At 71.3% G+C, this 57,483-nt stretch carries 44 protein-coding genes and 5 tRNA genes (1 of these 49 only partly in view); 22 read left to right on the top strand and 27 right to left on the bottom strand.

The window, feature by feature from the left end; all coding sequences use genetic code 11:
• Positions 1-183, bottom strand: the 5' portion of a protein-coding gene (locus ACH4OW_RS05930; RefSeq protein WP_398025972.1) for an MFS transporter. 1,272 nt of this gene lie to the left of the window's left edge; 183 of the gene's 1,455 nt are visible here — the first part of the coding sequence; it begins with the start codon at positions 181-183; the stop codon falls past the left edge of the window.
• A gap of 186 nt (positions 184-369) precedes the next feature.
• Here ACH4OW_RS05930 and ACH4OW_RS05925 point away from each other — a divergent pair, with 186 nt between their 5' ends.
• Together ACH4OW_RS05925 and ACH4OW_RS05920 are read left to right on the top strand one after the other, a co-directional pair.
• A complete protein-coding gene (locus ACH4OW_RS05925; protein ID WP_398025310.1) occupies positions 370-1,017 on the top strand; it encodes a TetR/AcrR family transcriptional regulator in 648 nt (215 codons plus the stop codon).
• Positions 1,018-1,061: 44 nt separating this feature from the next.
• Positions 1,062-1,868 carry a sterol carrier family protein gene (locus ACH4OW_RS05920; protein ID WP_398025308.1) on the top strand — a complete coding sequence of 269 codons (807 nt, stop codon included), beginning with the start codon at positions 1,062-1,064 and terminating at the stop codon, positions 1,866-1,868.
• A gap of 78 nt (positions 1,869-1,946) precedes the next feature.
• On the opposite strand, the gene ACH4OW_RS05915 is transcribed toward ACH4OW_RS05920, so the two are convergent.
• Both ACH4OW_RS05915 and ACH4OW_RS05910 read right to left on the bottom strand, forming a co-directional pair.
• Positions 1,947-3,362 carry a sulfatase gene (locus ACH4OW_RS05915; protein ID WP_398025970.1) on the bottom strand — a complete coding sequence of 472 codons (1,416 nt, stop codon included), beginning with the start codon at positions 3,360-3,362 and terminating at the stop codon, positions 1,947-1,949.
• A gap of 332 nt (positions 3,363-3,694) precedes the next feature.
• Positions 3,695-3,784 (bottom strand): putative leader peptide, encoded by a 90-nt coding sequence (locus ACH4OW_RS05910; protein WP_398025306.1) that lies wholly within the window; start codon positions 3,782-3,784, stop codon positions 3,695-3,697.
• Between the two features lie 129 nt (positions 3,785-3,913).
• On the opposite strand from ACH4OW_RS05910, the gene purF reads away from it, so the two are divergent.
• A complete protein-coding gene (gene purF, locus ACH4OW_RS05905; protein ID WP_360135974.1) occupies positions 3,914-5,473 on the top strand; it encodes an amidophosphoribosyltransferase in 1,560 nt (519 codons plus the stop codon).
• 35 nt (positions 5,474-5,508) lie between these two features.
• Positions 5,509-6,603, top strand: a complete 1,095-nt coding sequence (purM, locus tag ACH4OW_RS05900; protein WP_398025303.1) for a phosphoribosylformylglycinamidine cyclo-ligase — start codon at positions 5,509-5,511, stop codon at positions 6,601-6,603.
• Between the two features lie 107 nt (positions 6,604-6,710).
• Here the strand turns inward: purM and ACH4OW_RS05895 are convergent, their stop codons facing one another.
• Together ACH4OW_RS05895 and ACH4OW_RS05890 are read right to left on the bottom strand one after the other, a co-directional pair.
• A complete protein-coding gene (locus tag ACH4OW_RS05895) occupies positions 6,711-6,971 on the bottom strand; it encodes a DUF3073 domain-containing protein (RefSeq protein WP_030372983.1) in 261 nt (86 codons plus the stop codon).
• A gap of 523 nt (positions 6,972-7,494) precedes the next feature.
• Positions 7,495-8,613, bottom strand: a complete 1,119-nt coding sequence (locus ACH4OW_RS05890; protein ID WP_398025300.1) for a Leu/Phe/Val dehydrogenase — start codon at positions 8,611-8,613, stop codon at positions 7,495-7,497.
• A 262-nt stretch (positions 8,614-8,875) separates the two neighbouring features.
• On the opposite strand from ACH4OW_RS05890, the gene ACH4OW_RS05885 reads away from it, so the two are divergent.
• Together ACH4OW_RS05885 and bldC are read left to right on the top strand one after the other, a co-directional pair.
• Positions 8,876-9,712 carry a hypothetical protein gene (locus tag ACH4OW_RS05885; protein ID WP_360135980.1) on the top strand — a complete coding sequence of 279 codons (837 nt, stop codon included), beginning with the start codon at positions 8,876-8,878 and terminating at the stop codon, positions 9,710-9,712.
• 630 nt (positions 9,713-10,342) lie between these two features.
• Positions 10,343-10,549 (top strand): developmental transcriptional regulator BldC, encoded by a 207-nt coding sequence (gene bldC / locus ACH4OW_RS05880; RefSeq protein WP_003980577.1) that lies wholly within the window; start codon positions 10,343-10,345, stop codon positions 10,547-10,549.
• Between the two features lie 503 nt (positions 10,550-11,052).
• Here bldC and ACH4OW_RS05875 read toward each other — a convergent pair.
• The 3 genes from ACH4OW_RS05875 to hrpA all read right to left on the bottom strand — a co-directional run bounded on the left by ACH4OW_RS05875 (position 11,053) and on the right by hrpA (position 15,740).
• Complete coding sequence (locus ACH4OW_RS05875) at positions 11,053-11,325, bottom strand: DUF6274 family protein (protein WP_398025297.1); 273 nt, start codon at positions 11,323-11,325, stop codon at positions 11,053-11,055.
• A 168-nt stretch (positions 11,326-11,493) separates the two neighbouring features.
• Positions 11,494-11,568, bottom strand: a tRNA-Asp gene (locus ACH4OW_RS05870).
• A gap of 110 nt (positions 11,569-11,678) precedes the next feature.
• Positions 11,679-15,740 (bottom strand): ATP-dependent RNA helicase HrpA, encoded by a 4,062-nt coding sequence (gene hrpA / locus ACH4OW_RS05865; RefSeq protein WP_398025295.1) that lies wholly within the window; start codon positions 15,738-15,740, stop codon positions 11,679-11,681.
• Positions 15,741-15,892: 152 nt separating this feature from the next.
• On the opposite strand from hrpA, the gene ACH4OW_RS05860 reads away from it, so the two are divergent.
• Positions 15,893-16,981, top strand: coding sequence for an ABC transporter permease (locus tag ACH4OW_RS05860; RefSeq protein ID WP_398025293.1), 1,089 nt, complete (start codon positions 15,893-15,895; stop codon positions 16,979-16,981).
• Between the two features lie 113 nt (positions 16,982-17,094).
• Here ACH4OW_RS05860 and ACH4OW_RS05855 read toward each other — a convergent pair.
• The 4 genes from ACH4OW_RS05855 to ACH4OW_RS05840 form a co-directional block, all read right to left on the bottom strand.
• Positions 17,095-17,171 (bottom strand) — tRNA-Phe (locus ACH4OW_RS05855).
• 4 nt (positions 17,172-17,175) lie between these two features.
• Positions 17,176-17,250, bottom strand: a tRNA-Asp gene (locus ACH4OW_RS05850).
• Positions 17,251-17,298: 48 nt separating this feature from the next.
• Positions 17,299-17,371 (bottom strand) — tRNA-Glu (locus ACH4OW_RS05845).
• Between the two features lie 174 nt (positions 17,372-17,545).
• The gene (locus ACH4OW_RS05840) at positions 17,546-19,195 is read right to left on the bottom strand and encodes a metallophosphoesterase (RefSeq protein ID WP_398025290.1); all 1,650 of its coding nucleotides are present in this window, start codon (positions 19,193-19,195) and stop codon (positions 17,546-17,548) included.
• Positions 19,196-19,302: 107 nt separating this feature from the next.
• On the opposite strand from ACH4OW_RS05840, the gene ACH4OW_RS05835 reads away from it, so the two are divergent.
• From ACH4OW_RS05835 to ACH4OW_RS05820, 4 genes are all read left to right on the top strand, one after another.
• Complete coding sequence (locus ACH4OW_RS05835) at positions 19,303-19,653, top strand: metallopeptidase family protein (protein WP_360135990.1); 351 nt, start codon at positions 19,303-19,305, stop codon at positions 19,651-19,653.
• Between the two features lie 182 nt (positions 19,654-19,835).
• Positions 19,836-20,387, top strand: coding sequence for a hypothetical protein (locus ACH4OW_RS05830; protein ID WP_398025288.1), 552 nt, complete (start codon positions 19,836-19,838; stop codon positions 20,385-20,387).
• Between the two features lie 292 nt (positions 20,388-20,679).
• Complete coding sequence (locus tag ACH4OW_RS05825; protein ID WP_398025286.1) at positions 20,680-22,980, top strand: DEAD/DEAH box helicase; 2,301 nt, start codon at positions 20,680-20,682, stop codon at positions 22,978-22,980.
• A gap of 252 nt (positions 22,981-23,232) precedes the next feature.
• Positions 23,233-23,308 (top strand) — tRNA-Lys (locus tag ACH4OW_RS05820).
• A 197-nt stretch (positions 23,309-23,505) separates the two neighbouring features.
• Here the strand turns inward: ACH4OW_RS05820 and ACH4OW_RS05815 are convergent.
• From ACH4OW_RS05815 to ACH4OW_RS05805, 3 genes are all read right to left on the bottom strand, one after another.
• A complete protein-coding gene (locus ACH4OW_RS05815; RefSeq protein ID WP_398025284.1) occupies positions 23,506-24,066 on the bottom strand; it encodes a hypothetical protein in 561 nt (186 codons plus the stop codon).
• Positions 24,067-24,069: 3 nt separating this feature from the next.
• Positions 24,070-25,689 carry a DEAD/DEAH box helicase gene (locus ACH4OW_RS05810; RefSeq protein ID WP_398025281.1) on the bottom strand — a complete coding sequence of 540 codons (1,620 nt, stop codon included), beginning with the start codon at positions 25,687-25,689 and terminating at the stop codon, positions 24,070-24,072.
• A 183-nt stretch (positions 25,690-25,872) separates the two neighbouring features.
• Positions 25,873-27,507 (bottom strand): MFS transporter, encoded by a 1,635-nt coding sequence (locus ACH4OW_RS05805; RefSeq protein WP_398025279.1) that lies wholly within the window; start codon positions 27,505-27,507, stop codon positions 25,873-25,875.
• Positions 27,508-28,045: 538 nt separating this feature from the next.
• Between ACH4OW_RS05805 and ACH4OW_RS05800 the strand changes: the two genes are divergently transcribed.
• On the top strand, positions 28,046-29,140 hold the full coding sequence (locus tag ACH4OW_RS05800; protein WP_398025968.1) for a PP2C family protein-serine/threonine phosphatase: 1,095 nt from the start codon (positions 28,046-28,048) through the stop codon (positions 29,138-29,140).
• Between the two features lie 98 nt (positions 29,141-29,238).
• On the opposite strand, the gene ACH4OW_RS05795 is transcribed toward ACH4OW_RS05800, so the two are convergent.
• Positions 29,239-30,267 carry a DUF2332 family protein gene (locus tag ACH4OW_RS05795; RefSeq protein WP_398025277.1) on the bottom strand — a complete coding sequence of 343 codons (1,029 nt, stop codon included), beginning with the start codon at positions 30,265-30,267 and terminating at the stop codon, positions 29,239-29,241.
• Between the two features lie 762 nt (positions 30,268-31,029).
• Here ACH4OW_RS05795 and ACH4OW_RS05790 point away from each other — a divergent pair.
• The 3 genes from ACH4OW_RS05790 to ACH4OW_RS05780 all read left to right on the top strand — a co-directional run bounded on the left by ACH4OW_RS05790 (position 31,030) and on the right by ACH4OW_RS05780 (position 34,852).
• Positions 31,030-32,139 carry a M23 family metallopeptidase gene (locus ACH4OW_RS05790; protein ID WP_398025275.1) on the top strand — a complete coding sequence of 370 codons (1,110 nt, stop codon included), beginning with the start codon at positions 31,030-31,032 and terminating at the stop codon, positions 32,137-32,139.
• Positions 32,140-32,253: 114 nt separating this feature from the next.
• A complete protein-coding gene (locus tag ACH4OW_RS05785) occupies positions 32,254-33,828 on the top strand; it encodes an MFS transporter (protein ID WP_398025273.1) in 1,575 nt (524 codons plus the stop codon).
• 82 nt (positions 33,829-33,910) lie between these two features.
• Positions 33,911-34,852 (top strand): aldo/keto reductase, encoded by a 942-nt coding sequence (locus ACH4OW_RS05780; RefSeq protein ID WP_398025271.1) that lies wholly within the window; start codon positions 33,911-33,913, stop codon positions 34,850-34,852.
• A gap of 95 nt (positions 34,853-34,947) precedes the next feature.
• Here the strand turns inward: ACH4OW_RS05780 and ACH4OW_RS05775 are convergent, their stop codons facing one another.
• The 3 genes from ACH4OW_RS05775 to ACH4OW_RS05765 all read right to left on the bottom strand — a co-directional run bounded on the left by ACH4OW_RS05775 (position 34,948) and on the right by ACH4OW_RS05765 (position 36,399).
• Entirely contained in the window at positions 34,948-35,250 is a 303-nt protein-coding gene (locus tag ACH4OW_RS05775; RefSeq protein WP_398025269.1) for a hypothetical protein, read from the bottom strand.
• A 61-nt stretch (positions 35,251-35,311) separates the two neighbouring features.
• On the bottom strand, positions 35,312-35,554 hold the full coding sequence (locus ACH4OW_RS05770) for a DUF397 domain-containing protein (RefSeq protein WP_398025267.1): 243 nt from the start codon (positions 35,552-35,554) through the stop codon (positions 35,312-35,314).
• Positions 35,551-36,399, bottom strand: a complete 849-nt coding sequence (locus ACH4OW_RS05765; protein WP_360136019.1) for a helix-turn-helix transcriptional regulator — start codon at positions 36,397-36,399, stop codon at positions 35,551-35,553. Before ACH4OW_RS05765 ends, ACH4OW_RS05770 begins: the two co-directional genes overlap by 4 nt.
• A gap of 201 nt (positions 36,400-36,600) precedes the next feature.
• Here ACH4OW_RS05765 and ACH4OW_RS05760 point away from each other — a divergent pair, with 201 nt between their 5' ends.
• The 3 genes from ACH4OW_RS05760 to ACH4OW_RS05750 all read left to right on the top strand — a co-directional run bounded on the left by ACH4OW_RS05760 (position 36,601) and on the right by ACH4OW_RS05750 (position 38,689).
• Entirely contained in the window at positions 36,601-37,263 is a 663-nt protein-coding gene (locus ACH4OW_RS05760) for an ATP-binding protein (RefSeq protein WP_398025265.1), read from the top strand.
• Positions 37,254-37,622 (top strand): hypothetical protein, encoded by a 369-nt coding sequence (locus tag ACH4OW_RS05755; protein ID WP_398025263.1) that lies wholly within the window; start codon positions 37,254-37,256, stop codon positions 37,620-37,622. Before ACH4OW_RS05760 ends, ACH4OW_RS05755 begins: the two co-directional genes overlap by 10 nt.
• A gap of 80 nt (positions 37,623-37,702) precedes the next feature.
• A complete protein-coding gene (locus ACH4OW_RS05750; RefSeq protein ID WP_398025260.1) occupies positions 37,703-38,689 on the top strand; it encodes a YDG/SRA domain-containing protein in 987 nt (328 codons plus the stop codon).
• Positions 38,690-38,752: 63 nt separating this feature from the next.
• Here ACH4OW_RS05750 and ACH4OW_RS05745 read toward each other — a convergent pair whose 3' ends face one another.
• The 4 genes from ACH4OW_RS05745 to ACH4OW_RS05730 form a co-directional block, all read right to left on the bottom strand.
• Entirely contained in the window at positions 38,753-40,162 is a 1,410-nt protein-coding gene (locus tag ACH4OW_RS05745) for a PrsW family intramembrane metalloprotease (protein WP_398025258.1), read from the bottom strand.
• Positions 40,163-40,190: 28 nt separating this feature from the next.
• The gene (gene trmB / locus ACH4OW_RS05740) at positions 40,191-40,910 is read right to left on the bottom strand and encodes a tRNA (guanosine(46)-N7)-methyltransferase TrmB (RefSeq protein WP_398025966.1); all 720 of its coding nucleotides are present in this window, start codon (positions 40,908-40,910) and stop codon (positions 40,191-40,193) included.
• Between the two features lie 531 nt (positions 40,911-41,441).
• A complete protein-coding gene (lhgO, locus tag ACH4OW_RS05735; protein ID WP_360136031.1) occupies positions 41,442-42,659 on the bottom strand; it encodes an L-2-hydroxyglutarate oxidase in 1,218 nt (405 codons plus the stop codon).
• Positions 42,660-42,813: 154 nt separating this feature from the next.
• Positions 42,814-44,277 (bottom strand): MFS transporter, encoded by a 1,464-nt coding sequence (locus ACH4OW_RS05730; protein WP_360136033.1) that lies wholly within the window; start codon positions 44,275-44,277, stop codon positions 42,814-42,816.
• 991 nt (positions 44,278-45,268) lie between these two features.
• Between ACH4OW_RS05730 and ACH4OW_RS05725 the strand changes: the two genes are divergently transcribed.
• On the top strand, positions 45,269-47,353 hold the full coding sequence (locus ACH4OW_RS05725; RefSeq protein ID WP_398025256.1) for an asparagine synthase-related protein: 2,085 nt from the start codon (positions 45,269-45,271) through the stop codon (positions 47,351-47,353).
• Positions 47,354-47,379: 26 nt separating this feature from the next.
• Here ACH4OW_RS05725 and ACH4OW_RS05720 read toward each other — a convergent pair whose 3' ends face one another.
• Together ACH4OW_RS05720 and ACH4OW_RS05715 are read right to left on the bottom strand one after the other, a co-directional pair.
• The gene (locus ACH4OW_RS05720) at positions 47,380-49,446 is read right to left on the bottom strand and encodes a sigma-70 family RNA polymerase sigma factor (protein WP_398025254.1); all 2,067 of its coding nucleotides are present in this window, start codon (positions 49,444-49,446) and stop codon (positions 47,380-47,382) included.
• Between the two features lie 251 nt (positions 49,447-49,697).
• Positions 49,698-50,618 (bottom strand): helix-turn-helix domain-containing protein, encoded by a 921-nt coding sequence (locus ACH4OW_RS05715; protein WP_360136039.1) that lies wholly within the window; start codon positions 50,616-50,618, stop codon positions 49,698-49,700.
• Positions 50,619-51,114: 496 nt separating this feature from the next.
• Here ACH4OW_RS05715 and ACH4OW_RS05710 point away from each other — a divergent pair, with 496 nt between their 5' ends.
• Both ACH4OW_RS05710 and ACH4OW_RS05705 read left to right on the top strand, forming a co-directional pair.
• Positions 51,115-52,488: an NAD(P)/FAD-dependent oxidoreductase gene (locus ACH4OW_RS05710; RefSeq protein WP_360136041.1), complete on the top strand. Its 1,374-nt coding sequence runs from the start codon at positions 51,115-51,117 to the stop codon at positions 52,486-52,488.
• A 446-nt stretch (positions 52,489-52,934) separates the two neighbouring features.
• Positions 52,935-54,701 (top strand): SpoIIE family protein phosphatase, encoded by a 1,767-nt coding sequence (locus ACH4OW_RS05705; protein WP_360136043.1) that lies wholly within the window; start codon positions 52,935-52,937, stop codon positions 54,699-54,701.
• A 129-nt stretch (positions 54,702-54,830) separates the two neighbouring features.
• Here the strand turns inward: ACH4OW_RS05705 and ACH4OW_RS05700 are convergent, their stop codons facing one another.
• A complete protein-coding gene (locus tag ACH4OW_RS05700; RefSeq protein ID WP_398025964.1) occupies positions 54,831-56,156 on the bottom strand; it encodes an MFS transporter in 1,326 nt (441 codons plus the stop codon).
• A 132-nt stretch (positions 56,157-56,288) separates the two neighbouring features.
• On the opposite strand from ACH4OW_RS05700, the gene ACH4OW_RS05695 reads away from it, so the two are divergent.
• Positions 56,289-56,849: a MarR family transcriptional regulator gene (locus ACH4OW_RS05695; protein WP_360136045.1), complete on the top strand. Its 561-nt coding sequence runs from the start codon at positions 56,289-56,291 to the stop codon at positions 56,847-56,849.
• Between the two features lie 325 nt (positions 56,850-57,174).
• Here ACH4OW_RS05695 and ACH4OW_RS05690 read toward each other — a convergent pair.
• Positions 57,175-57,483, bottom strand: a 309-nt coding sequence (locus ACH4OW_RS05690) for a hypothetical protein (RefSeq protein ID WP_398025250.1), incomplete at its 5' end; no start/stop codon positions are given.

The raw sequence follows: 57,483 nt of genomic DNA, 5'->3' as shown, positions 1-57,483 counted from the left end.
CGCGGCGGTGGCGGCCAGCGAGAAGGTGCTGATGAGCCAGGGGATGCGGTCCACGCCGTACAGCGGGTCGAGTTCGCGGGCGATCGGGACCGTGACGGCCGAGACGATGTTCTGGTCGAGGACGGCGAGCAGCACGGTCGTGAGGCAGACGGCGAGGCCGATCTTCCGCCGGGCCGGCGTCATGCCGCCCGGTCCGGCGGCGGGCGGGGCAGGTGGGCCGGGCGGCCGGGGCGGAGCGGTACCTGCCGCACCGCCCGGTGAGGTGCGCGGGGAAACGGTGGAAACGGTCATGGCTGCACCATGCCCGCCGATCGTGTACCGAGTCAATATTTTATCCGGTATTATTTTTTGCCCTGGTACAGTGGTGGCATGGCTGAGGAGATGGGACTGCGCGAGCGCAAGAAGCTGCAGACGGGGCGGCGGGTGCTGCGCACCGCCGTCGAACTGTTTCTGGAGCGGGGCTTCGAGAAGGTCTCCGTGCAGGAGATCGCCGACGCCGCCGACGTTTCCAAGATGACCGTCTTCAACTACTACGGTTCCAAGGAGGACCTGGTCCTCAAGCCGCTGGAGCACCACGCGGCAGACGCGGCCCGCGCCGTCCGCGAGCGCGCCCCGGGGGAGTCGGCGGTCGCCGCGCTCCGACGCCAGTTCGTGGAGATGCTGGACGCCCGCGACCCGTCCGTCGGCCTGTGCGACGCGAAAGAGGTGCTCCGCATCCGCCAGTTGATCGTGGACACGCCGGCTCTCCTGCTCCGTGCCCACGCCAGCGTCCGGCACGGCGAAGAGCTGCTGGCCGAGGCCCTGGCGGAGGGGACCGACGGCGACCGGCTGACGGCCCGGGTCGCCGCGGGCCAGCTGACGGGCGTCCGTAGCGCGCTCATTGCCGAGAACCACCGCAGGCTGCTCGCCGGCGAGGCCGCCGACGCCGTGTATCCGGACGCGGTCGCCGCCGCCCACCGCGCCTTCGACCTGGTGGAGCGCGGCCTCGGCGCCTATGCGACGCGCCCCGCGCAGTAGCCTCGACGCTCACATCTGACGCGCCGCACAGTAGCCTCGACGCCATGCCCAGTGCCCGTAAGTCGGCCGGCAGGTCCCGCGCCCGCAGTTACGATCCCGCCCGGACCCGCGCCGCCGTCACCGCGCAGTTCGGACACGTACGCGACGCCGTACGGCAGTTGTCCCCCGAGCAGTTCGCGCTGCCGACCCGCCTCGGGGACTGGACGGTGCGCGAGCTGGTCGCGCACCTCTCCATGGCGCTCGAACAGGTTCCCGCGGCCCTGGCGCAGCCCGCGCCGCCCGCCCAGGAGGTCACTCTCGCCACCTGGCCGTCCGCGACCCGCGCGCTGGCCGGGAAGGTGGACGAGATCGCCCGCGAGACGGCGGCCGCGGCGGCGCCGGCCGACCTCCTGGACCGTGCCGCCGCCCGCTACACCGAAGCCGTTGCGGGCGCCCCCGGCGACCGGCTGCTGGCGGCCCGTATCGGCGCCATGCGGCTGGACGACTTCCTGGTGGTCCGCTGCGTCGAACTGGTGGTGCACACCGACGACCTGGCTGCCGCCACCGGCCTGGACATCCCGTACGACCGCCAGGCCCTGGCCGCCGCCACCCGGCTGCTCGCCGACGCGCTTGCCACGAAGGCGCCCGGCGGCTCGGTGGAGGTCCGGGTGCCGCCGTTCGCCGTCGTCCAGTGCGTCGAGGGCCCCAGGCACACCCGCGGCACGCCGCCGAACGTCGTCGAGACCGACCCGCTGACCTGGCTCCGCCTGGCCACCGGCCGTACGGCCTGGCCCGCGGCGGTCGAGGCGGCCGACGTGAGCGCCAGCGGCGAACGCGCCGACCTCGCACCGTACTTGCCCCTTATGGGCTGATTACCGGGCCAAGCCCCGACCCGGCCCCGCTCCGCCTCCAGGACAGCCGCCTCACTCCTTCGGGTCGGGGCTGCTGCCTCACCCCTTCGGATACGGCAGCAACGTGGCGTCCACCGCCTCCCACGCCGCCCGCAGCTCCGCCAGCCGCCGTCCCTCCGCCCCCGCACGGTCCGCCTGCTCGCGGGGGTCCCCGGTCACGTGGAAGAGCTGGTCCCGCCCGCTCTTGCCCCGGTAGTACTTCCAGTCGCCGCGGCGCAGCGCCCGTTCGCCCCGTATGCGCCAGAACAGGTCGCGCTCGGGGAGCCGCTCGCCGCGCAGCAGGTAGCCCGCCAGGCTCGTACCGTCCAGTGGGTAAGCGGGGTGCGGGCGGGCGCCCGCGAGTTCCAGAAGGGTCGCCGTCCAGTCGGGGCTGTAGTGCGGTGTGTGGCTGACCTGGCCGCCGTCGATCCGGGCCGGCCAGCGCACGATTGCCGGTACGCGGATGCCGCCCTCCTGGAGGGTGAACTTGTTGCCGCTCAGCGGCCAGTTGTAGGACCAGCGCTCGCCGCCGTTGTCGCTCCCGAAGAAGACCAGGGTGTCCTCCTCCTGTCCGGAGCGTTTCAGGGCGGCCAGCACCGCGCCCACGGACCGGTCCAGGTCCTCGACCATCTCCGCGTACTTCTCCAGCGAGCCGCCGTCCCGGTGTTGCAGCGCGCCCTTCTCACCTGCCCTGACGCGGCGGACGATCTCCGCGCTCGCCGCCTCGTCGCCGTCCGCGATCCACGGCCAGTGCGGGGTGGTGAAGTTCAGGTTCAGCAGCCAGGGCTTCGAGTGCCGCCGGCTCACGTGGTCGACGGCCCGTTCGGTGAGGACGCGCGTGTAATAGCGCAGGTCCTTGTACTCGGCGTCGCCCTCGGTGACGTTGCCCTCGTAGAGGTCGTACTCCCCGCCCAAACCCAGTTTCGAGTAGTACTCCAGCGCCCCGCCGAAGTTGCCGAAGAAGGTGTCCCAACCCGACTTGGTGGGGCTGTGGTCGGGCAGGTAGCCGCAGTGCCACTTGCCGATCAGGGCGGTCGAGTAGCCCGCGTCGCGCAGCAGCGAGGCGAGGGTGGGGTGGCCGGGGTCGAGGCCGACGGTGCGGTCCGCGATGGGTTCCGCCAAGCCGCCTTCGGTACGGCCCGGATACCGGCCGGTGTAGAGCGAGAAGCGGGTGGGCGAGCAGGTCGCCGACCCCGAGTAGGACTGGGTGAAGCGCACGCCCTGGCGGGCCAGCCGGTCCAGGTGGGGCGTACGGATGTGCGGTGATCCGTACGAGGACAGGTCGGCCCAGCCGAGGTCGTCGCCGAGGATGAACAGCACGTTGGGACGACGGGCGGCCCGGCGGCCGGTCGCCGCACGGAACGGCCGTTCCCGGTAGGCGGATCCGGTGGCCGCGGCCGGGCCCGCGCCGCCCACGGTCAGGGTGCCGGCGGCGGCGGTGGCGCCGATCAGGCCGCCGAAGGCGCGGCGGGACAGCGCGCCTTTACGGGAATCCCGGCCTTCGCGGGAGGAATCGGGCTGCGGGGCGGGCGTGGAGGCAGGGGCGGAACGCGTCACGGAATACGACCTTCCGAATGTGGGGCAGCGGTGGGGGACCGCCACGGAAATGCGCGGGAGGGCAGTGCGGGAAGCCGGGCCGAAAAGCCCGGAATTCACCGGATACGCGCGCCGGCGAGCTACCCCCGAATGGCGGAGTGGCGCATTTCACCCCACGTCGCGACGGTGGCGAGGGGGATGGTGCGGCGCACGTCGGCCCCGCGCCGGAACGGGGCGGGCCTCGCGTGAAGGGAATGTGAAAAGAAGGGCGCTCAGACGCGCCGTGCGCAGCGACAGATGGCGCTCGCGACGCGACCGAGGTCGACGTGGCGGCGCTGCACCAAGGGCTGCGAGGTGTGCATGGTGCGTGATCCTGTCCGTGAGCGGGTGCTCACGTCAAGCATTCACCGGGCCCCGAATGCGGCTGCGGCTACCGTCCCGGTTCGATCCCCGGTTCGGATGAATCGCGGACCTGCCCTAGACTCGGTGCTGTGCCACGTGGTGACGGACGACTCAGCCACGACCTGCTCCCCGGCGAGAAGGGCCCCCAGGACGCATGCGGCGTCTTCGGTGTCTGGGCTCCGGGTGAAGAGGTCGCCAAACTCACCTATTTCGGGCTGTATGCCCTGCAACACCGCGGACAGGAGTCCGCGGGCATCGCAGTGAGCAACGGCTCCCAAATCCTCGTATTCAAGGACATGGGCCTGGTTTCCCAGGTCTTCGACGAGACATCCCTCGGTTCCCTCCAGGGCCACATCGCCGTGGGCCACGCCCGCTACTCCACCACCGGTGCCTCGGTGTGGGAGAACGCGCAGCCGACGTTCCGTGCCACCGCGCACGGCTCGATCGCGCTCGGCCACAACGGCAACCTGGTCAACACCGCCGAACTCGCCGAGATGGTCGCCGCGCTGCCCCGCGAGGGCGGCCGCGCGACCCAGGTCGCGGCGACCAACGACACCGACCTCGTGACGGCCCTGCTGGCCGGCCAGGTCGACGAGGACGGCAAGCCGCTGACCGTCGAGGAGGCCGCGCCGCGCGTCCTTCCCAAGGTCATGGGCGCCTTCTCGCTGTGCTTCATGGACGAGCACACGCTGTACGCGGCCCGCGACCCGCAGGGCATCCGCCCGCTGGTCCTCGGCCGCCTGGAGCGCGGCTGGGTGGTGGCCTCCGAGACGGCCGCCCTGGACATCTGCGGCGCCAGCTTCATCCGGGAGATCGAGCCCGGCGAGCTGGTCGCCATCGACGAGAACGGCCTGCGCAGCTCCCGCTTCGCCGAGGCGAAGCCCAAGGGCTGTGTGTTCGAGTACGTCTACCTGGCGCGTCCCGACACCGACATCGCGGGCCGCAACGTGTACCTCTCCCGGGTGGAGATGGGCCGCAGGCTGGCCGCCGAGGCCCCCGCCGACGCCGACCTCGTCATAGCGACCCCGGAGTCCGGCACGCCGGCCGCGGTCGGCTACGCCGAGGCCAGCGGCATCCCGTACGGCGTCGGCCTGGTGAAGAACTCCTACGTCGGCCGGACCTTCATCCAGCCCTCGCAGACCATCCGCCAGTTGGGCATCCGGCTCAAGCTCAACCCCCTCAAGGAAGTCATCCGCGGCAAGCGCCTGGTGGTCGTCGACGACTCGATCGTCCGCGGCAACACCCAGCGCGCCCTGGTCCGCATGCTTCGCGAGGCCGGCGCCGCCGAGGTCCACATCCGGATCTCCTCGCCGCCGATCAAGTGGCCGTGCTTCTACGGCATCGACTTCGCCACCCGCGCCGAACTGATCGCCAACGGTCTGACCGTCGACGAGATCGGCAAGTCGCTGGGCGCCGACTCGCTGTCGTACATCTCGATCGACGGCATGATCGAGTCGACGACGATCGCCAAGCCGGACCTGTGCCGCGCGTGCTTCGACGGCCAGTACCCGGTCGATCTCCCCGACCCGGAGCTGCTGGGCAAGCACCTCCTGGAGTCGGAGACCGCGGGCCAGGCCAAGCCGGACCTGGACGGCGTCGAGACGCTGACGGCCGGGGTCGGCGGCGCCGACGCGCTGCGCCGCCCGTAGAGCTCGTACACACCGACAGGAAAGATCTCAACGCCATGTCTGCCGAGTCTTTTGAGCATGCCCAGCACGCGGGCACCAGCGCCAGCTACGCAGCAGCGGGCGTGGACATCGAAGCGGGCGACCTCGCCGTCGACCTGATGAAGAAGTGGGTCAAGAAGGCCACCCGCCCCGAGGTCGTCGGCGGCCTCGGCGGGTTCGCCGGCCTCTTCGACGCCTCGGCCCTCAAGAGGTACGAGCGTCCGCTGCTCGCCTCGGCCACCGACGGGGTCGGCACGAAGGTCGACATCGCCCGCCGGATGGGCGTGTACGACACGATCGGCCACGACCTCGTCGGCATGGTCGTGGACGACCTGGTCGTCTGCGGTGCCGAGCCGCTGTTCATGACCGACTACATCTGCGTCGGCAAGGTCGTCCCCGAGCGGGTCGCGGCGATCGTCAAGGGCATCGCCGAGGGTTGTGTGCTGGCCGGCTGCGCGCTGGTCGGCGGCGAGACCGCCGAGCACCCCGGGCTGCTGGGGGCCGACGACTTCGACGTCGCGGGCGCCGGCACGGGTGTCGTCGAGGCGGACCGGGTGCTGGGCGCGGATCTTATCCGTACGGGTGACGCCGTCATCGCGATGGCGTCCTCCGGACTTCACTCCAACGGGTACTCGCTCGTCCGGCACGTGCTGTTCGACCGCGCCGGGATGTCCCTGGACCAGCGGATCGAGGAGCTCGGCCGGACCCTCGGCGAGGAGCTGCTGGAGCCCACCAAGATCTACTCGCTGGACTGCCTGGCGCTGACCCGCACGGCCGAGGTGCACGCCTTCTCGCACATCACCGGCGGCGGCCTGGCCAACAACCTGGCCCGGGTGATCCCGGATGGCCTGCACGCCACGGTCGACCGGTCCACCTGGACCCCGGACCCGATCTTCGACCTGGTCGGCAAGGCCGGCGACGTGGAGCGGCCGGAGCTGGAGAAGACCCTGAACATGGGCGTCGGCATGATCGCCGTCGTGCCGCAGGAGTCGGTGGACGTGGCCCTGGCCACCCTCGCGGACCGCGGCGTGGACGCCTGGGTCGGCGGCGAGATCACCGAGCGCGGTGGGCACACCGAGGCAGTGACCCTGACCGGTGACTACTCCGCCTGATCCGCTCGTCAGGGCAGCACAGAACCCGGTCCGAGGTGACTACCCCGGACCGGGTCCGTGGAACTGCTGTGCACACCGTGCACGCACGACAGAAAAGACGTCGTGCGTCAGGCGCGACGACGCTGCTGGGACGAGTTGCCCTCGTCCTCGTCATCGTCGTCTCGGTTGTAAAGGTCGGCGTACCGCGCGTACGGGTCGTCGTCCTCGTCATCCTCGAACGGCTCGCCGTTCGGCGGCTGCTGCTGTGCCGGCTGTTGCGGCGATGCACCCAGCTCTTCGGCCAGGCGTGAGAGATCAGTCCCACCGCTGTTGTACTTCAGCTGGCGGGCGACCTTCGTCTGCTTGGCCTTGGCCCGGCCGCGCCCCATGGCTCGACCCCCTCAACGACGGGGCTCGACGGCCCCAGAGTCTTGACACGCGTTCATGATTCAGAGCGGACTCTCGACGGAGAGACCGGCCCGTAGGGCTTTAACGGTACCTGCTTCCGCGGCCATACGGTACGTCGCCCGCATCACCGACCGCTCGGCACGACCGGCGAGACGCCCCGTCCCCGCTGGTCAGCTGCGATTTTAACCTGTCCGCCACGGCGACCCGCCGACGGGTGGTGAGGGATGTCTCCTTCACTGCCCGTGATCCCTTACGCATTGCTCTGTGATCACTACGGAGGGGGTAGGGGTCGCTGATCTGTACTGCCTGTAATGCTCGCCGGTACGGTCCGTGACCGGCGAGGCGTTTCCGGGGCTGTTCGGGTGAGCTGCGGGTCGTTCGGAGCTTGATCGGATCGCGATCAGCTTCGGTCGAACCCGAGCAATACCGGGCAGTGTTGAGCGAAACCGGTCGCGGCGAGCGCCACGACCGGCCAAAAAATGGCGTGAACCCTTCGGTCGGGCGTCAGACCCGCCGGGCGTCCGCCATCCGCTGCTCGGCCAGCCGGTCCGCCGCCGCAGCGGGCGGAATGCCGTCCTCCTTCGCACGAGCGAATATCGACAGCGTGGTGTCGAAGATCTTCGCCGCCTTCTTCTTGCAGCGGTCGAAGTCGAAGCCGTGCAGCTCGTCGGCCACCTGGATCACGCCGCCGGCGTTCACCACGTAGTCCGGCGCGTAGAGGACGCCGCGGTCGGCGAGGTCCTTCTCGACGCCGGGGTGCGCCAGCTGGTTGTTGGCCGCGCCGCAGACCACCCGCGCGGTCAGCGCCGGCACCGTGTTGTCGTCCAGGGCGCCGCCGAGGGCGCAGGGCGCGTACACGTCCAGGCCCGGCGTACGGATCAGCGACCCGGTGTCCGGCGCCACCCGGACCTGCGGGTGCCGGCTGCGGACGCGCTCGATCGACTCGGCGCGCACATCCGTGATCACGACCTCGGCGCCGTCCTCCAGGAGGTGTTCGACGAGGTGGTGGCCCACCTTGCCGACGCCGGCGACGCCGACCGTGCGGCCGCGCAGCGTCGGGTCGCCCCACAGGTGCTGCGCCGAGGCGCGCATGCCCTGGAAGACGCCGAAGGCGGTCAGTACGGAGGAGTCGCCCGCGCCGCCGTTCTCGGGGGAGCGGCCGGTGGTCCACCGGTTCGTGCGGGCGACGACGTCCATGTCCGCCACGTACGTGCCGACGTCGCACGCGGTCACGTAACGGCCGCCGAGGGAAGCCACGAACCGGCCGTACGCGAGCAGGAGTTCTTCGGTCTTGATCAGATCGGGGTCACCGATGATCACCGCCTTGCCGCCGCCGTGGTCGAGCCCGGCGAGGGCGTTCTTGTACGACATGCCGCGGGAGAGGTTCAGGGCGTCCAGCACGGCCTCCTCCTCGGAGGCGTACGCGTGGAAGCGGGTGCCGCCGAGGGCCGGGCCCAGGCGGGTGTCGTGGACGGCGATGACGGCCCGCAGGCCGCTGGCGCGGTCCTGGCAGAGGACGACCTGCTCGTGGCCGCCCTGTTCGGAGCGGAACAGGGTGTGCAGGACGCCCCCGTCGGCGCTGACGGGGGAAGGACGTACGTCGGTCACGGTGGTGACTCCCATAGTCGCGGAGGACGCCCTCCGATGGCTCCCTGTTGCTTGTGGCAGGGGGAGGGCGGGAGGGCCGGTCGGGAAGAGAGTAAGACCTGAACGGCGCGCTGATCGGTCCAGTGCGGAGGATCACCCACTCCCGGGGGACGGCCGTGGGACGATTTGCCGTACCCCTGGCCGGGCGGGAACGACCAACTCCCGGCACTTTGCACCTCTTTGCCATTCTTTGCGGTTGTTCGACGGACATCACTCTGAGGGAATCGAAGGAGCGGGCGTGGCCTTGGCGTCGTCGGTGACGGTCCCGTACGCGGCATATCTGCGGGTCTACGAACCGCTGGCAGCGTTCCCCGAGCCGGAGCGCTCCTACTGGGCGCGCTATGCCAAGCGCCCGAAGACCCCCACGGTTCAGGACGAACTTCGGCGGTCCCTGGCCGATTTGCTGCCCACCCCGCCGGTGCCGGTCCCGGTCCACGAGAGCAGCGACGCCTTCGTCGCGGTCGTGGACGGCGTCACGTGCGTCTGCCCCTGGCGGACGCGGCTGCGCGGCTGGCAGGCCCTGGAAGGGCTCTCCGAGCTGCTCCCGGCGCCCGTGCTGGACGCGGCGCTGCCGCCGGTGGTGCGGCGGCAGGCGGCCGCCGACTACGAGGAGTGGCTGGAGCGCAATCCGGACGCCCGCCCGTGGATCCGCACCGCCACCTGGCACGTGCCTGTGCGCTGGTTCGCGCTCTTCGGCGACTGCGAGCGGGAGTACACCAAGGGCGAGGACGGCCTGGTCCTGCGGTACCGGACGCCGATGGTGCAGGCGCGGCGCCGGGTGGCCAGGGGGCTGCGGACGCTGCGCGACTCCCTGGAAGAGGGGCCGCTGATCGACGGCCTGGTGGACGTGGGCCGCTGGCTGGAGGAGTTCCATCCGCGGGCGCTGGTGGAGCTGGACTACGGCGGGCTGGTGCACGCGGTGCCCGAAGGGCAGCTGGCCGAGGACCGCTCGGCCGCGGAGGTGGCGGAGGGGCTGGCGGCGCTGCGGGAAGGGGACGGCGACCGGGCCGGCGAGGCGTACGAGCGGCTGTCGGACCGGTGGCGTGAGGTGCGCGAGCGCCAGTTCGCCAGCTGAGGCGGAAGTTTCGTACGGGTTCGGGAACCACGGGCGTTGCCGAGGAGTCCCGGTACATGTCCCGGGGTGTTTGCGCGGCCCTCGGAAGTCGTCGTGCGGGCCGCGCGTGGTCTTCGCCGCGGCGCCGGGCAGACAAAATGATCTCCGGCATACGGGGTTCGTGCACACTACTGAGGCGGAGTCGTGGGACGTAGGTCCCGATCCGGGCGATTGCCTCAAGCGTGACCTAAAGCACTGACTTCGGGCCTTGCGGCCAAGCCATACCCTCGTGCCAAAATAGGACAAGGAGCCTGACAAGGGCCCCTTCCGCCCCACTAAGGGCGGATAGTTCGGTATTGCGCTCCTTGGTGGGTCTGATGGCGGCTGATCACCTTGTGACTGATCGTCACGGTGGTGTGACTGTCCGCTATGGCATAGTCCATCGGCTTCCGCCGAGGTTGAACACCTGAGAGGGCAATTCCATCGGTTTGGCCGACGTGGCTGGACAGATGGTGTAGTTGTAGTGCCGAGGACAAGCCGTTCGTCCTATAACCGACTCGGCCCGCGTCCGCCATTTCGGGCAACGCGGGTCAAGGTGCAGAATTTAGAGGAAAGAACCGTGATGGTTCGGTTCTCCCGAGGAAGCCGCTCATGACCGCTCGCACCCCTGACGCCGAGCCGCTGCTTACCCCCGCCGAGGTCGCCACGATGTTCCGCGTGGACCCGAAGACGGTGACCCGCTGGGCCAAGGCAGGCAAGCTCACGTCCATCCGCACGCTCGGAGGACACCGGCGCTACCGCGAGGCCGAGGTTCGCGCCCTGCTGGCGGGCATTCCGCAGCAGCGCAGCGAATCCTGAACAACCGCATAACCGCGCTGTTTTCGGGCCCCCCAACCCGGACTCGGCGAGTGGAGCCCCACCCGGCTCCGCGCAGCTCCACCTAGCACCACACAGCTCCATACGACGCGGAGCCTGCCCCAACAGGCCCCACACCCGAAGCACCTGGGTACGTCATCGATCGCGCTGGACTCCGCCGGGTCCAGCGCGATCTTTTTTGTGCGCGCGCGCCCGCTCGGCGGGCCCTTCCGGCCGGCTGGACACCGCCCGCGGGGGCCGCTGGGAGTGGGCCCCCGCAGTTCTCCGGTGCAGTCGGCGGACTGCCGGGCGGGCGGTGCAATTGCACATATTAAATTGACTGCGTGTAGGGCGGCCGTAAGGTCGATGCTTCCCGAAACTCGTCCGGTGACACCCGTCACAGGCCCCGGCGCTTGTGACGTAAGCGCCCCTGCGATAGAGGGCCGGCGTGCCGCGCTTCTGCCAACAGCCTCCCACCGCTGGGCCGGTGGGAAAGGCGCCGTTGGTCACCGAGCCGGGGGACTTTCGTCCTCTGGTGTCTCCGGGGGCGGTGCGTACGCCGTGCCAGACGCCCCGGAGGGCTCCGTGGCGGGCCGGGCGGGCGGTCGATCGGCCGAGTCGCCTCCCGGGGCGCCGGCAGCCCGGCCACGGGGCTCCATGGCGAGCCGCAGCAGGCGGGCGCAGACGGGGCAGTGGCGGGTGAAGTGGCGGTAGCCGGTGGCGGCCGACAGATGGGCTCGCAGGAGCGCCCTGATCTCGTGCCTGGCAGCTGTCGGCATCGCGCGCCCCCTCCGGCCTCACACCCTTCCTCGTGACTACCGGCGGCGCGCGCACCAGTCAATACGCGAAAGGGCCCGGAGCCGTACGGGCCGGAGCTCCGGTGGGGGAAGCCCGCGCGGGAAACGCGAACGGCCCGCGTCCTCAAGGGAACACGGGCCGTTCTGCTGCGGTCCTGACGGGATTTGAACCCGCGGCCTCCACCTTGACAGGGTGGCGAGCACTCCAAACTGCTCCACAGGACCTTGGTGCCGCTCCCGCTTTCGCGGTGCTGCGAAGCAAGACTCTACAGCAGGTCAGGGGGTGCGGTCGAACTCGGTACCGGGGGCCCCGGGCGGCGGGCCCCCGGAGCCGGTCACGCCTTGGGCACCGCCGCGTCCACGGCCTTCACGATCCGCTTGTCGGAGACCGGGTACGCGGTGCCGAGCGCGTGCGCGAAGTAGCTCACCCGCAGCTCCTCGATCATCCAGCGGATCTCCCTGGCCTCGGCCGGCACCGGGCGGCCCTTGGGGAACTGCTCCAGCAGCCAGGCGTATTCGTCCTGCATCTCCTTGACCTTCGCCATGCGGGAGCGGTCCCGCTCGGCGTTGTTGGGGAGCTGCTGGAGGCGGCGGTCCACGGCTACCAGGTAGCGCAGGAGGTCGGGCAGCCGTCTGGCGCCGTGTGCGGTCACGAACCCCGGCCGGACGAGGGCGGCCAGCTGCTCCTTGACGTCCGTGAGGGACGGGAGCAGGGAGGGGAAGGTGGTGGCCTTGAGCCGGCGCTCGCACGCCTGCCAGGCCGCCAGCACCTCCCGGGTCTGCTGGATCGTCTTCATCGTCGCGTCGACCAGGTCGGCGCGCACCGCGTCGAAGAGCTTGCGGAAGGACTCCTCGTCCCAGGCCGGGCCGCCGTGTGCGCCGATCAGCCGGTCGGCGGCGGCGGTCACACAGTCCTCGAAGAGGGCCTGTATGGAGCCGTGCGGGTTCGCGGACAGCGCCAGCTTCTGTTGGTTGGTGAGTTTTCCCTGCGCGAACTTGGCTGGGTTGCTCGGAATATTCAACAAGATCAAACGGCGGGTGCCGGCCCACATCGCCGTCTGCTGCTCCGCCTCGGTGTCGAAGAGGCGTACGGAGACGCTCGTGCCGTCGTCCACCAGGGCGGGGTACGCCTTGAGCGGCTGGCCGCCGCGCCGGGTCTCGAACGTGCGGGGCAGCGTGCCCAGCGTCCAGGACGTCAGGCCGGTGCGCTGTTCCAGGCCGGCGGGCGCTCCCGCGTCCCGGTCGCCGTCCTTGCCGCCCTTGGCGGGCCGTTCGGCGGCCTGCGCGAAGGCCCTGCTGAGGGCCGCCTGCGTCTTCGGCTTGAGCTTGAGGCGCAGCGCTTCGAGGTCCTTGGCCTCGGCCAGCTTGCGGCGCCGTTCGTCGACCACCCGGAACGTGATTTTCAGATGGTCGGGGACCCGGTCCGTGTCGAAGTCGGCCGGGTCGACCGGGACGCCGACCATCCGCTGGAGGCCGGCCGCCAGGGAGGTGGTCAGGGAGCCCTGGAGGGGCACGGTCGAGTCCAGGAAGCGGGCGGCGAAGTTCGGCGCGGGGACGTAGTTGCGGCGGATCGGCTTGGGCAGCGAACGGATCAGTTCGGTCACCAGTTGTTCGCGCAGGCCCGGAATCTGCCAGTCGAAGCCTTCGGAGGTGACCTGGTTGAGGACCTGGAGGGGGATGTGGACGGTCACGCCGTCCGCGTCGGCGCCCGGCTCGAACTGGTACGTGACGCGGAACTTCAGCTTCCCCTGCCGCCAGGAGTCCGGGTAGTCGTCCTTGGTGACGGCTTCGGCGGATTCGTTGATGAGCATGGAATGCTCGAAATTGAGCAGCTCCGGCTCGTCGTGACGCTTCTTCTTCCACCACGAGTCGAAATGCGCGCCCGATACGACGTGTTCGGGCAGCCGCTGATCGTAGAAATCAAAGAGCGTCTCGTCGTCCACGAGGATGTCGCGCCGGCGGGCCCGGTGCTCCAACTCCTCGACCTCGCCGAGCAGTTTGCGGTTGTCGTGGAAGAACTGGTGATGGGTGCGCCAGTCGCCCTCGACCAGGGCGTTGCGGATGAACAGGTCCCGGGAGGTCTCCGGGTCGATCCGCCCGTAATTGACCTTCCGCTGCGCGACGACCGGCACGCCGTACAGCGTCACTCGCTCGTACGCCATCACCGCGGCCATCTTCTGTTCCCAGTGCGGCTCGCTGTACGTCCGCTTGACCAGGTGCTGCGCCAGCGGCTCGATCCACTCGGGCTCGATCCTGGCGTTCACCCGCGCCCACAGGCGGGACGTTTCGACCAGCTCCGCCGACATGATCCAGCGCGGTGGCTTCTTGAAGAGGGCCGAGCCGGGAAAGACCGCGAATTTCGCGCTGCGGGCGCCGAGGTATTCGTTCTTGGCGTCCGTGTCCTTCAATCCGATGTGCGAAAGCAAACCGGAGAGGAGGGAGGTGTGAATGTGCTCGGGCGCCGCGTCCTGCTCGGAGAGATGGACGCCCATCGTCTTGGCGACCGTACGCAGCTGCGAGTAGATGTCCTGCCACTCGCGTATCCGCAGGTAATTCAGGAACTCGCTGCGGCACATGCGGCGGAACGCCGACGACGACAGCGCTTTCTGCTGCTCGCGCACATACCGCCACAGGTTCAGATAGGCCAGGAAGTCGCTGGTCTCGTCCTTGAAGCGGGCGTGCTGCTGGTCGGCCTGCTGCTGCTTGTCGGAGGGCCGCTCGCGCGGGTCCTGGATGGACAGCGCCGCCGCGATGACCATGACCTCGCGTACGCAGCCGTTGCGGTCGGCCTCCAGCACCATCCGGGCCAGCCGCGGGTCCACCGGCAGCTGGGAGAGCTTCCGCCCCAGCTGGGTGAGCCGCTTCTTCGGGTCCTTCTGCTTCGGGTCGATCGCGCCCAGCTCGTGCAGCAGGTCCACGCCGTCCTTGATGTTGCGGCGGTCCGGCGGGTCGATGAAGGGGAACTTCTCGATGTCGCCGAGGCCGGCCGCGGTCATCTGGAGGATGACGGAGGCCAGGTTCGTCCGCAGGATCTCGGCGTCGGTGAACTCCGGGCGGGCGAGGAAGTCGTCCTCGGAGTACAGCCGGATGCAGATGCCGTCGCTGGTACGGCCGCAGCGGCCCTTGCGCTGGTTGGCGCTGGCCTGCGAGACCGGCTCGATGGGCAGCCGCTGGACCTTGGTGCGGTAGCTGTAGCGGGAGATCCGGGCCATGCCGGGGTCGATGACGTACCGGATGCCGGGGACGGTCAGCGAGGTCTCCGCGACGTTGGTCGCGAGAACGATCCTGCGCCCGGTGTGGCGCTGGAAGACGCGGTGCTGCTCGGCGTGCGAGAGGCGCGCGTACAGCGGCAGCACCTCGGTGGCGGGCAGGTTCTTCTTGTTGAGCGCGTCCGCCGTGTCGCGGATCTCGCGCTCGCCGGAGAGGAACACCAGGACGTCCCCCGGCCCCTCGGCCTGGAGCTCGTCCACGGCGTCGCAGATCGCGGTGATCTGGTCCCGGTCGCTGTCGGTGCCGCCCTCCTCCAGGAGCGGGCGGTAGCGGACCTCGACCGGGTACGTACGCCCCGAGACCTCGACGATCGGCGCGCTGGGCGCCGCGTCCCCGCCGTCGCCCCCGCCCCCTTCGGCCGGTACGGAGGCGAAGGAGCCGAAGTGCCGGGCGAACCGTTCCGGGTCGATGGTCGCGGAGGTGATGACGACCTTCAGGTCGGGGCGCCTGGGCAGCAGCTGGGCCAGGTACCCGAGGATGAAGTCGATGTTGAGGCTGCGCTCGTGGGCCTCGTCGATGATGATCGTGTCGTACTGGCGCAGCTCGCGGTCGGTCTGGATCTCCGCGAGCAGGATGCCGTCGGTCATCAGCTTCACGAGGGTGTCGGAGCCGACCTGGTCGGTGAAGCGGACCTTCCAGCCGACCGCCTCGCCCAGCGGGGTCCGCAGCTCCTCGGCGACCCGCTCGGCGACCGTGCGGGCCGCGATCCGGCGCGGCTGCGTGTGCCCGATCAGGCCGCGTACGCCGCGGCCCAGCTCCAGGCAGATCTTGGGAATCTGGGTCGTCTTGCCGGAGCCCGTCTCGCCGGCGACGATCACGACCTGGTTGTCGCGTATCGCCTCCAGGATCTCGTCCTTCTTCTGGCTGACCGGCAGCTGCTCGGGATACGTGATCGCGGGCACCGCGGCGCGGCGCTGCCCGACGCGCAGCTCCGCCTCCTCGATCCCGGCGGCGATCTCGGCGAGCACGGCCGCGCGGGCCTCGGGCTTACGGATCCGGCGCGCGCCGTCGAGCCGGCGCCCCAGCCGCTGCTGGTCGCGCAGCATCAGCTCGGGCAGCCGCTCCAGGAGAGCGGGCAGAGTGGGGGCGGCACCGTCGGGCCGGGCGGAGGCAGGCTGACTGGACATACGGGTCCCAGGATCTCACCTCCGTGAATACCGTGGCGAACGAATTGCGGCGGGCCGGCCGCGGGGCCGGGCCGGGCCGGGTGCGCCGGGCCCTTCGCACAGTGGGCCGACCAGCAGGGGAATGTCCGGGATAGGTGTTTTAGCGTGGCCTTATGGATGATCGGCACGGTGACCAGGCCCAACCGCACGGAGCTCACGGACGGCCGCTGACCCAGACCGAGAAATGGGCCGCGTTCAAGAGATCGCCGTTCTTCCCCGCCCTCGTGCTGGTCTTCATCCTCGCCGTCGCCGCGGGTCTCTTCGCCGGCTCGTACACGTACACGATGGCCAATCCGACCCCGCGCCACATCCCGACCGCCGTGGTGGGGCCGCCGGACTCGCCGCACGGCAAGGCTTTCGCCGGCGGCATGGAGAAGGCCCTGAACGCCTCGCTCCAGTTGCACGAGTACGACACGTACGCCGCGGCCAAGGAGGGCGTCGAGGAGCAGGAGGTCTTCGCGATCCTCCGGGTGCGGGACAAGGGTGTCGAGCTGGACGTGGCCTCGGCGGCGGGCGCCCAGGTCGCACAGGTGCTCGAACAGGCGGGGCCGAAGGTGGGGCAGGCGGTCGGCGTGCCGGTGGAGGTCAAGGACCTCAAGCCGCTCCAGGAGGGCGACCCGCGGGGCCTCGCCCTCTTCTACATCTCGCTCGCCGCGGTGATCATCGGCTTCGTCGGCGCGATCCAGCTGAGCGTGCACGCCCGCGGCCTCAACCCGCTGGAGCGGATCGCCTTCACCGCGCTGTACGCGCTGCTCGGCGCCTTCGCGATCGCCGCGGTCGTGGACTGGCTGCTGGGCGCCCTGCACCTGCCCTTCGTGGAGTCCTGGCTGATCCTGGCGCTGACGATGTTCACGTCCGGCATGGTCTTCACGATGTTCAACACCCTGATCGGGCGCTGGGCGATGATCCCGACGTGGGGCCTGATGGTGCTGCTGGGCAACCCGTCCTCGGGCGGTGCGGTCTCCTGGCCCCTGCTGCCGTCCGTGCTCGGCCACATCGGCCGCTGGCTGCCGCCGGGCGCCTCGGTGAACGCGCAGCACACGGCGGTCTACTTCGGCGCCTCGCAGCACGCCTTCCCGTTCCTGGTGCTGGCCGGCTGGGCGCTGGTCTCGTGCACCGTCTTCTGGGTGTGGCGGCACCGGCACCCGGGCGGGCGCGAGGTGCCGCCGCGCGGTTCGGGGGCGCACGCGGCGGGCGCCTGACGCACGCGGGGCCGGCCGCCTCCCGGGCGGCGGCCGGCCCGTACACGGAACGCGGCGGGGCGCCGGACGACGAAAAAGGCCCCGATCCGAAGATCGGGGCCTTTTCCCACTGCTGGTGGCTGGGGCCGGGGTCGAACCGGCGACCTATCGCTTTTCAGGCGATCGCTCGTACCAACTGAGCTACCCAGCCACAGCGGTCCTGACGGGATTTGAACCCGCGGCCTCCACCTTGACAGGGTGGCGAGCACTCCAAACTGCTCCACAGGACCTTGCACGGTGCGAGTTTCGGTGAACCTATTCTCGCACACGGTAATGCGTGCCCCCAACGGGATTCGAACCCGTGCTACCGCCTTGAAAGGGCGGCGTCCTGGGCCACTAGACGATGAGGGCTGATGGCCCGCCTTGGTGCCTTGTGGGGCGCCGTCGGGGACGTGAGAAGCATATGGGATGCAGGGACCGTTCGCCAAAACGGTTTGCGGGGGACCGGCGGCGGGGGACCGCGGCGGAGTGTTCGGCGGTGCGTTCGGTGGCCCGTTCGAGCGGGCCCCGCCGCGGTCCCCGGCCCTACGGGCGACCGGGTGACGGTGTGCCGGTCCGGGCCGCCGAGCCGCCCGGGGACGGTGTGCCGGGCGACCCCGTGCCGGGCGACGGTGTGGCCCCCGGCAGGTTCTCCTTCGGCAGATGGCGGCTGACCTCGGCACTCGACAGCCCCAGCCCGCCGAGCGTGATCTCGTCCCACGCCTGGAGGTGCCGGGTCCCGCGGTCCAGGTAGAGGACGGACGCCTGTACCGGCGCCGGCTTCTTGCCCTGTACGGCGCGCAGCCCGCCGCCGCCCGTGGAGCCCTCCACCATCAGCCGGGTGCCCCGAGGGAGCACGCTGTTCTCGCGGTGGTGGATGTGGCCGGCCAGCGCCAGCGGTGCCAGGCCGTCCGCCTCGGCCGCCGCGACCGGGTTGTGTGCCAGCGCGAGGTCCACGGGCGTGCCCGCGAGCCGCTGCGTACGGAGCGAGTCGGCCAGCTTGCCGCCCGCCGTGCGTTCGGAGAAGTCCCCCTCCGCGACGACCGAGCGGTCCGGCGTGAACTGCGGGTCGCCGACGCCCGCGATCCGCAGCCCGCCGACGCTCACGGCCCGCCCGTCGTCGAGGACCGTGGCGTTCTTGCGGGTCGCGAGGTACTTCTGCGTCGCGGCGGAGTCGTGGTTGCCGCGGACCCACACGTACGGGGCGCCGAGCGTGGCGACGGGGTCCAGGAAGGCGTTCTCGGCCGCCGAGCCGTGGTCCATGGTGTCGCCGGTGTCCACGATCACGTCGATCTTGTACTGCTTGACCAGCGACTTGACGATCTGCCAGGCCGCCGGGTTGAGGTGGATGTCGGAGACGTGCAGCACGCGGATCGTGGTGGGGTCGGGCTCGTAGGCGGGCAGGGTGGAGGCGGCTTCGTAGAGCTTCGTCACGTTCGTCACCAGGCGCGCCAACTCCTTCTGGTAGACGTCGAAGTCGCTGACGATGCTGCGGGCGCTGCCGACCACCGAGGGCGCCGAGGAGAGCAGCCCGGAGAACTTCGGCTCCAGGACGGACTTGGGGTTCCAGGTGGCGTAGGCGGCGGCCCCCGACGACGCCAGCAGCGCGAGCGCCAGGCCGCCGGCGGCCAGCGCGCGGCGCGGCCTGCGGTAGACGGCCAGGCCCAGCGCGGTGGCGCCGGAGACCACCGCGACGCAGGAGCGGAAGGCGAGGGTGCCGGTGCCGCTGACGACGTCGCGGGTGACCTGGTCCTGGAGGCCGGCGAACCGCTCCGGGTGGTCGACCAGGGCCTGGGCCCGTACGGGGTCGAGCCGGTCGACGTCGACGTCCAGGCGTATCGGCGCGTAGTGGCTGCGCAGTTCCAGGGCGCCCAGCGGCGAGACGTTGATCTTCGTGCCGCCGGAGAGCGACGGGCGCAGTGTCATGTTCGTGTCCACCGGGCCCACCGGCGCGTGGATGCTGCCGACGATCAGCAGGCCCAGCCAGGCGCCCAGCAGGGTGACGGCGATCAGGCCGACGGCGCGGGCGTACGGGTGCGGGGTGTGGGTGAGGGTGCTGGTGGGGGCGGTGTGATGGGAGCGGTAGTCGCGGAGGAAGGCGGCGGGCAGGCCCCGCACCCGGGCCAGCGAGGCACGGAGCAGCCGGAGCACGGGGGAGCCGGGGGGTGTGTCCCCGGGCGGCGCGACACGGGCCATTGGGCGCGTATGCCCGTGCGCCGCGCCCGGTATGCCGGGAAGTGGCCCCGGCTGTCCGCTTCCCGGGATCCCGCTGCCGCGCGGTGGCGTGGCGGACAATGGGTGGTGTGCTGGAGATGACGCGCGAGGAGTTCGAGGAACTGGTGGCCGAGGCGCTGGACCGGATCCCGCCGGAGCTGACGCGGCTGATGGACAACGTGGCGGTGTTCGTCGAGGACGAACCACCGGCCGAGGACCCCGACCTCCTCGGGCTCTACGAGGGGACGCCGCTGACCGACCGCGGCGAGTGGTACGCGGGCGTACTGCCCGACCGGATCACGATCTACCGGGGCCCGACGCTGCGGATGTGCGACTCCCGGGAGGACGTGGTGGCCGAGACGGAGGTCACCGTCGTCCACGAGATCGCGCACCACTTCGGGATCGACGACGAGCGGCTGCACGCGCTGGGCTACGGCTGAGGTCCGGGCCCGGGTCAGGGGCGTGCGCGGCGCGCCGGGCGCCGCCGACGGGCGCCGGGGCGGCGATCCGGGCACGCGCAGGGGATCTCGTGCGCGCGGCGCGTGTCCTCCGGTGGGCGGCGGGAGTTGGGCAGGGCGTTCATCTCCGCAGTCTCCGCGCTCCGGATCCGGAGGTCCCGCCCGTGCGCCCGATCGCTTCCCCCCTTCCCGGCCCGGCCCGCAACCGCCTCGCCGCCGCCGTGGCCGTCGCCTCCGCCCTGGCCGCGTCGCTGAGCGGCTGCATGAGCGTGAGCGATCCGCAGACGCCCCGGCCCTCGGGCTCGCCCGCGCGGCTCGACGGCGGGCCCCAGCCGGACGGCGGAACGGTCGACGGGCGCGGCGGCGCGGGGCCGCGGCGGATGGGGCGCGCGGAGGGCGGGCACGGCGCGGAGGGGCACGCGGGCGCCCCCGCGACCGGCCGCGCGCCGACGGCGGACAGGGCGGAGCCGCACCCCGAGCCCGCATCGGGCGCCGCGCCCGGCGCCGCACAGCCCGGAGCGCCGGGTTCCGGGCCCGCCGCCCCCGTCCCGTCGCGGCCCATCGGCGGCCGGCCCTCCTCGACGGCCCAGCCGCCCCGTACGACGCCGACCGCGAAGCCGACGCCGAGCGCGAGCCCGGACCCGGCGCCGAGCACCCCGCCGTCGGCTCCGTCGTCCGAGCCGCCCGCCCCTTCGAAGCCGGAGAGCGCGGGATGAGAGGCGGCTCCGCGGGGCCCTGAGGGGGCTGTGACCAGGGGGAACACGGGGCGGGCAGGGGTGGCGGGGGCGTCGGCGGGTGCGGGGGCCGACGAAGGCATTTGCCTTCCGGGGGCCGAGGTGAGTATGGTGGTAGATCGTTTGATCCCATTTGCCCGGCGCCTACAGAAGCGCGCCGCGTGGCGCGTTCTCTCCCTTGCCGTGGCTGACCGCATTGAGGCGGTCGTTTGTGAAGTCTCACGGAGTTTGGGCGCGTGCCTGTGCCGAGACTCCGGAAGGTTTCGCATTTCGCATGTCCATTTCCACTGATCAGTCCGTTCTGCCCGCGACCGACGAGCAGACGGCCCCCCAGCAGGACCAGCCGCAGGACCAGGCCGTCGCCGAGGCGCCGGCCGAGGTGACCGAAGCGGCCGTCCAGGCCGACGCCCCCACGGAGCCCGTGGCCGAGGCGGACGCCGACACCGAGGACGACACCCCGCAGATCACCTTCGCGGACCTCGGCCTCGACGAGAAGGTCGTCCGCAAGCTGGCCCAGAACGGTGTCACCACCCCGTTCCCCATCCAGGCCGCGACCATCCCCGACGCGCTCGCGGGCCGCGACATCCTCGGCCGCGGCCGTACCGGCTCCGGCAAGACGCTGTCCTTCGGCCTGCCGCTGCTGAGCCAGCTGGCCGGCGGCTTCACGGAGAAGAAGCGCCCCCGCGGCGTCATCCTCACCCCGACCCGTGAGCTGGCCATGCAGGTCAGCGACGCGCTGCAGCCGTACGGCGACGTCCTGGGCCTCAAGCTCAAGGTCGTCTGCGGCGGTACGTCCATGGGCAACCAGATCTACGCGCTGGAGCGCGGCGTCGACGTCCTCGTCGCCACCCCCGGCCGCCTGCGCGACATCATCAACCGCGGCGCCTGCTCGCTGGACAAGGTGCAGACCGCGGTCCTGGACGAGGCCGACCAGATGGCCGACCTGGGCTTCCTGCCCGAGGTCACCGAACTGCTCGACCTCATCCCGGCCGGCGGCCAGCGCATGCTGTTCTCCGCCACCATGGAGAACGAGATCGGCACCCTGGTCAAGCGTTACCTGACCAACCCGGCGACCCACGAGGTCGACAGCGCCCAGGGCAACGTCACCACCATGACCCACCACGTCCTGGTCGTGAAGCCGAAGGACAAGGCGCCGGTCACCGCCGCCATCGCCGCCCGCAAGGGCCGCACCATCATCTTCGTGCGCACCCAGCTCGGCGCCGACCGCGTCGCCGAGCAGCTGTGCGACGCCGGCGTCCGCGCCGACGCGCTGCACGGCGGCATGACGCAGGGCGCGCGCACCCGCACGCTGGCCGACTTCAAGGACGGCTACGTCAACGTCCTCGTCGCCACCGACGTCGCCGCCCGCGGCATCCACGTCGACGGCATCGACCTGGTCCTGAACGTGGACCCGGCCGGCGACCACAAGGACTACCTGCACCGCTCCGGCCGTACCGCCCGCGCGGGCCAGTCCGGCACGGTCGTCTCGCTGGCCCTGCCGCACCAGCGCCGTCAGATCTTCCGCCTGATGGAGGACGCGGGCGTGGACGCCTCGCGCCACATCGTCGGCGGTGCCGGCGCCTTCGACGAGGACGTCGCCAAGATCACCGGCGCCCGGTCGCTCACCGAGGTGCAGGCCGACTCGGCGAACAACTCCGCCAAGCAGGCCGAGCGCGAGGCGCAGGAGCTCGCCCGCGAGCTGGAGCGCGCGCAGCGCCGGGCGACCGAGCTGCGCGAGGAGGCCAACCGCCTGACGGCCCGCGCCGCGCGTGAGCGGGGCGAGGACCCGGCGGAGGCCCTGGCCGCCGCCGAGGCCGCCGTGACGGCCGCCGCCGAGGAGGCCGCCGAGGCAGCCGTACCGGCCCAGGCCGCCGCCGAGGCCGACGAGGCGCCGCGCCGCTCCTCGTACCGCGACGAGCGGGGCAACTACGAGCGCCGGGACCGCCGCGACAACGACCGCGGTGACCGTGGCGACCGTGGCGGCTTCAACCGTGACCGTCGTGACAACGACCGTGGCGACCGTGGTGGGTTCCGTCGTGACGAGCGTTCCGGTGGCGGGTTCAACCGTGACCGCCGTGACGACCGCTCGGGCGGTGGCTTCCGCCGCGACGACCGCTCCGGCGGCGGCTTCAACCGTGACAGCCGGGACAGCCGCGACAACCGTGACCGTCGTGACAACGACCGTGGCGACCGTGGTGGCGACCGTGGTGGGTTCCGTCGTGACGAGCGTTCCGGTGGCGGGTTCAACCGTGACCGCCGTGACGACCGCTCGGGTGGCGGCTTCCGCCGTGACGACCGCTCCGGTGGCGGCTTCAACCGCGACCGCGGCGACCGCCCGAACCGTTCCTTCAACCGCGACGAGCGCCCCGGCGGCCGTTCCTCCGGCGGCTACCGCTCCGGTGGCGGCGACCGCCCGTACAACCGCGACCGTCGCGACGAGCGCCCCTCCTCCGGCGGCGGCTACCGCTCGGGCGGCGGCGACCGTCCGTACGGCCGCCGCGACGACCACCGCGGCCACGGCACCGGCTCCTTCGGCCGCCGTGAGGACAAGCCGCGCTGGAAGCGCAACGGCTGAGAACGGCCGTGACGCCTGACGGCGTCACTGTGTTCGACCGCGGGGCCCGCGCCGCGCTCCCGTACTCCGGTACGGGCACGTGCGCGGGCCCCGCGTCTCAACTCCGGTGGCCGTGCGGCCTTTTGACCGCGCGTTCCACCACCCACCGAGTCCGCCCGCCGCTTCCCCGCGAAAGCGGACGCACTTCCTCCGCCCCTTCGATGGCTAATGCCTTCGGGCTGCGGCGGGAACGCGGGCTATGCTGCTCGGTGCGGGCCATTAGCTCAATTGGCAGAGCAGTGGACTTTTAATCCATTGGTTCAGGGTTCGAGCCCCTGATGGCCCACCACAGCCGGCGGAGGGAAACCCCCTCCGACCTGGTACGCAGCGCCGGGGCGGCCGGGGCGGCGGCCGTGCGGAGGTCGCTGCTTCCCTCAGTGAGCGAGGGGCGCGGCGGACCCGGGCCCGGACCAGCCGACGTCGGCGCGGCCCGCCGTGGGCCACGAAGGGCGACCGGCGGGAGCCCCGCGGCCGCCGGGGCGCGGACTACTTGGACGCGCTGAAATAATCGGCCGGATCAAGCGTATTGAGCGCGATCCACCGCTGTGGCGTCACCGCGGTGGATATGTCGGCACCATCCGATGCGGTGCGGAAGAAGCCCTGGATATCGAGGGCGATTCGCGGATCGTCGTCGACGCGTTGTGCCATCTCGTAGTAGACGGCCAGCACGTGGACGCAGCGTGAGGTGCCGGCTGTGCAGGAGCAGTCGACACCGGTGAGCGCCGGTGCGGGCGAGTGGCCCGCGTCGGTGATTGCGCGGTACAGCTCGTCGGTGAGTACGGGACGGGCGCCGCTCAGCCGGCGGGCGATCCCGGCTTTCCTCTCCAGGGACATCGGCGCGACCTCGATGGTCGCCACCGCAGTGGTGCGCCCGCGGTTTATGGCGGCGCGTACGAGTCGGCCGTCGATGGTGATCTGCACTCCTCCGTCGCGTGCGATTCTGCGTGCGCGCGGTAGCTGCGGATCGGGACGGGTCTGCCCTAGCGGTTCGGCGAGCCGGACCCAGTCCTTTCCCCACCGTGTGTATCCGAAATCGTTGTCGGGCATGAATCAGCTGCCTCGCTTCCGGCGCAGGATCGCCATGAGACGGTCGTCGTCCAAGCGGGCCAATTCGGCGACACCGGACATGTCGGCGATATCGGAGAGCGCCGATTTGCGCGCATGCATGGCCGCAATGTGCTCTTCGACGGTGGTCTCCGTGGTCAGCGTGGTGACGGTGACGGTGCGGGTCTGGCCGATCCGGTGGACCCGGTCGGAAGCCTGCGCTTCCACGGCCGGATTCCACCACCGGTCGAAATGGACGACGTCGGCCGCGCGGGTGAGAGTGAGCCCGGTGCCGCCGGCTTTCAGGCTGAGCACCAGCACCTTCGGGCCGTCGTCGGCCTGGAACGAGCTGACGATTCCGGCCCGTTGCTCCTGATTCAAGCCGCCGTGAAAGAACGGGGCCTGCATACCGAACTGTTCGTGGCAGTGCCGCACCAGCAGCTCACCGGTCTGCCGGTACTGGGTGAATATCAGCGTCGGAGATCCGGTATCGAGGTTGTTGGCCACGATGTCGGTGCAGAGGTCGAGCTTGCCGGACCTTCCCGACAGCTCTTCTAGGTCCCCGGTGACCAGGCCCGGGTGATTGCAGACCTGTTTGAGCGCCGTCAAGGCGGCCAGGACCTTGGTCTGGCGCTGTGCGCCGGTACCGAAGCCGTCGTCGGCGACCTGGTCCAGCAGCCGGTCGTACAACTGCTGCTGTTCCTCGGTGAGGCCGCAGATCAGGTCGGCGTGAATCTTGGCCGGGAGTGAGCCTGCGACCTGCGACTTCTTCCGCATCAAGACGACCGGCTCGATGGCTCCGCGCAGCCGGGCGGCGGCCGCGGGGGAGCCGTCCGCGATCGGCCGGGCAAAGCGGCGGCGGAACTGCGCCTTGTGCCCGAACATCTGCGGTGCGACCAGGTTGAGCAGCGCCCAAAGCTCTTCGAGGCGATTCTCCACGGGCGTGCCGGTCAAGGCGATGCGTGCGTCGGCCGCGATGCTCCGCGCGGCCTTCGAGATCTGCGTGCGGGGGTTCTTCAATACCTGCGCCTCGTCGAATACCGCAGTGACCCAATGGTGGTCCTTCATGACGGGGCCGTGCTGGCGCAGCGTCGGATAACCCGTGAGCACCACCGTCCCGCCGTCCACCGTTTTCAGCGGATCACCCCGCCAGTTCACCGTCCGCAGCCCGGGTGCGAAGCGCGTGATTTCGTGTGCCCAGTTCCCGACCAGCGACGTAGGACAGACCACCAATTGCGGCCCCTCCTCGGCCCGCCCGGCGAGACAGCCGATGGCCTGGAGCGTCTTGCCGAGCCCCATTTCGTCGGCGAGTACCGCGCCGCCGTGGGTGTCGACGGTCTCGCGCAGCCAGCTCACACCGCGCACCTGATAGGGCCGCAGTGTGGCGGTCAGCGCTGTGCGCAGTTCGGCCGCGACGGCATCGGTGCGACGGAAGACGGCCGTGGCGTGCTCCGCCGACGTGACGGCGACACCGGTGGCATCGGGAATGGCGTGCGCTGCGATCGGCAGGGCCGTATCGCCGCCCGCAATCCACGTCCGCCAGACGTCCACGGACCGGCCGGGGGATTCGAGGGGCGCGTCGGCGAGCCCGGCCGGCTCGATCAGCGCGCATTCGATGTCGGCCACCTCGAATCCGTCACGGTCCGGCGTCGGGACGACCAAGGGAACGGTCTCGGCGTCACCGACGGGCGGGGCGGCTCCCGCGGCGCGCCCGGACCAGGTCCACAGGGCGAACATATGGCGGTCGGGTAGATATGTGGCTTGACTGGCAAGCACGGTCTCAGCGAGTTTTTGCCCGGTTCCCATGGGTCAGTGGCTGCTCACGACATCGCCCTTACGGGCGGTTTGGCCATCGGTTTCGGGCCGGGCGGCCGCTCCGGTCACGGAGTTGCTGTTTTCCCGATCGGGTTCCGGTTCGTGCACCGACTCCGCGGGCTTCTCGGCAGGACGCAGGGAAAGCACCAGTACAGCCGCTCCGAAGAGCGCGATGAGCATGATGCAGGCCGCGCCGACGTGCATTGCGTGAATGAACGCGTCGTCGGCGGCGCGCGCAAGAGCAGGCCGGTCGATCTCGGTGGCGACGTGCCGGGCCTGTTCGGCGGAGATCCGCGCCCGCTCCTGCACCGACTCGGGGGCATCACCGAGCGAGGGTTCGATCGCGCGCCGGTACACGATCGACATGATCGTGCCGCCTACCGCGATACCGATGACGCTGCCGGTCTGCCGCACGGTGTTGGTCACGGCGGCCCCGGCGCCGGCCCGGTCCAGCGGCAGGGAGCTGATCAACGCCGCCGTGACCGGGCCGAGCACCATGCCGATGGAGAGGCCCTGGACCAGGAGCAGGATCTCGATCCAGACGAGCGGGGTCTGTAGTCCGAACAGCCCGTACGCGCCCATGGTCAGCGCCGCCACAATCAGCGCGGGTGCGGTGACCGGGCGCAGCGACCAGCGGCGCACCAGACGCGCGCCGAGGGGCGCCCCCAGGGTCGCGCCGAGCGCGGTCGGCAGACCGGCCAAGCCTGCCTCGATCGGCGAATAGCCGCGCGCACCCTGCAAATAGAACGCGTTGTAGAAGGTGACGGCGGCCACGGCGAAGAGGAGCAATCCGAGCGCCACGTTGCCGCCACCGAATATGCGTTGCGCGAGCAGCCGGGGATCGAAGCTGGGCATTTTGCTGCGCATCTCGACACGTACGAAAGCGGCCAGCAGGATCAGCCCGACAACGATCGGCGCCCAGACGTCGATACGGGTCCAGGCGGTCACCTGTCCCGCCCGGATCAGCCCGTAGGCCAAGGCCGCGAGCCCGGTGACCGACAGCAGCATTCCGGCCGGGTCCAGCGGCCGCGGTTCCGGGCTGCGGAAATTCGGGACCAGCACGGCGATACCGATCAATGCCAGCACCACGACCGGCACATTGACCAGAAAGACCGACCCCCACCAGAAATGGTCGAGAAGCAATCCGGCCAGCACCGGGCCCGCCGCCATTCCGACACCGGCGGACGTCGAGGAAATGGCGATCGCGGTCGACCGCGCGGGACCGGTGAAGGTCCACATGAGAATGGCCAGGTTGGCGGGCATGATCAGCGCGCTGCCCACGCCCATCGCGGCGCGCGCGGCGATCAGCTGGTCGGCGTCGCCCGCGTACGCCGCCCACACCGAGGACCCGGCGAAGACCACCAGTCCGATCGCGAGCACGGTCCGGTGACCGAAGCGGTCGCCCAGCGCGCCCGCGGTGAACATCAGGGTGGCGAAGGCCAGGGTGTACGAGCCGGTGGCCCACTGCAGCTCGGCCGGGGTGGCATCCAGTCCGCGGCCCGGGTCCGCGAGGGTTTCCAGGGTGGTGCTCAGGACGGTGTTGTCCAGCCAGATCAGCAGCGAGCACAACATGAGAACGGCAAGGATCAACTGTTGCCTGGACTTGGGCAGCGTTGGGGACGTCGTCATGAATACCTTCGGGAGCGAGCGGTAAAAACCTGACGAGCGGACGTTAGGTAATTGTCGCGCGGCTGTCAATGCTTAATTTCGAGGGGCTTCGGGGGCATATCTCCAGGGCGCTGTCAATTATCTTCCCGGGGCTCTTAGGGCATGCTGCCGCGCCACTGTCAATCCCCGATTTGCAGAAAGCCAGGGAACGCCAGGGCATATCCGCAAGCCCTCGTCAATTCTGATTCGGCGAGTCGTCGGGCATATCTTTACGCGCTCGTCAATTCCTCGGATCGATGTTCAACCCACGCCGCGAGACGCATGGGCCGGCACCCAGCGGCAGAGACCGCGCGCCAGGGCTTCTACAGGCCACCCGCGGCGGCCCCATGCCCCATACGGCCCAACCGGATTCGCCGCGTGCCCCGGTAGCGGAAAGCCTTGGGACGGCGACGGTGTTCGTACGGACGGGCGCGCGGGAGTGGGAGGCAGGCCGGTGCGGGTGCGTCGAGGCAGCAGGGGCCGTACGGGCGAACAGGAACGGTGGCTGCGCCGCTCCCGCATGTCGCCCTTCGGACAGCGGCTGGTCTGCTGGCTGCCGCTGATCCTGCTCGTGGCCGGCCTGCTCTTCGACATGGGCACGCCCGCCCGGTACACGGCCGCGCCGTTCTTCTCCGCCGCGCCGCTGGTGGCGGCACCCCTGTACTCGCTGCGCAGTACGGCCGTCACCGCGGTGGCCGCCGTCGCCGCCGAGACCTGGGTCGTGACGTACCACGGCGAACGCGACACCAACCAGTCGTTCACCGAGGGCCTGACCGTGCTGGTCGTCGCCGTCCTCGCGCTGGGCATCAACCGGGTCGTACGCATGAGCGACGCCCGGCTCGCGTCCGTACGGGACGTCGCGGAGGCGGCCCAGCGGGCGGTGCTGCCGACGCCCGCCGAGCGGATCGGCGGGCTGGCCGTCGCGGCGCGCTACGTGGCGGCGGAGGCGGACGCCCGCATCGGCGGCGACCTGTATGCGGTCCAGGACACCCCGCACGGCGTACGGCTGATCGTCGGCGACGTACGGGGCAAGGGCCTGGAGGCGGTGGAGGCCGCGGTGATCGTCATCGGGGCCTTCCGGGAGGCGGCGGAACAGGAAGCCACCCTGGAGGCGGTGGCGGGGCGGCTGGAGCGGGCCTTGCAACGGGAGGGCAGCCGCCGGGAGGGCCTCGACCAGTTCGAGGGTTTCACCACGGCCGTACTGGCGGAGCTGCCCGCGGACGAGCACGCCGCGCTGCGCGTCCTGAACCGCGGCCATCCCGCGCCGCTGCTGTTCGAGGCCGACGGCGAGCTGTGCGAGCTGGCTCCGAAGACGCCCGCCCTGCCGCTCGGCATGAGCGAGGTGGCCGGCTGGCCGGACCGGGCGGACGAGACGTCCTTCCCCGCGGGCTCGGTCCTGCTGCTCTTCACGGACGGGGTGACCGAGGCCCGGGACGGGAACGGCGACTTCTACGACCCGGTGCGGCGGCTGCGGGGCCGCGACTGGTCCTCCTCCGGGCCTGAGGAGCTGTTGGACGCGCTGGTGGCGGACGTGGCGGCGCACACGGGCGGGGAGACGGCGGACGACATGGCGCTGCTGGCGGTGCAGCGGCCGGCACGGGGGCGCGAGGCGTAAGGGAGGGGAGTGGAGGGAGGGGAGGGGCTCCGGGCGTGGTCCGAGGGGGCTCCGGGCGTGGTCCGAGGGGGCTCCGGGCGTGGTCCGAGGGGGCCTCGCTACAGCCACCGCACGGTCCGGCCGTCCCGGCCGGCCAGAGCGACCGGCCGTTCGTCGAGGGCCAGGGTCAGCAGCCGGTCAGCGTCCGGGAGGGCGTGCGCCGGCCGGGGCGCGGCGATCCACGGCAGTACGGAGCGGTGCTCGTGGGAGATCCAGTGCCCGGGACGGCCGCGCTCCTGGAGGAGGGACCGTACGAGCCGGGCGAACTCCTCGCGGCGTTCCAGGGGGAGATGCGTCAGCGTGGAGGTGTGGAAGACGACGAGCGTGGCCTCCGGCGGAGCCTCGGCGGCCAGCGCTGGCAGCGCGTCGATCAGGTCGCCGCGCACCATACGGGCGGGCGGAGCCGACCGTACGGCCTCTATGGCGGCCCGGCGGCTCCGCCCCCGTTCATCGGTGGCGGCCGGCCAGCCGAGGGCCTCCAGCCAGCGGACGTCGTCGGGGTCGGCCAGGTCGAGCGGGTCCGGGCCGACGCCCGCGCGCCAGGCGATCTCCGGTACGCGCTCGGGTACGGGTGTGCCGGGGCCCGTACGGCAGGCAAGGACCGCCGCACTGCCCGGCGCCCCGAATTCCGGTCGGTCGTCGTAGCGGTAGCGGTAGCGGTCCGGGTGCAGGCACAGGCCCGCCGACGCGCCGACTTCGAGGAGGGCGAGGGGCTGCGGGAACCGGGCGAAAAGGGGCAGCAGGGAAGCGCAGCGGGCCGGCTCGTCGGTCTGTGCGAAGCGCCGCGCCATGACGGCGCCGACCTCGTCCCAGTGGCGCAGCGTCCATTCGCGCCAACCGCGGTACGCCGGGCCGCCGCGCGGGCCGTGCTCCGCGTACGGGCCGTCGAGGTAGCGGACGGCGGCGAGCAGGAGGTCGGGCCGCTGCTTGTCGCCGGCGGGCAGGGAGCGCGCGAGGTGGTCGCAGAACTCGGGGTCGTGGCCGATCCGGGCGGTCAGCTCCTCGTGTGCGTCGGACTGCCCGCGCGCCTGGTACCAGGCGAAGTCCACGTACTGATCCGCCACTGCCTGCGCGCTGTTGACGACCATGACCAGACGTTACTGCCCTGACGGTAGGTAACCGCCGGGCGCCCCTGCGCATAACGACTCCTGCACAATCGAGCCTTCGGAGGTTTGAAGGCGATCCGGCAACTCGACCCGGTTGATGCCCTGATGGGGGTTTAAGTCCAGGCCAAAGCCACCACAAAAGGCCCTTTGTTTCGCAGGATCGCTTGGTGTCAGGCGGCGGAGTCTATTACAGTCCGATAACGCAGCGCGGTCGTCCCAGCCGTCGCAAGAGGCGGCACCGTGCGCCGACGCCGAATCCCGTCAGTGTGTTCACAACTGAATCACCGTTGGGGCATCGCTGGACCGGCCGCCGGGCCGGAGCCACACCAGCGCGTGCCCCGGGAACCGGGGAACCACCACCTTCGGGGTGCACCGGGCAGCCGCCGTCGGCCGGAGGCCGCCCGGAGGAGACCTTCCTGCTCCGCATCCTTCCCCTGTCCGCAACGGTCCGGGCCCCGCCCCGGCACCGGAACGGGCCGGGAGGTGCCCCCCACCAACCCGGTAGGCGAGAAGGAAGGAAAGGAGTGCGCCTCCGTGGCGTCCAACAGCCCTGCCGGCTCTGTCCCCGAGGTTCCTTTCGGCGCTGCCACCGGTGCCTCCGAGGCGTTCGTCGCCCCGGCCGCCTTCGAGGGGGGCGGTGCCTCAGCCGCCTCCGTGGCGTTCGGTTCTCCGGTCGGCCCAGCTGGCCCAGCCGCCTCCGCCATACCCGCGGGTGACGCCGCCCCCATAACCACCACCGCCCCCATGGCCACCACCATCCCCGCGATCCCCCCGGCCTCCGCCGATCCCGGCGCGTTCGATCCCGGCTCCTGGGAGGAGTGGGACCCCGCCGAGGACTCCACCCGGTCCGTACGCGGCAAGCACCGCGTGGTGGCCAGGCAGCGCGGCGGGCTGGCCCGCGGCGGAACGGTCCTGGGCGTCGGCGTGATCGCGGCGGTCGGCGCGAGCGGCATGGCCACCGCCGAGGACAAGCCGCCGGTGCCGATATCCGTGCCGGACGTGGGCGAGATGGCGGACGACCTCGCGGCGAAGCTGCCCGACGCGACATCCCTGCCGGGCATCGGCGGCTTGATATCCGACTCTTCCGGTCCCGCAGGCTCTTCCGGTCCCGCAGGCTCTCCGGGCGCCCCGGCCTCCGCCGCCGCATCCCTCACTCAGGCCGGGCTCACCGAGCAGGAGGCGGCGCAGGGCAGGGGCGCGGGCGACTCGCTGCGCGACCGTATCCTCCAGCAGGCCGAGCATCAGCAGGCCGAGCACCAGCAGAGCGCCGCCGAGGAGGAAGAGCACGCGGCAGCGGAACAGGTCGCCGCCAAGAAGGCCGCACAGGACGCGACAGCGGACCAGCGGGAGGCCGAGAAGTCCGCGGCCGCCGAGGCGACGGCGCAGCGGGCGGCCGAGCGCGAGGCGAAGGAGTCGGCCCGCCGTAAGGCGGAGGCCGCTCGCGGCGCCGAGTCGGTCCGCAGCTACGTTTCCCCCCTTTCCACGTACACCCTCTCCGCTGGCTTCGGGCAGGCGGGCGACCGTTGGGCGGCCCACCACACGGGCCTGGACTTCGCTGCACCGACCGCCACTCCGGTCAAGGCGATCCACGGGGGCACGATCACCCAGGCGGGCTGGGCCGGCGCGTACGGCTACCGGATCGTGCTGACCTTGGACGACGGTACGGAACTGTGGTTCTGCCACCTCTCCTCGCTGGTACGGGTCTCCGGCAAGGTCACCGCCGGCGACGTCATCGGCCGGGTGGGCGCCACGGGCAACGTCACCGGGCCCCACCTCCACCTGGAGGTACGGCCGGGCGGCGGCACCCCGGTCGACCCGAAGCCGTGGCTGCGCGATCACGGAATGCCCGTCTGACGCCGCCCCTCACCCTTCCCCGCGCCTTTTCCTCTGCTTTGCGCGCTGTCCGCCGGGCACTCGGATGGATGTGCCGCCGGGGTGACCGGCCCCGGCCCGGTCCAGGAGGGTGCGATGAGGCCGAACGAAGAGGCGGTGGCGGGGCAGGGTGGCGGAACCGCGACGTCCGGCGGTGGGCGGCCGACTGCCCGTTCGCACGCGTCGGCCTCCGGTTCCAACGCAGACACCTCCGCCACCACCCCCACCACCCCCATCACCACCGACGTCCCCGCCCGCCTCGACCGCCTCCCCTGGTCGCGCTGGCACTGGACGGTGGTCATCGGCCTCGGCACGGTGTGGATCCTCGACGGCCTGGAAGTCACCGTCGTCGGCAACATCGCCGGCCGTCTCTCCGAGCACGGCAGCGGGCTTCCCATCACATCGGCCCAGGTCACCGGCATCGCCGCGGCTCTGTACGTGGCCGGGGCCTGTCTCGGCGCGCTGTTCTTCGGCCGGCTCACCGACCTCTTCGGCCGCAAGAAGCTCTTCCTGATCACGCTGGCCCTCTACCTGGCCGCCACCGCCCTGACCGCGGTCTCCTTCTCCTCATGGTGGTTCTTCCTCTTCCGCTTCCTGACCGGTTTCGGCATCGGCGGTGAGTACGCGGCGATCAACTCCGCCATCGACGAGCTGATCCCGTCCGCCTACCGGGGCCGCGTCGACCTCGTCATCAACGGCAGCTTCTGGCTCGGCGCGATCGGCGGGTCCCTGCTGTCCATCGTGATGCTGAACACCGACCTCTTCCCCGCGAACGTCGGCTGGCGGCTGACCTTCGCGCTCGGTGTCGTCCTCGGCCTGGTCATCCTCCTCGTACGCCGCAACGTGCCCGAGAGCCCACGGTGGCTGTTCATCCACGGACGGGCCGACGAGGCGGACCGGCTCGTCGCCTCCATCGAGAAACAGATCACCGACGAGAAGGGCAAGCCCCTCCCGCAGCCCGAGGGCGAGATCACCATCCACCCCCGGAAGAGCATCGGCTTCATCGAAATCGCCCGTACCGTCTTCTCGCGCTACCGCCGCCGCTCCTTCCTCGGCCTCGCCCTCTTCCTCGGCCAGGCGTTCCTCTACAACGCCGTCACCTTCGGCTTCGGCGCGATCCTCACCTCGTTCTTCGACGTGTCGACATCCGGCACCGGATACTTCTTCGCCGTGATGGCGGCCGGCAACTTCCTCGGCCCGCTCGTCCTCGGCAAGCTCTTCGACACGGTCGGCCGCCGCATCATGATCTCCGGCACCTACCTGCTCTCCGGCGTGCTCCTCTTCGCCACCGCCTGGCTCTTCTCCGCCGGCCACCTGACGGCCACCACGCTCACCGCCTGCTGGTGCGTGGTCCTCTTCTTCGCCTCGGCCGGCGCCAGCAGCGCGTACCTGACGGTCTCGGAGATCTTCCCGATGGAGACCCGGGCCATGGCCATCGCCTTCTTCTACGCGGTCGGTACGGCAGCGGGCGGCATCAGCGGTCCCCTGATCTTCGCCGAACTGACCGGGTCCGGCGCGGTCGCCGACACGGCCCTCGCCTTCTGCATCGGCGCCTCCCTCATGTGCCTGGCCGGCCTGACCGCCGCCTTCCTGGCCGTACGAGCCGAACGCCGCTCCCTCGAATCCATCGCCAGCCCCCTGTCGACAGCCCCCGACACCAAACCCACCTAACCCCTTACATCTGCCTCCCCCTCCCTCCCCACCTCCCTCCCTCCCCGGAATACCCCCCATTCCCCACCAGGTTGGAAAGATCATGACCGCGACACAGCAGCCCCTCGGTTCCCTGTCCGTCTCCCCCCTCTCCCTCGGCGGCAACGTCTTCGGCTGGACCGCGGACGAGCCCCAGTCCTTCGCCGTCCTGGACGCATACGTCGCCTCCGGCGGCAACTTCATCGACACCGCGGACGTCTACTCGGCCTGGGTGCCGGGCAACAAGGGCGGCGAATCCGAAACAATCCTGGGCAACTGGCTCGCCTCCCGCGGCAACCGCGAGGACGTCGTCATCGCCACCAAGGTCGGCGCCCACCCCGAACACAAGGGCCTCGCCCCGGCCACCATCAAGGCCGCCGTCGACGAGTCCCTCACCCGCCTGCGCACCGACTACATCGACCTCTACTACACCCACTACGACGACGAATCCCTCGACGTCTCGGAGTTCCTCCCAGCCCTCGACGAGCTGGTGAAGGCCGGCAAGGTCCGCGAGATCGCCGCCTCCAACATCTCGGCCCAGCGCCTCGAAGCGGCCCTGACCTTCTCCGCCGACGAGAACCTGGCCCGCTACGTCGCGGTGCAGCCGCACTACAACTTGGTTTCCCGTGAAACATACGAAGGCGAGCTGGCCGACACCGCCGCCCGCCACGGCCTCGCCGCCGTCCCGTACTACGCCCTGGCTTCGGGCTTCCTCACCGGCAAGTACCGCCCGGACAGCACCGTGGAAAGCGCCCGCACCGAAAAGGCCGCCCAGTACCTGGCCACCGACCGCGGCCGCAAGGTGCTGGCCGCCCTCGACACGGTGGCCGCCGCCCACCAGGCCGAACACGCGACCGTAGCCCTCGCCTGGCTCGCCGCCCAGCCCACGGTCGTCGCCCCCATCGCCAGCGCCCGCACCGTAGAACAGCTCCCGGCCCTCATGGCCGCATCCGACCTCCACCTCACCAACGACGAACTGGCCCTCCTCAACCAGGCCTCAGCCTGACTACCGGCCCCCACGCCTGACTCCTGGGCCAACGCACAAAGGGCGGGCGCGCACCCCCAGGTACGCGCCCGCCCTTCATTTCCTCTCCCCGCCGACTACTTCCGACGATCGGCAACCGCCCAAGAAGCAGCCGCCACAACCCCCGCCACCGCGAACACCGACGGCCAGGCCCCCACCTTCTTCGCCAACGGATGCGACCCGGCAAACGCCGCCACATAAGCCCCACCCAGCGCCGCCGCAGCCTTCTTACCGGCCTTCCGCTCCCACTCCCGAGCCGCCACAGCCCCCGCCGCCGCCAAAGCCACCCCACCCAACGGCCGCTTCTTAGTCCACCGCGCTACGCCATAACCACCCACAAGCCCAGCAGCAGCAACCAACGAACCCGGCACCCGAGCCATGAGCATTACCTCCACGTTAGAGAAAACTCGATCAGCTCTTCGACCTTACGCCCAGGCTCGCTCAATCATCCGAAATGGGTTGCAGCGACCGGTGCAGGTCGCATCGCTGAACGGCTCGGACGAACTCCTGCCAGGCCGGCTGAGGGAAGCCAAGGACCGGCCCTTCGCAATTTTTTGAATCTCGTACCAGTATGGTGGCATCGGAATGCTTGGAGGCCTCCAAGCATTCTCCGCCTGTACCGTTGCTGTAACTGCTCTTCCGCCACCCGTGAGCGGTGGATATCGGGTAAGGATCGCTGCTCATGGAGAGTACTCCTCCAGTACTTCTTTGATCACGGCGGTTGATCGAGCAGGGCTGGAAGCGATGGCTTGAAGGTTGTCGAAGGCTCTCGTGTACTGGGCTACCTCGTCCGGCGATTCCAGGTAGACGCCATCCGTCAGGCCATCTCGATACACCACATCGGGGTCTTCCTGCTCAGAGAAACCGAGCACGGTGAATGCTCCAGTCGCCGGGTATGTACCCGCGGTGAACGGCAAGACTTGCAAGGTCACGTTCTTCAGCGCCCCTACGTCGAGCATATGACCAAGCTGTTCCCGCATCAGGGCACAGTCACCGACCACGTGCCGAAGTACGCTCTCGTGAACGATGACCCGCAGCTCAGGGGCCTCCGCACCGGTGAGAATCTGCTGCCGAGCCATCCGAACGTTCACTGCGCGACCAAGTGCCTCGGTGGTGTACTGGCTGGATGCCCGGTGTAGCTCAGCGGCATACGCGGCGGTCTGCATCAGTCCGGGCACGAACTCATTCTGGTACTGCCGAAGACTGCAAGCATCTTGCTCAAGGCCAACATATACGGAAAACCAAGGTGGCACGGCCGAGCCGTGGGCGTGCCACCAACCGCGCACCTTCGATTCCTTGGCCAAACGCTTGAGGAATTCGCGCAGTTCGTCGGTGGTCTCGTAGAAGCGACAGAGTGCATCCACGTCCGATGGCTGAACTCGGCCACTGCCAGTCTCCAGGCGGTTTACTTTTGAGCCACTCCAGTCCAGTTGTTGGCCCACCTGCTGGCAGGTGAGCTGATGCGACGCGCGAAGGTTCTTCAACTCGACGGCCAGTCGGCGGCGGCGCGCTGTAGGTGATCCGGGCACGGCAACTCCCCTGTAGTGACGATGGGTCGAGTCTTACGGGCGGGGCCGACGGAGCCAATCACTCGATGGAGCGAATCCCTCTGTGCACATTGCATGCCGGGATGGGCGCCTGTCACTCTCGCACGCAGAGCGACCAACCTCGCTCGGTTGTTGCTGATGGTGATCACTGAGTTGCGCGCTAACGCGAGGGAGCTGGATCTCATGCACTCCTACCACTGCCTGCCACAGCCTGTCTGGTCGAGCGACTTCATCGCGAAGCCTGAAGTGGTTCCTCACCTGAGACGGCTCACCCGTGCTCGCCTGGCAGCATGGGGGCTGGCTGATCTCGAAGACCGAGCTGAACTCTGTGTCAGTGAGCTGATCACCAACGTGATCGATCACGTCGGTTCAGAAACCCCGATCACCCTGACCGTCTCGCTGAGTGCTGCGCAGCTGCGCATTGAGGTGGGAGACTCCCTGAGCGCCGAACTCCCCGCTCTCCGCCCCTTCACGTCCCTCTCTGAAACGGGGCGAGGGCTCAGTCTCGTCGATGCCATGGCTGATCGATGGGGGGTCGTACCCATGTCCACGGGCAAGAGCACATGGTGTGAGCTGTCCGTACTCGCTGCTACGCCACGGCGATGCGCGTGCCGACCGCAGCTCCACAAGGCCGAAGCGCTACTGACTCTCTACGACTGCGTGCCGACAAGCGGTACCGAGTTGAGTGATCGTCTTCGCGTCACGACACGTGAAGAAGCAGCGACCGCACTGATTGCCGATCTTCTCTGGTGGCTCCGTGCCCAAGGCAGTGATCCAGAAAACGTTCTGGACCGGGCTCAAATGCACTGCGAAGCTCAGTTGGGAGGCGTTGCTCAGTGGAACTGACGGATGCGGTGGTCGCGAAGGTCGCCGTGGAGTACGGGTTGGACACCGAAGGGAGCTGTGACGCTCTTGACGTTGAGCTCCTCGTCATGGCGGGGCGATCAGCTGGGCTGTTGGCAGGCGTCGTTCTGCATCCGCTGGTGCCGGCCGATGCCCGGGACGACAGCTTCGTAGTCGCGGTGTGCATGGAACCGAAGGTGGCGGCAGTGTCGTTCCCCGTACACGTACGAGAGGTGATTCCGCCCCACCGCATCAGCGTCCCGAGAGCGCTTCGCTACACCCTCGGGAGGATCGGGCAGATCGCGGATCAGGTTGTGGCAGAACATGCTCGGTGGAGTGGTCGCGTCGCGGAGCCAAGGTAAGGCCGGCGCCGGGATGTGTGGGTGGACACACTGTCGCCCACTTGAGTGCCTTGAACCCTCCCAGTTGACATCATCTGTGGATGGCGAAGGCGAACCCTGCATACTTTGGTCACCCCCCGAACGTCGTTGAGGGACAGCGCTTCCAGCGGCATACGGAGCTGCATGCCGCTGGAGTGCACCGCCGTCCTGGGCTGGGGATCTCCGGCACGGCTAAGGGGGGCGTCGACTCCATCGTTCTCTCGGGTGGCTACATCGATGATGTGTATGGGGATGCAGAGATCATCTATACCGGCGAAGGCGGGCGCGACAGGGACACGGGGTGCCTCGTAGCCGACCAGACCATGGACTCATCTGGGAACGCAGGTCTACTGCTGAATGAGGCGCTCGGGTACCCGGTTCGAGTGGTTCGCGGGTTGGGGATCAAGGGGCGCAAGAGACGTCGCGCGACCGAGGGGTACGAATATCGCGGCCTCTACCGAGTGGCGGATCACTGGATGACCGTAGGGAAGGAAGGCTTCAGGATCTGCCAGTTCCAGTTGCTGAAACTTGGTCCTGGTGAAGAGGCACAGCCACGGCCCGTAGATCCCGTTGAAGGCCAGACAACGAGCCTTGAGGAACAGGTGCGTCGGTTGGTCGCGCGTGAAGAACGTATCCGTGACTCGAAGGTCGTCACAACCGTCAAGAAGATGTATGACAACACGTGTCAGGTCTGCGGGACCCGGTTGGTGGTGTCGCCTGGAGGCAACGCGTACAGCGAGGCCGCACACATCCATGCGCTAGGGAAGCCGCACAACGGTCCCGACCTGGTCGGGAACGTGCTGTGCCTGTGCCCTAACTGTCACGTTCTCTTCGATCGCGGTGCGCTTCAGCTTACTGATGATTTCGACATCATCGATGGCCTCACCCGGAAGTTCGTTCGTGCATTGCATCGGGAGCAGGAACACCAGCTCGGGGTGGAGTACGTGCGCCAGCACAGGGAGCGGTGGGCCAACCGGGAGAAGGAGGCGGAGGCCTTGGAGAGAGCTATGGCCGACGCCCCTGATGGGCAGGCCGAGCTTTCGCTCTGAAGTGCCTTTTACTGCGCCGTAAGGAAGCGAGGACACAGCGGGCATCAGCACCCGCTGGCGAGGCTAGGCGTTGGGTGGTTCGCCGTCCGACGGTCGGGGGCCACTGACACCGGTGTCGTAGTGGGGCGTGGACTGAGTGTGCACTCTTGAGCGCGCCATGCTGCGCGGTGTGTACGGAGGCGAGTACAGCGGTCGGTGCGTCGTGTGCGACGCCTGTAGGAGCGCGGGGTGGGCCACTGGCTTGTGGTGCCACAAGTGGTGGAGGAGGGCTCGTTCCTGGGTGGGGAAGTCGGGGGTGGGGCCGGTGCGGTGGGCTCGGCGGCGGAGGAAGGCCAGGGAGGTCGCTACGGCGGCGTACTCGGTGACGGCGCGGGCTGCGGCGGGGCCGTGGGTGCGGCGGGCGATGGCGCGGGCCACCGAGCGGGTCTTGAGGGAGGAGAGGGAGAGGGGCTCGGTGGGGGAGAGCCAGCCGGTGGTGACGTATGGGGGGAGGTAGGTGCGCAGGGCGAGGAGTTCGCGGTGGCGGGCCCAGACGGCGAGCCAGGTCAGGGCCGTGAAGACGGGGAGCATGAAGAGGCCGTAGACGATGAGGAAGCCGCGGTCGCCGAGGGTGGTGGCGGCGTTCCAGACGGAGTGCAGGAGGACGGCGGTGGCCAGGCCGAGGAAGGGGAGGGCCAGGCGCAGCGGCCGGCGGTGGGGGTAGCTGGTGGCGGCTATGCCGAAGGCGAGGCCGGTGAGCATCGTGAAGAGCGGATGCGCGAACGGCGACATGATGATGCGTACGAAGAAGGTGCCGGCGGTGAGGGAGTCGAGTCCGGAGTGGCCCAGGGACTGGTCCTGGCCGAAGGCGTCGCCGAGGTAGAGAACGTTCTCGGTGAAGGCGAAGCCGGTGGCGGTGATGCCGGCGAGGACGATGCCGTCCGTGATGCCGTCGAAGTTCTGGCGGCGGAAGAGGAAGAGGAGCAGGACGGCGGCGGCCTTGACGGTCTCTTCGATGATCGGGGCGAAGACGGTCGCGCCCCAGGTCTGGGCGTCTTCCGGCGAGAGGGTGGAGAGGTTGTTCTCCAGCCAGGCCGCGGTGTAGCCGTTGGCCAGGATCGCTACGAGGGTGGCGGCGCAGGCGCCCCAGGCGAAGGCGAAGACGAGGTTGCGCCGCGGTTCGGGGTCTATGCGGTCCAGCCAGCAGAAGCCGGCTATGAGGATGGGGACGGGGAAGACGGCGAGGCCGAGGCCGACGAGGAAGCCTTGGGTGCCGGTCTGCTGGCGGACCATGGCCAGGATGATCACGCCGGAGAGGGCGAGGAGGGAGAAGAGGGCGACGGCGCGCGCCGTCTTGCTGTGCCAGAGCGCCGGGCGGCGGCGCGGCGCGTAGTGCTGCCACTGCGCCGCCGCGGGCGACGCGGCGGTGGCGAAGCGCGGGTCGGGCGCGTACGCCGGTTTCGGCGGAAGCGGAGGCGGCTGTGGCGGATTCACCCATCGACCCTAACCACCGCGGGGCGCACTACGCCGGGCGCCGCCGGAAGAGGAGGTCGTGGACGACGTGGCCCTTGTCCAGGCCCTGGCCTTCGAACTTGGTGAAGGGGCGGAAGTCCGGGCGCGGTGCGTAGCCGGAATGCTCGTTTTCGAGCGTGGGCTCGGCGGAGAGGACTTCCAGCATCTGTTCCGCGTACGGCTCCCAGTCGGTCGCGCAGTGGACGAGGGCGCCCGGGGCGAGGCGGGTCGTGACCAGGGAGACGAACTCGGGCTGGATCAGGCGCCGCTTGTGGTGCCGCTTCTTGGGCCATGGGTCGGGGAAGTAGACGCGCAGGCCGGCCAGGGAGCCGGGGGCGAGCATCTCGCGGAGCAGGATGATCGCGTCGCCGTTGGCCACCCGGATGTTGGACAGGCCGTTGCGCTCCGCGAGGCCGAGCAGGTTGCCCTGGCCGGGGGTGTGGACGTCGCAGGCCAGGATGCCGGTGTCCGGGTCGTCCGCGGCCATCTGCGCCGTGGCCTCGCCCATGCCGAAGCCGATCTCCAGGACGACCGGGCGGCCCTCGAAGAGCTCGGCCAGGTCGATCTTGGAGAGGCCGTCGATGTCCAGGCCCCACTTGGGCCACAGGCGTCGCAGCGCGTCGGCCTGGCCGGGGGAGACCCGGCTGCGCCGGGGCTGGAAGGAACGGATCCGCCGCTCGTGGTGCGAACCGGCCGGGTCGGCCGCGGGGCCCGTGCCGTCGGGGAACATCGCCTTGGGGGCGGGGCGGGAGCGTCCCTCGCCGTCGTCAGCCGTGGTCTCGCCGTCGGCCTGCTGGTCGATGCGCTGGCCAGGGCGCTGGTCGATGCGCTGGCCGGGGCGCTGGTCGATGCGCTGGTCGAGAGGCTGCGCGGGGCCCTCGGCGGAACCCTCGGCGGGGTGCTGGGCACCGTCGGGGCCGGATGCGGGGCTGGACGCAGGGCTGGACGCGGGGCCGGGTGCGGGGGTGGCGGGGTTGTCAGACACAGTGGGTCGATTCTACGGGCGGGGGGCGGAGCCGGCGGAGGCGAAGAGGTCGCAGGCGAGGAGGCCGGAGGGAGGGGGCCGGGGGCCGGGGGGAGGCCGGTGGCGAGGAGGCGGGCGAGCCGGAGGTGGCGTCACCGGCGGTGGCCGCTCCGGCTCGGCCCGGTGCCTTCGGCGTCCTTTGCTGCCGCCCGGCTCGCCCCGGCCCGGTGCCTTTGGGGCGCTCTGCCGCCGCCCGGCTCGCCCCGGCGCCTTCGGCCTCCTCTGCCGCCGCCCGGCTCAGCTCGACGCCTCCAGCATCCGCAGTGCCCGCTCGGCTATCTCCCGGCCGATCGGCAGGGAGGCCGTGGCGGCGGGGGACGGGGCGTTGAGGACGTGGACGGCGGATGGGGTTTCGGTGATGAGGAAGTCGTCGGCGAGGGTGCCGTCGGGCAGGACGGCCTGGGCCCGTACGCCGGCGGGGGCGGGGCGCAGGTCCTCTTCGCGGACCGCCGGGAGCAGGCGGCGGACCGCTTCGGTGAAGGCGCGGCGGGAGAGGGAGCGGCGCAGTTCGCCGGTGCCGTAGCGCCAGTGGCGGCGGGCTATGTGCCAGGAGCCGGGGTACGCCAGGGTGGCGGCCAGTTCGGCGGGGCGGAGGGTGCGCCAGTCGTAGCCCTCGCGGGCGAGCGCGGGTACGGCGTTCGGGCCGATGTGGACGGAGCCGTCGATGCCGCGGGTGAGGTGGACGCCGAGGAACGGGAAGGCGGGGTCGGGGACGGGGTAGACCAGGCCGCGGACCAGGGAGGCGCGGGCCGGGGCGAGGGTGTAGTACTCGCCGCGGAACGGGACGATGCGCATGCCCGGCGCGTCACCCGCCAGGCGGGCTATGCGGTCGCAGTGCAGGCCGGCGCAGTTGACCAGGGTGCGGGCGCGGAAGACGGCACCGGAGGACGTACGCACCGCGACGCGGCCGGGGCGGCGGCCGATGGTGGTGACCTCGCTGCCGTACGCGATGCGGGCGCCCGCGTCCGTGGCGAGGGCGGCGTAGCGGCGGGCGACCGCGCCGAAGTCGCAGATCCCGGTCGTGCCGACGTGGATGGCGGCCAGGCCGCTGACCTCCGGCTCGTACGCCGCGAGCTGGGCGGGGCCGAGCTCGCGGACCGGGATGCCGTGCTCGCGGCCGCGCTGGATCAGGCCGTGCAGCCGGGGCAGCTCGGAGCGGTCGGTGGCGACGATCAGTTTGCCGGTGACCTCGTGCGGGATGTCGTGGTCGAGGCAGAACTTGACCATCTCCGCCGAGCCCTGGAGCGCGAAGCGGGCCTTGAGGGAACCGGGCGGGTAGTAGATGCCGCTGTGGATCACGCCGCTGTTGCGGCCGGTCTGATGGCGGGCGGGGCCTGGCTCCTTCTCCAGGACCACCACGCGTGTCCCGGGGGCGGCGCGCGTGATCGCGTACGCCGTCGAGAGCCCGACGATGCCGGCACCGATCACCAGCACATCGCAGTCGTACGCCACCACAGCACCTCCCCTGGAACCAGACGTATCCCATCATGACCGTGACCACTGACAACGGGCCGGGAGTGCGGTGGAAGGGCGATGGCAACAGCCACCGGGTCCCCACCCGTCACGCGCATCTCGCCCGTGCGCATCCCGCCCGTGCGCATCCCGCGCCCTACGCCGGCGCGACGAGCAGCGGGCGAGCGCGTTCGCGCAGCTCCACCACCCGGGGCTCGTCGCCGTACGGCTCCAGGCGGTGCAGGAGGTCGCGTACGTACTCGGTCGTACGGGCCGACGAGATGCGGCCGGCCACCTCGACCGCCCGCGTCCCGGCGGCGCAGGCCGCGTCCAGGTTGCCGGACTCCAGCTCCGCCACCGCCGACACGACCAGCCGCAGCCCGTGCGAGCGGACGAACTCCTCCGTCGGGCGGGACAGCGCCTGCTCCGTGAAGCGGCGCACCTGGCGCGGCAGCCGCAGGTCCCGGTAGCACTCGGCGGCGTCGGCCGCGAAGCGCTCGTAGGAGTAGAAGTCCAGCCAGGACGGGTCGGGGTCGCCCTCTCTGGAGCGCTCCAGCCAGCCTTCGGCGGCCTTGAGCGCCACCTCGCAGGCGCGCGACTCGTTGGCCTTGGCCTGGGCCCGCGCTTCCACCAGGCGGAAGAAGCTCATCGTCCGGGCCGTTGCCAGACCGCGGTTGCGCTCCAGCGCGGCCTGCGCCAGGTCGACGCCCTCGTCGGCGAAGCCGCGGTAGGTCGCCTGGAGGGACATCGAGGCCAGGACGTATCCCCCCAGGGGTACGTCGGCGGCGGCCCTGGCCAGGCGCAGCGCCTGGATGTAGTACCGCTGGGCCGCCTCCTGCTGTCCGGTGTCGAAGGCCATCCAGCCCGCGAGTCTGGTCAGCTCGGAGGTCGCCCCGAACAGTGCCCGGCCCACCTCGTCGCTGTACGAGGCGAGCAGCAGGGGCGCCGCGTCCACCCGCAGGCACTCGGGCACCATCGAGGAGCGCCAGTCACCGCCGCCGTACTTGGAGTCCCAGCGGCGCGCGTCCTCGGCGGCCTCGCGGAGCTTGGTGACGTCGCTGTGGCCCACGTGCAGCGGGACGGTGTCGGCCGCGCCGTCCTTGCCGGCCGCGCCGTTGCCGTCCCGTACGTCCCGCAGGTCAGGTGCTTCGCGCGCGACGGAACTGTCGGCCGGGGATATCAGCCACCGGGAAGCGGGCGTCGCGTACGCGCTCACCGAGAAGGATCCGGCCAGGCTCTGCCAGATGCCCCCGCCGCCGCGCCGTCCGGCCAGGTCGAGGCGGTACAGCTCGGTCGCGGACCGGACGGCGGCGCCGACGTCGCGCGGGAAGGCCAGGCCGACCTCCGGGGCCGGGTCGGCGTCGGCCAGCCCGATCTCGTGGAGCGGCACCGGACGGCCGAGCTTGCCGGCTATCGCGGCCGCGATCAGGTGGGGCGCGGCGCCCTGTGGCACCATGCCCTTCGACACCCACCGGGCGACCGACGTCTTGTCGTAGCGAAGCGTCAACCCGCGCTGCGCCCCGAGGTCGTTGACCCGGCGGGCGAGCCCGGCATTGCTGATCCCCGCGAGGGCGAGAACGGTGCCGAGCTTCTCGTTCGGCCCGCGTATATCTCTTGACATGCGCACCCCTCGACACAGCGACGGCCGCCCCGGTACCCCGGGGCATGCGTCCACCCAGAGTAGTTCGCCGAATCCCTACCGTTAAGGGCCGATGTCCCGGATGGCGGGTTTCCAGTCCAAGCGTCCGCGAGGGGTTTGGCATGTGCTCCGGGTACGTGTTGCCGTGCGCCCGTGTGTGCGCGCTGCCCGGGCCGCTGCGGGAGCGCTTCCATGAAATCTGCGTGGGTCGGCCCGCTGCACTGGATCCAGTGGGCTGGGGGACACCGCCGCCTCATTCCCCGCGGGTGGCGGTCCGGTCCGGGGGGCGAGTCCCGCCTCCCGGGCTGTCGCGTTGTGCCGGACGGGTCGGCCGGTGCGGTCCGGGGAGCGGACGGAGGCTTTCGCGCGGCGGCCCGGCGCTTTCGCGCGGCGGTCCTGCGGGTGATCGGACGTGCGGCCAGGCGGCCCTGGAGGCTGACCGGCCGGGCCCTGCCGCGGGCCGGCCGGTATCGGGCCAACCGGCGGAGGACGCACGGATTTTGGCCGAAAATAGCTGTAAGGCGGTTTGGATTCGGGCCGCCCGGACCCGAACGGCGCGTCGCCTTCACGCCGTCGCGGTGTGCCGCCGCCTCGACGCAGCGCGCATCGGCGCCGGTACGACTGCCCGCCCGTGGACGGCCCGTGGGCGAAGCGCCCTTCATACACCACCACGGCCTCCTTCCGGCAGTGCTCGCGCCGAACGCACCCCGAACTCGCCCTGAACCCGTTGCGGACGAGCGCCGCCCGCCGCGCCCCTACGATCGAACACCCCCGTATACAGGCCCTCTTCGGCGTCTCTTGAATGCCGCTGTCGTGGCAGCATGGTCCGCACAAAAGCTTGGCAATCCGCTGTGCGGGGCGGCGGTCCGGTCCACCCTGCCGACCCTCAGGGGCGCTCCCTGAGGTGGGCGGGCTTCCGCGTCGGCGGACGGACGGGAGTCGCCCGGCGGCGGCGAACAGGGTGGAGGCGGCGATGCGCTGGTTGGTGGGGTGGAGCAGTACCGGCACGGGACCGGCCCCCACCGAGGAGGCCCGCACGGTCCTCCCCGTAGGCGCCCAGCTCCTGTGGGGCGACCCCGACCCGCTGTGGGCGGTCGGCGACTGGCGCCCCGACGAGGTGCGCGTCGTTCAGGCCGACGCGCAGACCCGGCTCGCCGTCTTCGGCGTCTGCGGCGCCACCGACGACCAGTTGCGCGTCGGCCTGTTCGCGGCCCGCGGCGGCGCGCTGCGCCACCTCACGGCCTGGCCCGGCAGCTACACGGCCGTCGTACAGGTCGGCCGGCGGCTGACCGTCACCGGCGACCTGGCGGGCGCCCGGCCCGTCTTCCACACCCCGTGGGCGGGCGGCACGGCGTACGCGACGGCCGCCCTGCCGCTCGCCGACCTCATCGAGGCCAACCTCGACGTGGGGCACCTGGCCGCCCTGCTGGCCTGCCCGGACGCGCCCGAGGCGCTGGGCGCCGGCACGCCCTACGAGGGCGTACGGCGGGTGCCGCCCGGCCACGCGCTCGTCCTGCGCGGCGGCAGCAGCGACATCACCTCGTACGAGCCGGCGTCGTCGCTCGCCGTCGCGGCGCCCCAGCTGCCCCCGGAGCAGGCCGTGGACGGCGTGCGGGACGCGCTGGTGGAGGCCGTGCGGGCGCGGCTGTCCGGCCCCCGGCACGCGCCGGCCCCGGACGGGCTGGGCGGGCTGGACCCGGGCCCGGTGCCGGGTATGGGACCGGCCGAGCGGCGGGCCGCGCGCGGCGCGCCGGTCCCCGGGGTGGGCGCCGACCTCTCGGGGGGCAGCGCCTCCGCCACCCTGGCGCTGCTCGCGGCGGGGCTGCCCGGGGTGCCCGGCACGGTCAACGGGCGCGGCGAGCGCCTGCTGGCCGTCACGTTCAACGACCGTGCCACCCACGGAGGGCAGCCGTACCGCGAGGCCGAGTTGGAGCGGGCCCGCAGCATGGCCGCCAATCCGCGCCTCCGTCACGTGGTCGTGGCGGCGGGCGAGGAGGCCCTCCCGTACGCGGACCTGGAGGGCGGGCCGCTCACGGACGAGCCGGGCCCTTCGCTCGTCACGGCCGGCCGTCACCGCAGGCGCCTCCTGGCGGGCAGCGCCGACCACTTCGTCGGTGCCGGCGCGCGGCAGGTGCTGGACGCGCACCCGGCCCGCCTCGCCGACCTCCTCATGGACCGCCGCAGACGGCATCTGCTGCGGCCCGTCACGGCGTTGGCCAAGGCCGACGGGCCGCTGTCGCAGTCCGCCCTGGTGCCGTTCACGGTCTACCGCGCCGCCCGGAAGCTGGCCCGTACGTCCTACGGGGCAGGCATCTCCGACACGGCGACGCGCCTGAGGGAGCGGCGGTTCACCGACGAGCCGGTGGCGGGCGGCGGGGCGGTGGACGCCTCGCTGGCGGCGCTCTCCTGGTGCCGTCCCGGGCCTGCGGCGCGTTGGCTCACGGGGGAGGCGCTGGCCGAAGTATCGGTTCGTCTCAACGCCGCGGCCTCCCGGTCGCCCGCCGTCGGACGGCCGGGGGAGCGACGGGCGCGCGCCGCGCTGGCCCGCCACGCCGCCGACCACCGGATCTTCGAACAGGCCGTGGAGGTGCGCAACCAACGGCTGCACGCCCCCTTCCTGGACAACCAGGTGGTGCTGGCGTGCCGCGCGCTGCCGGACACGCTCCGCGTGCAACCGGGGGCGCGGGCGTCGGTACTGCGCGCCGTGCTGTCCGGCGCCGGCATCCGCGACCTGCCGCCCGGCTGGGGCGCCACCTCGCACCTCACCCACGCGGCAGCCGTACGGGCCGGCCTGCGCACCTCCATAGGGGACGTGGTCGGCCTCTTCGACACCCCGCTGCTCGCCGACGCGGGCCTGGTGGAGGCCAGGGTCGTACGGAAGGCCCTCAGGGCGGCGGCGGAGGGCGCCGCCCTGCCGCTGGACGGCCTCGCCGAGCTGGTCTCCACCGAACTGTGGCTGCGGCGCCTCCTCGCCCGGCGCGGCACCTGCTGGACGGGCACGGCCGCGCCGCGCCAGCGGGCGGTGGCGGGCGGAGTGGTGCCGCGGCCGAGGCTCTGAGAGGCGCGGGGACGGGAGCGCGCCGCTCAGCGGCAGGTGATCTGCGACTGCGCCCAGTCGCCCAGGAACATCACGGTGTTGGCCGACCCGGGCTCGACGACCAGCCGCAGCGTCTTGTGGCCCGACAGCGGCACGTGCACGGGGACGGCGGGCCGGCCACCGCGCAGCACCGCCGAGCGCCAGAGCCGCTGCCCGTCCGCGTAGACGGAGAAGCGCAGCGCGCCCAGGCCGAGCCCCATGTCGTCCACGCCGGCGAAGGCGTCGTACGCCGTGCACTGCCGGTTCAGGTCGATGGTCACGGACGACGGCGCGTGCACGGTCACCCCGTGCCCGTACCGCTTGCCGCCGATGCGCGGCCCCTGCCGCTGCCACATCCAGCTGCTCCGCGCCGCCCGCACCTCCGGCTTGCTGCCGTCCCCCATGAAGTCGAAGGCCAGTGCGCTGATGCGATACGGGGAAGGGGCGGGCGCCGGCGGGGTGGGCGTCGGCCGTGGGGTGGGCCGGGGCGGGACGGGCGGTCGGGGGGAGTGCGGCGGGCGCGGAGCGGGGCCGGGTGGTGCGGGGGACGACTGCGGTGGCGTCGGGGCCGGTGCGGGCTCCGGGGAGGCCGGTGGGGCGGGCGCCGAGGCCGAGGCCGAGGGCGTGGGCGTCGGGGGCGGCTGCGCGGGCGCGCGCTCCGGCGGATCCGTCGGGGACGGTTGCGGCGCGAACGAGGCCGCGCCGGGCTGCCGGGCCTGCGGCCGGGACTTCGGCTGCGGGTCGCCGGTCAGCGCCAGCGCGAGCGCGGCGCCCGCCACGATCGCCAGCCCGGCGGCGATGCCCACCTTCGCGGGCACCCCGAGTCCCTCGCCGACCGCGGCCCCCGCCCCGCCGGCCCCACTCGCACCCGCGGCAGCCCCGGCCCCACCGGCACCGGCAACCGAACCGGCCCCGCCCGCCGCGGCGGCCGCACCGGCACCCGCGGCAGCGCCGGCGCCGCCGAGCCCCACCACGGCCGCTGCCGCCTTGGCCGCGTACCCGGCGGCGAACCAGCCGACGACCGCGACCGGCAGGACGACGCGGATCCGCTCGTTGACGTCCGCGACCTCCAGGGCCGCCGTACGGCAACGGGCGCAGTCCTCCAGGTGCTTGCGCAGCCCCCGCTCGGCCCGCACCCGCAGTCCGCCGCGCGCGTACGCGCCGAGCCGGTCCGCGTACCGCGCGCAGTCGCCCCCGGCGGTCAGCGTGTGGTTGACGTGCGCCTGGAGGTAAGCCTGCTTGAGTCCCTCGCGGGCGCGGTGGGCCAGTACGGCCGTGGCGTTGGCCGACAGCCCGAGCAGCGGCGCGACCTGGCTCGGCGACTCGTCCTCGATCGTGGTGTGCCACAGCACGGTCTGGTAGCGCTCAGGAAGGCTCCGGAACGCCTGTACGGCCATGGACTGCTCGGCCTCGTGCATGGCGCGCACGTCCGCGCCGAGGTCGAGCGTGTCGTCGGCCGGCGAAGCGCCGGCAGCCGACACCGCGAACACCGCGAAGTCCTCGACCAGTTGTTCGCGCTTGGCGGTCCTGCCCCAGGCGGCGGCGACCCGGCGGACGGTGGTCAGCAGGTAGGCCCGTACGGCGGAGTCGGGCCCCGCCCCGCCGCGTACCGCCTGGAGGGTGCTCGCGAAGACCTCGCCGGTCAGGTCCTCGGCGGTGTGCGCGTCCCGGCAGCAGCTGCGCGCGTAGCGCCGTACGGAGGCGGCGTGCCGGCGGTACAGCTCCTCGTAGGCGCTGTCGTCGCCGCCCCGCATACGGGAGATCAACTCGCCGTCGGAGGGCGGGAGGGCCGGCTGCCCCGCCTCCGGGGCCGGTGTCACGGGTCCCTTGGAGCCCGCGGCCCAGGCGGGCGCTCCCTGCGCTTCGCGCGGCCGGTCGACGCGCTCGCGCTGCTGGGGCACGCTCCGCTCGCCCGCTTCCGGCCGGCAGCCGTCGTCGGCCCGGTCGTGCCGGTCCTGGGAACGGGGCGCGTCGGCACGCCCGAACGGACGTTTCTGCCCGGGTACCTGAGGGGCGTGCCGCTGTGCCGCGCCACTCGTGACGTCGCGCTGGTCGTCCTGCCCGTCAACACCCATCGCCGAGGCCCCCGAACACGCCGTCACTCCGGAACACGGCGCCAGCGTGACACATCACCGTCCCGCGCTTGCACGGTAAGCACACCAACCACTCGTCCGGTGCGAGTTGCCCGTGCGGAGCACTAGCGGTCACCCGTACGGGGAATGCTTCGCCGATGCGTGGCGGCAGGCGGGCACCACGGCAGAAGCGGGACACGGAACCCGGCCCGATGCCGGTCCCGCACCCCGCTCCGCCTCACTTCACCGCACCCTCACCGGGCAGGCCGCGACCGCAGCCCCTCCAGCAGGATTTCCAGCAACCGGGCCGAGGCGGCCTGCTGCTGGGCGGGGTCCGGCAGGGACGGCGCACCCGTGGCGATGACGAGCAGCACGTCGGCGACCGTCACGTCGGCGCGCAGTTCGCCCGCCGAGCGCGCACGCTCGACGAGCTGCCCGACGACCTCCAGCAGCGCCTGGGTGCCGCCGTCGACGGCGGGCTCACCCGTCGCCTCCAGCGGGCCGGCCGCGCGGGCGGGCGTCCCGTTCGGTATGCCGCTCGCGACGCCGTTCGGCACCGTCGGCAGCGCGTCCGAGGACTCCGCCTCGGGTGCGCCGCGCTGGGCCACTACGCGGAACTCCGCCGGCACGTCGGACGTCAGGCCGTCCGCGCCGTACGCCTGCCGCTGCTGCGGCACCCGCGCCTCGCCGGCCTCGGAGGCGCCGGACGCGCCGCCCGGGGCCCCCGGGACGCCGGACGTGTCGGCGCTGACCCGCAGGATGCTCGGCGGCAGCAGCCGCCCGGCGCCCGAGGCGACCGAGGTCCGCAGGAAGCGCGACAGCGCCGACCACGGGTCGTCCTCCTGGCCGAGCGCCGTACGCGCTTGATCGGTCAGCCTGGCGGTCTCCTCCTCGGCTATTCGCCTGACCAGCACGTCCTTGCTGGGAAAGCGCCGGTAGACCGTCCCTACGCCGACCCGCGCCCGCCGTGCCACGTCCTCCATGGGCGCGCCGTACCCCAGCTCGCCGAAGACCTCGCGCGCCGCGCGCAGCACGTGTTCGAGGTTGCGCTGCGCGTCCACCCGCAGCGGTGTGCTCCGGCCTGCGCCGGAATGAGTGTTGCCGTTCCCCCTGCCCTCTGCGCCAGGTGAAGCGGCGGCTACGGCAGTCGGCCAATGAGAGCCCTGAATGTGCATAGATATCCCCCGGTAATGACGTCTCCCCCCGGAGACTCCCCGCCCTGACTGCTGGGGTGTAACGACGTGTCGACGCGAGGCTGCACCCCAACGAGGTACGAACATAGTTGAGCCCAGGTCAAGAATGAAGAGGGCAGTTCCGCACAGTCCGTGCCCCGATCGGAGTACGGGCCCGATCCGCCCCGATTCCGTATCCGCCGGCCCTTGCGCGCCCGCCACCTGACCTGCGCTCCTGCGGCCCGCCACGCGGAGTCCCGGCGTCCGGACCGGCGTCCGGTACCGGTCGTACATTTCGCCGGGCCTGTGGACAAAGCCGTGTTGCCGGTGCGTCATGGAACGGAGCTGTGTCTTCCCGGGGGCGCAGTGCCGGGTGGTGCCGTGCCCGTCGCCGAGCGCCACCCGTACCGCGTTGCCGCGCGCCGTTTCGGCCGGCACCGTGTCGGACCGCGCCGCGCTGGGAAGGGTCGAACTGTTCGACGTCGCGAGGAGAACCTCTGTGAAGCAACGGGCGCGCATTCTCATTGTCGGCGGTGGCTACGTGGGGATGTACACGGCCCTGCGCCTCCAGCGGGAGCTGAAACAGGAGCTGCGGCGGGCCGCCGTCGAAATCGTCGTGGTGGACCCCGAGCCGTACATGACCTACCAGCCGTTCCTCCCGGAGGCCGCGGCCGGCTCCATCTCGCCACGGCACGTCGTCGTACCGCTGCGCCGGGTGCTGCCGCACTGCAAGGTCGTCATCGGCGAGGTCACCGCGCTCGACCACGAGGGACGCACGGCCACGATCGAGACGCCGGCCACCAGGGAAGCCGGCACCGGCAGCCTCGAACTCCCCTACGACGAACTGGTGCTGGCGCCCGGCTCGGTCTCGCGGACCCTCCCGGTGCCCGGCCTCGCCGAGGCGGGCATCGGCTTCAAGACCGTCGAGGAAGCCATCGGCCTGCGCAACCACGTGCTGGAACAGCTCGACATCGCCTCCTCCACCCGCGACCCGGCGCTCCGCGACGCCGCCCTGACCTTCGTGTTCGTCGGCGGCGGCTACGCGGGCGTGGAAGCCCTCGCGGAACTGGAGGACATGGCGCGCTACGCCTCGCGCTACTACCACAACGTCGAGCCAGGGGACATGAAGTGGATCCTGGTCGAGGCGACCGGCCGCATCCTGCCCGAGGTGGGCGCGGAGATGGGCCAGTACGCGGTACGCGAGCTGCGCGCACGCAACATCGACGTTCGGCTGGACACGCGGCTGGAGTCGTGCGGGGAACGGGTCGCCGTCCTGAGTGACGGCTCGCGCTTCCCGGCCCGCACCCTGGTGTGGACCGCCGGCGTCAAGCCGCACCCCATCGTCGCGGCGTCCGGCCTGCCGCTCACCGCACGCGGCCGCCTCAAGTGCACGGCCGCCCTACAGGTCGACGGGGCCGGGCACGCCTGGTCGGCGGGGGACGCGGCCGCGGTGCCCGACCTGACGGCCGAGGAGCCGGCGAAGCCCGACGAGCCGCGCAAGGAGTGCGCGCCCAACGCCCAGCACGCGGTGCGCCAGGCCAGGGTGCTCGCCCGGAACGTCGCGGCGTCGCTGCGCGGCGGGCCCGTCGTGGACTACGCGCACAAGTACGCGGGGTCGGTGGCCTCGCTCGGGCTCCACAAGGGCGTCGCGCACGTGTACGGGCGCAAGGTGAAGGGCTACCCGGCGTGGCTCATGCACCGCGTGTACCACCTGAGCCGGGTGCCGACCTTCAACCGCAAGGCGCGGGTGCTCGCCGAGTGGACGCTCGCCGGTCTGTTCAAGCGCGAAATCGTTTCGCTCGGCTCGCTGGAGCACCCGCGCGCCGAGTTCGAGCTCGCCGCGGGCACCGGCCGCCACAACGAGACGAGCTGACGCCCCGTCGTACGCCGTCGGATCGTACGACTGCCGGGCCCCCGCTACCGGGGCCACCCGTAGGCGTACGTTCCGGCCGGCGGCGGCCCGCCCGTCAAGCCGGACGGTGGCCTGCCACAACGCCGTGCCGAAGGCCGTACCGCGGCCACGCGGGCACGCGCGTACCGGAGTCAGGAACTCCACCTCGCTGCTCCGGCGTCTGACGGATGTCAGTCCGGTCGGCCACACTGGACGTGTGACCATGGGTGGGCTCGTATCTGCAAAGAGTGACAATCACGAGGATTCTGGACGTTTGCTGCAATCCGCCAGAGGGCGCCGAGCGTGCCCCCAGCCGACACCGCTCCCCGCGTCCGCCACGCCGGGGCCCTCCCGGCGCGGCCGCGGACGCTCCCCCCGAACCGACGGCCCGATCCCGCGCGACGACGCGAAGTAAGAGGTACCCCTCCGTGAACTTCACGCGCTGGAGCGCCCGTCTCCCCGGCACACAGCGGCGGGGCGCCGCCAGGACCGACCCGGCCGCCGCGCCCGTGCCGGCCGTGTCGTCCTCCCAGCCTTCCGGCGGCCCGCCGGGCCCAGGCCCGGTCCCCGCCGCCCGCGCCGAACACCCCGAAGCGGGCGCCGCCGACGACCGCGCGGCCGCCGGCCCCGGCCGCACGCCCAGCGTCGACGCGCTCTCCGTCCACGACATCCTCGGCAAGGTCCCGGCGCTGGTGGCGGTCGTGTACGGACCCGAGCACCGCATCGCGTACGTCAACGGCGCGTACGCCACCGTCTTCGGCCCCCGCCCGCCCGGCGCCACCGCGCGCGAGGCGCTGCCCGAGCTGGACGCGCTCGGCCTGCTGCCGCTGATGGACCAGGTCCTGCGCAGCGGCCGGCCCCGTACGGTCAAGTCCCGCCGGGTGCCCGGCGGCGCCGGCGCCGACCAGTCCCGCGACGGGTACTACACGTTCACCTGCACCCCCATCGAGGTCGCCGCCAGCGGCCCGGCCCCCGACCCCGAAGTCGCCTGCGTGGCGCCGCACCGCGGCGTCCTCGTCTTCGGCGCCGACGTCACGGACCAGGTGGAATCGACCGAACGGCTGCGCGCCAGCGAGGCACGCCAGCGCGCCGCCGCCGTGACCCTCCAGCGGTCCCTGCTGCCGCAGGAGCTGGAACAGCCCGACGACCTGCGGGTCGCCGCGACGTACCAGCCGGGCGGCACGGACGCCGCGGTCGGCGGCGACTGGTACGACGTCATCACCCTCGGCGCCGGCCGCACGGCCCTGGTCATCGGCGACGTCATGGGCCGGGGCGTACGGGCCGCCGCCGTCATGGGACAGCTGCGGACCGCCGTCCGCGCCTACGCCCGGCTCGACCTGCCGCCCCACGAGGTGCTCCAACTGCTCGACGGACTGGCCGCCGAGATCGACGCCAGCCAGATCGCGACCTGCGTCTACGCGGTCCACGACCCCAACGAGGGCCGCCTGGTCTACGCCTCCGCCGGACACCTGCCCATCCTGGTGCGCGACGCCGACGGAACGGTCCACCGCGCCGCCGAGCCCACCGGCCCGCCGCTGGGCACCGGCGGCTGGCTGCACACCTCCGGCAGCGTCCCGCTGGGGCCGGGTTCGAGCGCCGTCCTCTATACGGACGGTCTGGTCGAGCGCCGCGACAAGGACATCGACCACGGCGTGGAGGCCCTGGAACGAGCCTTCGCCGGCGCGACCGGAGCCCCGGACATCATCTGCGACCGGCTGCTGCGCGCCCTCGGCATCTCCACCGACCACGACGACGACGTGGCCGTCCTGGTCCTCCAGCACCCGGCCCGCACGGGCCACGACGCCGAGCTGTTCCACAACGCCGCCCTCGAACTGCACGGCGGTACGGAAGCGGCGCCCCGCGCCCGCGCCTTCGCCTCCGGGGTGCTCGCCTCCTGGCGCTTCTCCCCCGAGCTGCACGACCTCGGCGTCCTGGCGGCCAGCGAACTGGTCGCCAACTCGCTCCAGCACGGCACGCCCCCGATGCGGCTGCGGCTGCGCCGTACGGACCGCCGGCTGATCGTCGAGGTGACGGACGGCGACGACCACCTGCCGCGGCGGCGCCGGGCCGAGCCCGGCGACGAGGCGGGCCGCGGCATCTCGATCATCGCGACGATCGCCTCGGCCTGGGGCTCCCGGCGGACACCGGGCGGCGGCAAGGCCGTCTGGTGCGAGTTCGCGCTGCCGCGCGAGTGATCCCGTGCCGTATATGAGACAGGCCGTATATGCCGTACTGAGGCCGGGCCGCACATGAGGACGAGGCCGCCGGATCGGCCCGGCGGCCTCGCTCACCTGTTTACGGGGACGTGTCCACGAGGGCGGACGTCACGCCACCGCCGTAACGGATTCCCGCCGCGGCACCGCGGACACGTCGGCGTCCGCCACAGCCGCCTCCGGGGCCGCCGGCGCGAACACCCGGACGTGCGGGTTGTCCTGCGCCGGGCTCAGCATCCGCCCCAGCCGCAGCGCCAGCACGCTGATGCCGACGGCACAGAGCACCAGCATCCCGATGTACGGGGCGGACAGCCCGAAGCCCACCATGAAGGCGCCCACCGGCGGGCCGACCGCCAGCGCGATCTGCTTCACCAGGGCGAAAACCGAGTTGTACAGACCGACCAGGGAAGCGGGTGCCAGGTCGGCCACCAGCGGTGCCATCGTCGGAGAGAGCATCGACTCCCCTATACCGAACAGGGCGTAGGTCGAGATCAGCAAAGTGGTGGCGATCGCGTGCGCACCGTGCACCAGGCCCGACAGCCCCGCCGCCAGCCACGCGACGGTCCAGATCAGCCCGACCACGGCCATCACCCGGCTGCGCCGCCGCCGCTCGACCAGTTTCAGCACCACGAACTGGGCCACCACGATCGCCGCCGTGTTGGCGGCCAGCGCGATACCGAGCGTGGACGGCGCGATGCGCGTCACCTCGGTGGCGTACGCCGCGAGCCCCGACTCGAACTGGCCGTAGCAGGCGAAGAACAGCACGAAGCCCAGCAGGCACAGCCACATCATGCGGCGGTCGGTGAACAGCGAGCCCAGCGCGCCCTTGGCGCGGGCCTCGCCCGGCACCGCGTCCTCGACCCGCGGCGCACGGGGCAGCCGTACGGTCGCGATGGCCGCGCCCAGCACCAGGAACATCACGGCCTCGATCGCGAAGAGCCGGACGAAGCTGCCGGCCGCCGTCTCGTCGACGAGCAGGCCGCCGATCAGCCCGCCGATGCCCAGGCCCAGGTTGTTCAGGAAGAACTGGGTGGCGAACGCCCGCGAGCGGGTGACCGCCGTCGAGCACCAGACGATCATCGTCGCCAGGGCCGGCTGGATCACCGCGATACCGGCGCCGAGCACCACGCCGGACAGGACGACCAGGGGACCGGTGGTGGACAGGCCCAGCCCGAGCGACCCGGCGGCAGCGGTGACGGCACCCACGACGGCGACCGGCAGCGGACCCCGCCGGTCGATCGCCCAGCCGGTGAACGGCAGCACGAGGAGCGCGGCGACGGCCAGCATCATCAGCACGAGACCGGCCGTGCCCGCGCCCAGATCCCGCACCTTCGCCACATAGACGTAGAGATACGGAACCGTGAAGCCGTTGCCGAACGCGCTCAGCGCGTTGCCCAGCTGGATCCGGCGCAGCGCGGCGCCCATCGCGGTGGTCACACTCACCTACCTAGGTCAGATCGAAGGGGACTAGACAGTCACACCCTGAAGAGTTCAACACTAAAGTTCGAAGCTAAAGAGTACATGCCGAAGGACTTCAGTGCCAATGAGTCTCGTGCCATACTTCCCGGCATGCCAGAGCCCTCAGATGCGGCCCACAGCTCCGCCGAGCCGAGCCTCGAGGAACAGATCGCGGCTTACCAGCGAGAGTTCCAAGACCTCGATCCGCAGGTGGAGCAGGTCGTCTCCGCACTGCAGCGCCTCAACCGCCGGATGAACGTCGCCTACGGGCGGCAGACCGCCACCCTGAACATGAGCAACGCGGAGTGGGAGGTGTTGAAGGCCCTGGTCGTCGCGGGCGCGCCCTATCAAATGGGCCCCGGCGAACTGGCCAAGCGCCTCGGCCTTACCCCCGCCGCCATGACCCACCGCATCGACCGGATGGCGAGCGAGGGCCTGGTGACGCGGGAGCGCGACGAGGCCAACCGCGTTCGCGTCATCGTGGAGCTGACCCAGGAGGGGCGCGAGAAGTGGGTCGAGGCGATGCGGATGGCCTCGGTCTTCGAGGAGGAGCTGCTCCAGGACCTCTCTCCCGAGGAGCGCGGTTCGCTCGGGGAGATGCTGACCCGCCTGCTGTGCCGGGTCGAGGACGCCCAGCCGGACGCGGACGGCCGGCTCACCGACCTCGACTGACGGGCCTCCGGGGTCTCGGCTGACGGGGCCTCCGGCGGGAGATAACCGCTTGACCGGCGGTGGTTGACATGGCTTCCGCCCGTACGTAGTGTTCTCCGAGTTGCCACGGAGCCGTAACGGTTCTGCGGCGGCCCCTCGCGCCGCACCGGCGGCACAACCACTACTGCACGACTCCCGAACGGGAAAATTTCGGCATGCCGGAATTCGAACCGCCGACTCGATTATGAGTCACCGGGCGAAAGCGCTAAAGTAGTGATCACGCCGGAAGGCGCGAACAACCCCCTCCGACGGGGAATCGGATTCGAATTCGAACCGACAGCTTCCTTCACCGGAAGCCCGGAACGAAAAACGGATATGATAGAGTCGGAAAGGCCGAAAAGCGAAAGCCGGACGGCCACCCCGCTCCAACAGGGAGCCGGAAACGGAAAGCAGAAACGCCGAACGGATCTGGTAAGGTTGGAACCGCGAAGAAGCCGAAAAGCCGAAACGCACCGGCGAAAATCAGGACCGCGAGGATCTGATAGAGTCGGAAACGCAAGACCGAAGGGAAGCGCCCGGAGAGCCTGGTGAAACAGGCACAAAGGAAGCGTCCGTTCCTTGAGAACTCAACAGCGTGCCAAAAGTCAACGCCAGA

Source organism: Streptomyces sp. NPDC017056 (assembly GCF_044332485.1).
In the GTDB taxonomy this organism is placed as follows: domain Bacteria; phylum Actinomycetota; class Actinomycetes; order Streptomycetales; family Streptomycetaceae; genus Streptomyces.
The sequence above is the reverse complement of the archived record's forward strand: the minus strand, read 5'-3'. Positions and strand labels throughout refer to the sequence as shown.

Excerpts from the sequence above, each read along its gene's own strand:
- ACH4OW_RS05925 (WP_398025310.1), top strand. The coding sequence starts at position 370 with ATGGCTGAGGAGATGGGACTGCGCGAGCGCAAGAAGCTGCAGACGGGG.
- ACH4OW_RS05920 (WP_398025308.1), top strand. The coding sequence starts at position 1,062 with ATGCCCAGTGCCCGTAAGTCGGCCGGCAGGTCCCGCGCCCGCAGTTAC.
- ACH4OW_RS05910 (WP_398025306.1), bottom strand. The coding sequence starts at position 3,784 with ATGCACACCTCGCAGCCCTTGGTGCAGCGCCGCCACGTCGACCTCGGT.
- purM (WP_398025303.1), top strand. The coding sequence starts at position 5,509 with ATGTCTGCCGAGTCTTTTGAGCATGCCCAGCACGCGGGCACCAGCGCC.
- ACH4OW_RS05895 (WP_030372983.1), bottom strand. The coding sequence starts at position 6,971 with ATGGGGCGCGGCCGGGCCAAGGCCAAGCAGACGAAGGTCGCCCGCCAG.
- ACH4OW_RS05890 (WP_398025300.1), bottom strand. The coding sequence starts at position 8,613 with ATGGGAGTCACCACCGTGACCGACGTACGTCCTTCCCCCGTCAGCGCC.
- bldC (WP_003980577.1), top strand. The coding sequence starts at position 10,343 with ATGACCGCTCGCACCCCTGACGCCGAGCCGCTGCTTACCCCCGCCGAG.
- ACH4OW_RS05875 (WP_398025297.1), bottom strand. The coding sequence starts at position 11,325 with ATGCCGACAGCTGCCAGGCACGAGATCAGGGCGCTCCTGCGAGCCCAT.
- hrpA (WP_398025295.1), bottom strand. The coding sequence starts at position 15,740 with ATGTCCAGTCAGCCTGCCTCCGCCCGGCCCGACGGTGCCGCCCCCACT.
- ACH4OW_RS05860 (WP_398025293.1), top strand. The coding sequence starts at position 15,893 with ATGGATGATCGGCACGGTGACCAGGCCCAACCGCACGGAGCTCACGGA.
- ACH4OW_RS05840 (WP_398025290.1), bottom strand. The coding sequence starts at position 19,195 with ATGGCCCGTGTCGCGCCGCCCGGGGACACACCCCCCGGCTCCCCCGTG.
- ACH4OW_RS05825 (WP_398025286.1), top strand. The coding sequence starts at position 20,680 with ATGTCCATTTCCACTGATCAGTCCGTTCTGCCCGCGACCGACGAGCAG.
- ACH4OW_RS05815 (WP_398025284.1), bottom strand. The coding sequence starts at position 24,066 with ATGCCCGACAACGATTTCGGATACACACGGTGGGGAAAGGACTGGGTC.
- ACH4OW_RS05805 (WP_398025279.1), bottom strand. The coding sequence starts at position 27,507 with ATGACGACGTCCCCAACGCTGCCCAAGTCCAGGCAACAGTTGATCCTT.
- ACH4OW_RS05800 (WP_398025968.1), top strand. The coding sequence starts at position 28,046 with ATGTCGCCCTTCGGACAGCGGCTGGTCTGCTGGCTGCCGCTGATCCTG.
- ACH4OW_RS05795 (WP_398025277.1), bottom strand. The coding sequence starts at position 30,267 with ATGGTCGTCAACAGCGCGCAGGCAGTGGCGGATCAGTACGTGGACTTC.
- ACH4OW_RS05790 (WP_398025275.1), top strand. The coding sequence starts at position 31,030 with ATGGCCACCACCATCCCCGCGATCCCCCCGGCCTCCGCCGATCCCGGC.
- ACH4OW_RS05785 (WP_398025273.1), top strand. The coding sequence starts at position 32,254 with ATGAGGCCGAACGAAGAGGCGGTGGCGGGGCAGGGTGGCGGAACCGCG.
- ACH4OW_RS05780 (WP_398025271.1), top strand. The coding sequence starts at position 33,911 with ATGACCGCGACACAGCAGCCCCTCGGTTCCCTGTCCGTCTCCCCCCTC.
- ACH4OW_RS05775 (WP_398025269.1), bottom strand. The coding sequence starts at position 35,250 with ATGGCTCGGGTGCCGGGTTCGTTGGTTGCTGCTGCTGGGCTTGTGGGT.
- ACH4OW_RS05770 (WP_398025267.1), bottom strand. The coding sequence starts at position 35,554 with ATGAGCAGCGATCCTTACCCGATATCCACCGCTCACGGGTGGCGGAAG.
- ACH4OW_RS05760 (WP_398025265.1), top strand. The coding sequence starts at position 36,601 with ATGCACTCCTACCACTGCCTGCCACAGCCTGTCTGGTCGAGCGACTTC.
- ACH4OW_RS05750 (WP_398025260.1), top strand. The coding sequence starts at position 37,703 with ATGGCGAAGGCGAACCCTGCATACTTTGGTCACCCCCCGAACGTCGTT.
- trmB (WP_398025966.1), bottom strand. The coding sequence starts at position 40,910 with ATGTTCCCCGACGGCACGGGCCCCGCGGCCGACCCGGCCGGTTCGCAC.
- ACH4OW_RS05730 (WP_360136033.1), bottom strand. The coding sequence starts at position 44,277 with ATGTCAAGAGATATACGCGGGCCGAACGAGAAGCTCGGCACCGTTCTC.
- ACH4OW_RS05725 (WP_398025256.1), top strand. The coding sequence starts at position 45,269 with ATGCGCTGGTTGGTGGGGTGGAGCAGTACCGGCACGGGACCGGCCCCC.
- ACH4OW_RS05720 (WP_398025254.1), bottom strand. The coding sequence starts at position 49,446 with ATGGGTGTTGACGGGCAGGACGACCAGCGCGACGTCACGAGTGGCGCG.
- ACH4OW_RS05715 (WP_360136039.1), bottom strand. The coding sequence starts at position 50,618 with ATGCACATTCAGGGCTCTCATTGGCCGACTGCCGTAGCCGCCGCTTCA.
- ACH4OW_RS05695 (WP_360136045.1), top strand. The coding sequence starts at position 56,289 with ATGCCAGAGCCCTCAGATGCGGCCCACAGCTCCGCCGAGCCGAGCCTC.